General features: G+C 69.7%; 55 protein-coding genes and 1 pseudogene (1 of these 56 running past the window's edge). 32 read left to right on the top strand and 24 right to left on the bottom strand.

Annotated features, from left to right (window positions below; translation table 11 throughout):
- Both ACQY0Z_RS17890 and ACQY0Z_RS17885 read left to right on the top strand, forming a co-directional pair.
- Positions 1-697: the 3' portion of a DMT family transporter gene (locus ACQY0Z_RS17890; protein WP_189901446.1), read on the top strand. 221 nt of this gene lie to the left of the window's left edge; only the last 697 of its 918 coding nucleotides appear in the window; its start codon lies off the left edge, out of view; its stop codon occupies positions 695-697.
- A 287-nt stretch (positions 698-984) separates the two neighbouring features.
- Entirely contained in the window at positions 985-1,185 is a 201-nt protein-coding gene (locus ACQY0Z_RS17885) for a DUF1918 domain-containing protein (protein ID WP_006132349.1), read from the top strand.
- Here ACQY0Z_RS17885 and ACQY0Z_RS17880 read toward each other — a convergent pair whose 3' ends face one another.
- Positions 1,186-2,439, bottom strand: a complete 1,254-nt coding sequence (locus ACQY0Z_RS17880) for a glycoside hydrolase family 10 protein (RefSeq protein WP_439812521.1) — start codon at positions 2,437-2,439, stop codon at positions 1,186-1,188.
- Positions 2,440-2,650: 211 nt separating this feature from the next.
- Between ACQY0Z_RS17880 and ACQY0Z_RS17875 the strand changes: the two genes are divergently transcribed.
- Entirely contained in the window at positions 2,651-3,511 is an 861-nt protein-coding gene (locus ACQY0Z_RS17875; RefSeq protein WP_189901448.1) for a 3-hydroxybutyryl-CoA dehydrogenase, read from the top strand.
- Positions 3,512-4,234: 723 nt separating this feature from the next.
- Here ACQY0Z_RS17875 and ACQY0Z_RS17870 read toward each other — a convergent pair.
- The 8 genes from ACQY0Z_RS17870 to ACQY0Z_RS17835 form a co-directional block, all read right to left on the bottom strand.
- Positions 4,235-5,515, bottom strand: coding sequence for an MFS transporter (locus ACQY0Z_RS17870; protein WP_189901450.1), 1,281 nt, complete (start codon positions 5,513-5,515; stop codon positions 4,235-4,237).
- Between the two features lie 104 nt (positions 5,516-5,619).
- Positions 5,620-6,363, bottom strand: coding sequence for a sulfite exporter TauE/SafE family protein (locus ACQY0Z_RS17865; RefSeq protein WP_189901452.1), 744 nt, complete (start codon positions 6,361-6,363; stop codon positions 5,620-5,622).
- The gene (locus ACQY0Z_RS17860; RefSeq protein WP_189901454.1) at positions 6,360-6,725 is read right to left on the bottom strand and encodes a rhodanese-like domain-containing protein; all 366 of its coding nucleotides are present in this window, start codon (positions 6,723-6,725) and stop codon (positions 6,360-6,362) included. Before ACQY0Z_RS17860 ends, ACQY0Z_RS17865 begins: the two co-directional genes overlap by 4 nt.
- A gap of 87 nt (positions 6,726-6,812) precedes the next feature.
- Entirely contained in the window at positions 6,813-8,171 is a 1,359-nt protein-coding gene (locus tag ACQY0Z_RS17855; protein ID WP_189901456.1) for an MBL fold metallo-hydrolase, read from the bottom strand.
- Between the two features lie 229 nt (positions 8,172-8,400).
- Positions 8,401-8,667, bottom strand: coding sequence for a metal-sensitive transcriptional regulator (locus tag ACQY0Z_RS17850; RefSeq protein ID WP_189901458.1), 267 nt, complete (start codon positions 8,665-8,667; stop codon positions 8,401-8,403).
- A 60-nt stretch (positions 8,668-8,727) separates the two neighbouring features.
- Positions 8,728-9,627, bottom strand: coding sequence for a sulfite exporter TauE/SafE family protein (locus ACQY0Z_RS17845; RefSeq protein WP_189901461.1), 900 nt, complete (start codon positions 9,625-9,627; stop codon positions 8,728-8,730).
- On the bottom strand, positions 9,624-10,202 hold the full coding sequence (locus ACQY0Z_RS17840; RefSeq protein WP_439812520.1) for a rhodanese-like domain-containing protein: 579 nt from the start codon (positions 10,200-10,202) through the stop codon (positions 9,624-9,626). Before ACQY0Z_RS17840 ends, ACQY0Z_RS17845 begins: the two co-directional genes overlap by 4 nt.
- Before the next feature lie 149 nt (positions 10,203-10,351).
- A complete protein-coding gene (locus tag ACQY0Z_RS17835) occupies positions 10,352-11,740 on the bottom strand; it encodes a rhodanese-like domain-containing protein (protein ID WP_189901546.1) in 1,389 nt (462 codons plus the stop codon).
- A 497-nt stretch (positions 11,741-12,237) separates the two neighbouring features.
- On the opposite strand from ACQY0Z_RS17835, the gene ACQY0Z_RS17830 reads away from it, so the two are divergent.
- From ACQY0Z_RS17830 to ACQY0Z_RS17815, 4 genes are all read left to right on the top strand, one after another.
- Positions 12,238-12,501 (top strand): metal-sensitive transcriptional regulator, encoded by a 264-nt coding sequence (locus ACQY0Z_RS17830; protein ID WP_189901464.1) that lies wholly within the window; start codon positions 12,238-12,240, stop codon positions 12,499-12,501.
- A 571-nt stretch (positions 12,502-13,072) separates the two neighbouring features.
- Positions 13,073-13,564, top strand: a complete 492-nt coding sequence (locus ACQY0Z_RS17825; RefSeq protein WP_189901466.1) for a hypothetical protein — start codon at positions 13,073-13,075, stop codon at positions 13,562-13,564.
- A gap of 61 nt (positions 13,565-13,625) precedes the next feature.
- Positions 13,626-14,390 (top strand): DsbA family protein, encoded by a 765-nt coding sequence (locus ACQY0Z_RS17820; protein ID WP_189901468.1) that lies wholly within the window; start codon positions 13,626-13,628, stop codon positions 14,388-14,390.
- Positions 14,387-15,259: a cytochrome c biogenesis CcdA family protein gene (locus ACQY0Z_RS17815; protein ID WP_189901470.1), complete on the top strand. Its 873-nt coding sequence runs from the start codon at positions 14,387-14,389 to the stop codon at positions 15,257-15,259. The genes ACQY0Z_RS17820 and ACQY0Z_RS17815 overlap by 4 nt, the downstream gene beginning before the upstream one ends.
- 34 nt (positions 15,260-15,293) lie before the next feature.
- On the opposite strand, the gene ACQY0Z_RS17810 is transcribed toward ACQY0Z_RS17815, so the two are convergent.
- The 4 genes from ACQY0Z_RS17810 to ACQY0Z_RS17795 all read right to left on the bottom strand — a co-directional run bounded on the left by ACQY0Z_RS17810 (position 15,294) and on the right by ACQY0Z_RS17795 (position 19,406).
- Positions 15,294-15,632, bottom strand: coding sequence for a DsrE family protein (locus ACQY0Z_RS17810; RefSeq protein WP_189901471.1), 339 nt, complete (start codon positions 15,630-15,632; stop codon positions 15,294-15,296).
- Positions 15,633-15,675: 43 nt separating this feature from the next.
- Positions 15,676-16,677 (bottom strand): sodium-dependent transporter, encoded by a 1,002-nt coding sequence (locus ACQY0Z_RS17805; protein ID WP_189901473.1) that lies wholly within the window; start codon positions 16,675-16,677, stop codon positions 15,676-15,678.
- A 1,359-nt stretch (positions 16,678-18,036) separates the two neighbouring features.
- Positions 18,037-18,207 (bottom strand): hypothetical protein, encoded by a 171-nt coding sequence (locus tag ACQY0Z_RS17800; RefSeq protein WP_189901476.1) that lies wholly within the window; start codon positions 18,205-18,207, stop codon positions 18,037-18,039.
- Positions 18,208-18,659: 452 nt separating this feature from the next.
- Positions 18,660-19,406, bottom strand: coding sequence for a DNA-methyltransferase (locus ACQY0Z_RS17795; RefSeq protein WP_189901478.1), 747 nt, complete (start codon positions 19,404-19,406; stop codon positions 18,660-18,662).
- A 405-nt stretch (positions 19,407-19,811) separates the two neighbouring features.
- Here ACQY0Z_RS17795 and ACQY0Z_RS17790 point away from each other — a divergent pair, with 405 nt between their 5' ends.
- From ACQY0Z_RS17790 to ACQY0Z_RS17715, 16 genes and pseudogenes are all read left to right on the top strand, one after another.
- Positions 19,812-20,918, top strand: coding sequence for a C40 family peptidase (locus tag ACQY0Z_RS17790; protein ID WP_189901479.1), 1,107 nt, complete (start codon positions 19,812-19,814; stop codon positions 20,916-20,918).
- 72 nt (positions 20,919-20,990) lie between these two features.
- On the top strand, positions 20,991-21,299 hold the full coding sequence (locus ACQY0Z_RS17785; protein WP_189901481.1) for a DUF6112 family protein: 309 nt from the start codon (positions 20,991-20,993) through the stop codon (positions 21,297-21,299).
- A gap of 1 nt (position 21,300) precedes the next feature.
- Positions 21,301-21,972, top strand: coding sequence for a hypothetical protein (locus ACQY0Z_RS17780; protein WP_189901483.1), 672 nt, complete (start codon positions 21,301-21,303; stop codon positions 21,970-21,972).
- Positions 21,973-22,003: 31 nt separating this feature from the next.
- The gene (locus ACQY0Z_RS17775; protein WP_189901485.1) at positions 22,004-23,350 is read left to right on the top strand and encodes an SCO6881 family protein; all 1,347 of its coding nucleotides are present in this window, start codon (positions 22,004-22,006) and stop codon (positions 23,348-23,350) included.
- 85 nt (positions 23,351-23,435) lie between these two features.
- Entirely contained in the window at positions 23,436-24,887 is a 1,452-nt protein-coding gene (locus ACQY0Z_RS17770) for an SCO6880 family protein (RefSeq protein WP_189901487.1), read from the top strand.
- Between the two features lie 16 nt (positions 24,888-24,903).
- Positions 24,904-25,323, top strand: a complete 420-nt coding sequence (locus ACQY0Z_RS17765) for a DUF6238 family protein (RefSeq protein WP_189901489.1) — start codon at positions 24,904-24,906, stop codon at positions 25,321-25,323.
- A 25-nt stretch (positions 25,324-25,348) separates the two neighbouring features.
- Positions 25,349-26,863 (top strand): ATP-binding protein, encoded by a 1,515-nt coding sequence (locus ACQY0Z_RS17760; protein ID WP_189901491.1) that lies wholly within the window; start codon positions 25,349-25,351, stop codon positions 26,861-26,863.
- A gap of 635 nt (positions 26,864-27,498) precedes the next feature.
- Positions 27,499-29,277, top strand: a complete 1,779-nt coding sequence (locus tag ACQY0Z_RS17755; protein WP_189901493.1) for a type IV secretory system conjugative DNA transfer family protein — start codon at positions 27,499-27,501, stop codon at positions 29,275-29,277.
- Positions 29,274-30,542, top strand: a complete 1,269-nt coding sequence (locus ACQY0Z_RS17750) for a DnaB-like helicase N-terminal domain-containing protein (protein ID WP_189901495.1) — start codon at positions 29,274-29,276, stop codon at positions 30,540-30,542. Before ACQY0Z_RS17755 ends, ACQY0Z_RS17750 begins: the two co-directional genes overlap by 4 nt.
- The gene (locus ACQY0Z_RS17745) at positions 30,460-31,050 is read left to right on the top strand and encodes a hypothetical protein (RefSeq protein WP_189901497.1); all 591 of its coding nucleotides are present in this window, start codon (positions 30,460-30,462) and stop codon (positions 31,048-31,050) included. Before ACQY0Z_RS17750 ends, ACQY0Z_RS17745 begins: the two co-directional genes overlap by 83 nt.
- 1 nt (position 31,051) lies before the next feature.
- A pseudogene (locus ACQY0Z_RS17740) lies at positions 31,052-31,252 on the top strand (hypothetical protein); the annotation flags it as partial.
- Positions 31,253-31,373: 121 nt separating this feature from the next.
- Complete coding sequence (locus tag ACQY0Z_RS17735) at positions 31,374-32,258, top strand: DNA cytosine methyltransferase (RefSeq protein ID WP_439813369.1); 885 nt, start codon at positions 31,374-31,376, stop codon at positions 32,256-32,258.
- Between the two features lie 27 nt (positions 32,259-32,285).
- Complete coding sequence (locus ACQY0Z_RS17730; protein ID WP_189901498.1) at positions 32,286-32,888, top strand: hypothetical protein; 603 nt, start codon at positions 32,286-32,288, stop codon at positions 32,886-32,888.
- A 36-nt stretch (positions 32,889-32,924) separates the two neighbouring features.
- Positions 32,925-33,491: a DUF4913 domain-containing protein gene (locus ACQY0Z_RS17725; RefSeq protein WP_439812519.1), complete on the top strand. Its 567-nt coding sequence runs from the start codon at positions 32,925-32,927 to the stop codon at positions 33,489-33,491.
- Positions 33,492-33,693: 202 nt separating this feature from the next.
- Positions 33,694-34,200, top strand: a complete 507-nt coding sequence (locus ACQY0Z_RS17720; protein WP_439812518.1) for a type II toxin-antitoxin system RelE family toxin — start codon at positions 33,694-33,696, stop codon at positions 34,198-34,200.
- A gap of 481 nt (positions 34,201-34,681) precedes the next feature.
- Positions 34,682-34,894, top strand: coding sequence for a hypothetical protein (locus tag ACQY0Z_RS17715; protein ID WP_189901502.1), 213 nt, complete (start codon positions 34,682-34,684; stop codon positions 34,892-34,894).
- Positions 34,895-34,992: 98 nt separating this feature from the next.
- Here the strand turns inward: ACQY0Z_RS17715 and ACQY0Z_RS17710 are convergent, their stop codons facing one another.
- The 8 genes from ACQY0Z_RS17710 to ACQY0Z_RS17675 form a co-directional block, all read right to left on the bottom strand.
- The gene (locus tag ACQY0Z_RS17710) at positions 34,993-35,391 is read right to left on the bottom strand and encodes a hypothetical protein (RefSeq protein WP_189901504.1); all 399 of its coding nucleotides are present in this window, start codon (positions 35,389-35,391) and stop codon (positions 34,993-34,995) included.
- A gap of 44 nt (positions 35,392-35,435) precedes the next feature.
- A complete protein-coding gene (locus tag ACQY0Z_RS17705) occupies positions 35,436-37,130 on the bottom strand; it encodes a relaxase/mobilization nuclease domain-containing protein (protein ID WP_189901506.1) in 1,695 nt (564 codons plus the stop codon).
- The gene (locus ACQY0Z_RS17700) at positions 37,127-37,765 is read right to left on the bottom strand and encodes a MobC family plasmid mobilization relaxosome protein (RefSeq protein WP_189901508.1); all 639 of its coding nucleotides are present in this window, start codon (positions 37,763-37,765) and stop codon (positions 37,127-37,129) included. The genes ACQY0Z_RS17705 and ACQY0Z_RS17700 overlap by 4 nt, the downstream gene beginning before the upstream one ends.
- Entirely contained in the window at positions 37,762-37,986 is a 225-nt protein-coding gene (locus ACQY0Z_RS17695) for a hypothetical protein (protein ID WP_439812517.1), read from the bottom strand. Before ACQY0Z_RS17695 ends, ACQY0Z_RS17700 begins: the two co-directional genes overlap by 4 nt.
- Positions 37,987-38,086: 100 nt before the next feature.
- Positions 38,087-39,070 (bottom strand): DUF2637 domain-containing protein, encoded by a 984-nt coding sequence (locus ACQY0Z_RS17690; protein ID WP_189901512.1) that lies wholly within the window; start codon positions 39,068-39,070, stop codon positions 38,087-38,089.
- The gene (locus ACQY0Z_RS17685) at positions 39,067-39,615 is read right to left on the bottom strand and encodes a WhiB family transcriptional regulator (protein WP_189901514.1); all 549 of its coding nucleotides are present in this window, start codon (positions 39,613-39,615) and stop codon (positions 39,067-39,069) included. Before ACQY0Z_RS17685 ends, ACQY0Z_RS17690 begins: the two co-directional genes overlap by 4 nt.
- 91 nt (positions 39,616-39,706) lie before the next feature.
- Entirely contained in the window at positions 39,707-40,399 is a 693-nt protein-coding gene (locus ACQY0Z_RS17680; RefSeq protein WP_189901516.1) for an ATP-binding protein, read from the bottom strand.
- Positions 40,399-41,397 carry a hypothetical protein gene (locus ACQY0Z_RS17675; protein ID WP_189901518.1) on the bottom strand — a complete coding sequence of 333 codons (999 nt, stop codon included), beginning with the start codon at positions 41,395-41,397 and terminating at the stop codon, positions 40,399-40,401. The genes ACQY0Z_RS17680 and ACQY0Z_RS17675 overlap by 1 nt, the downstream gene beginning before the upstream one ends.
- A 376-nt stretch (positions 41,398-41,773) precedes the next feature.
- On the opposite strand from ACQY0Z_RS17675, the gene ACQY0Z_RS17670 reads away from it, so the two are divergent.
- The 6 genes from ACQY0Z_RS17670 to ACQY0Z_RS17645 all read left to right on the top strand — a co-directional run bounded on the left by ACQY0Z_RS17670 (position 41,774) and on the right by ACQY0Z_RS17645 (position 47,083).
- A complete protein-coding gene (locus ACQY0Z_RS17670) occupies positions 41,774-42,274 on the top strand; it encodes a helix-turn-helix domain-containing protein (protein ID WP_189901519.1) in 501 nt (166 codons plus the stop codon).
- Positions 42,275-42,475: 201 nt separating this feature from the next.
- Positions 42,476-42,946: a ParH-like protein gene (locus tag ACQY0Z_RS17665; protein WP_439812516.1), complete on the top strand. Its 471-nt coding sequence runs from the start codon at positions 42,476-42,478 to the stop codon at positions 42,944-42,946.
- An 11-nt stretch (positions 42,947-42,957) separates the two neighbouring features.
- Positions 42,958-44,136 carry an MAB_1171c family putative transporter gene (locus ACQY0Z_RS17660; protein ID WP_189901521.1) on the top strand — a complete coding sequence of 393 codons (1,179 nt, stop codon included), beginning with the start codon at positions 42,958-42,960 and terminating at the stop codon, positions 44,134-44,136.
- The gene (locus tag ACQY0Z_RS17655) at positions 44,133-44,753 is read left to right on the top strand and encodes a hypothetical protein (RefSeq protein WP_189901523.1); all 621 of its coding nucleotides are present in this window, start codon (positions 44,133-44,135) and stop codon (positions 44,751-44,753) included. Before ACQY0Z_RS17660 ends, ACQY0Z_RS17655 begins: the two co-directional genes overlap by 4 nt.
- 90 nt (positions 44,754-44,843) lie before the next feature.
- On the top strand, positions 44,844-45,719 hold the full coding sequence (locus tag ACQY0Z_RS17650) for an alpha/beta hydrolase (RefSeq protein WP_439812515.1): 876 nt from the start codon (positions 44,844-44,846) through the stop codon (positions 45,717-45,719).
- Positions 45,720-45,949: 230 nt separating this feature from the next.
- Complete coding sequence (locus tag ACQY0Z_RS17645; protein WP_439812514.1) at positions 45,950-47,083, top strand: IS630 family transposase; 1,134 nt, start codon at positions 45,950-45,952, stop codon at positions 47,081-47,083.
- Between the two features lie 256 nt (positions 47,084-47,339).
- Here ACQY0Z_RS17645 and ACQY0Z_RS17640 read toward each other — a convergent pair whose 3' ends face one another.
- Positions 47,340-49,730, bottom strand: coding sequence for a hypothetical protein (locus tag ACQY0Z_RS17640; protein ID WP_439812513.1), 2,391 nt, complete (start codon positions 49,728-49,730; stop codon positions 47,340-47,342).
- A gap of 772 nt (positions 49,731-50,502) precedes the next feature.
- On the opposite strand from ACQY0Z_RS17640, the gene ACQY0Z_RS17635 reads away from it, so the two are divergent.
- Complete coding sequence (locus ACQY0Z_RS17635) at positions 50,503-50,679, top strand: hypothetical protein (protein WP_439812512.1); 177 nt, start codon at positions 50,503-50,505, stop codon at positions 50,677-50,679.
- Positions 50,680-51,111: 432 nt separating this feature from the next.
- Positions 51,112-51,858: a DUF5131 family protein gene (locus tag ACQY0Z_RS17630; RefSeq protein WP_439812511.1), complete on the top strand. Its 747-nt coding sequence runs from the start codon at positions 51,112-51,114 to the stop codon at positions 51,856-51,858.
- Between the two features lie 44 nt (positions 51,859-51,902).
- On the opposite strand, the gene tcmP is transcribed toward ACQY0Z_RS17630, so the two are convergent.
- Positions 51,903-53,087, bottom strand: coding sequence for a three-Cys-motif partner protein TcmP (tcmP, locus tag ACQY0Z_RS17625; protein ID WP_439813368.1), 1,185 nt, complete (start codon positions 53,085-53,087; stop codon positions 51,903-51,905).
- Positions 53,088-53,265: 178 nt separating this feature from the next.
- Between tcmP and ACQY0Z_RS17620 the strand changes: the two genes are divergently transcribed.
- Entirely contained in the window at positions 53,266-53,928 is a 663-nt protein-coding gene (locus ACQY0Z_RS17620) for an HAD family hydrolase (protein WP_189905823.1), read from the top strand.
- Here ACQY0Z_RS17620 and ACQY0Z_RS17615 read toward each other — a convergent pair.
- Entirely contained in the window at positions 53,909-55,138 is a 1,230-nt protein-coding gene (locus tag ACQY0Z_RS17615; RefSeq protein WP_439812510.1) for a helix-turn-helix transcriptional regulator, read from the bottom strand. The genes ACQY0Z_RS17620 and ACQY0Z_RS17615 overlap by 20 nt on opposite strands.
- Between the last annotated feature and the right edge of the window lie 183 nt (positions 55,139-55,321).

Raw genomic sequence — 55,321 nt, 5'->3', positions numbered from 1 at the left:
GCGCGTCCCGCTCCCGGACCGCCGCCACTGGGCGGGGCTCGCGGTGGTCGCGGCGGGGGTGGTGCTGGGCTTCCCGATGCTGACCACGCTGGCGCTGCAGACGTCCACGACGGCGCACGCGGCCGTGGTGGTCGGCCTGCTGCCGCTCACCACGGCCCTCTTCTCGTCCCTGCGGACCGGCTCACGCCCCTCGCGCACCTTCTGGGTCGCGGCCCTCGCGGGCGCGGCGGCGGTGGTGGCGTTCACCGTGCAGCAGAGCGGGGGCGCGCTGACGTCCGCGGACCTGTACCTCTTCGGCGCCCTGCTGATCTGCGCGGCCGGCTACACCGAGGGCGGGCGGCTGGCCGGCGCGATGCCGGGCTGGCAGGTCATCGGCTGGGCGCTGGTGCTGTGCCTGCCGCTCACGGTGCCGGTGGCCGCGGTGGCCCTGACCACGGAACCAGTCGAACTGACCGCGCACAGCGTGACCGGCTTGCTGTGGGTGGCGGCGGGCTCCCAGTTCCTCGGCCTGATCGTCTGGTACCGGGGCATGGCGTCGATCGGCATCCCGAAGGCGAGCCAACTGCAGCTTGCCCAGCCCTTGCTGACCTTGTTCTGGTCGGTGTTCCTCCTGGGAGAACACCTCCCGTGGGCGGCACCGGTGACGGCGATGGCGGTGCTGGTGTGCATCGCGGTGACGCAGCGGGCGCGGGGGTAGGCCACCGTGGCGGCCGACTGAGCAGGGTGTGCCGTTGGCGGGCGCGGAGCCAGGCCGCGGGGGCGGCCGACCGAACGCGGCGCCGCGGGCGGGCGCGGAACCAGACCGCGGGCGCGAAGCCAGACCGCAGGCGCGAAGCCAGACCGCACGCACGGCCGACCGAACAAGACGTCGCAGGCAGGCGCGGAGCCAGACCGCGCACGCGGCCGACCCGCTGGCGCGTTCCGCCCCCCGCCGTAGACTCGAAGGAGCATGGACCGCTGCTCCCTTCAGGTGAGGAGGCGACGATGCGCGCAACCGTGGGTGACCAGCTTGTCCAGCACGGCAGGGTGGTCGGCCAGCACGACAAGGTCGGCGAGATCGTCGAAGTGCTCGGCCGGGACGGCGACCCGCCGTACCGGGTCCGGTTCGAGGACGGGCACGAGGGCATCTGCTCCCCCGGCCCCGACACCGAGATCCGGCACCGGGAGGTCGTGACCCGGCACTGATCAGGACGGGGGCCCGGCGGGCCGGCCGTAGTGGTCGGCCACCATCCGTGCCATCGCCCCGACCGGATCGGCCGTCACCTCGCGCGCCGCGAAGAACACGTGCCCCCGCATCTCGGGGTACCGCTTCGCCAGCGTGAGGTGACGGGACAGTTCGGCGGGGTCCTGCCAGGCAGCGGGCTGCGCCGGATCCCCCGCCTTGTACAGCGCCTCCCCCGCGTACAGCCGCGTCCCCGAGCCGCGCACGACGTCGGCCCACCAGGGCACGAGCTTCGCGTAGTCCGCCGCGGCGAAGCCGACGCTCCAGTACAGCTGCGGGCAGATGTAGTCGATCCAGTTCTCCCGCGCCCACTTCCGCGTGTCCGCGTGCAGATCGTCGTACGACTGCACGCCCGCGCGCGTCGCGGAGCCGAGCGGGTCGACGTCGGCGTTGCGCCACACCCCGAAGGGACTGATGCCGAAGCGCGTGCCGGGGCGGATCGTCCGGATCGCCTCGGCGGTCTCGTGGACGAGCCGGTCGACGTTGTCCCGCCGCCAGGCCGCGCGGTCCGGGAAGTCGGCGCCGTGCCGGTCGTACGTGGCGTCGTCGTCGAAGGTCTGCCCGGCCACCGGGTACGGGTAGAAGTAGTCGTCGAAGTGGACCCCGTCCACCGGGTAGCGGCGCACCGCGTCCAGCATGGCCTCCCGCACGAACGCCCGGACCTCCGGCAGACCCGGGTCGTAGTACAGCTTCCCGCCGTACGGGATCACCCAGCCGGGGTTGCGGCGGGCCGGGTGGGAGGCGGCGAGCCGCATGGGGTCGGCGTGCATGGCGACCCGGTACGGGTTGAACCAGGCGTGCAGGTGCAGCCCACGGGCGTGGGCCTCGGCGACCGCCGTGCCGAGGGGGTCCCAGCCGGGGTCGGCGCCCTGCGTACCGGTGAGGTACTGCGACCAGGGCTCGTGCGGCGACGGCCACAGCGCGTCGGCCGTGGGCCGCACCTGGAGCATCACGGTGTTGAGGCGCGCGCGGACGGCGGCGTCGAGGTGGGCGAGCAGTTCGGCGCGCTGCCGGTCGGCGCTGAGGCCCGGCCGGGACGGCCAGTCGCGGTTGGTGACCGTGGACACCCACATGCCCCGCATCTCGCCGGCGGCCGCGCCGCCCCGTCCGGGCCCTCCCGCCGTGCCCGTGTCCGGCCCCGGCCGTGGCGCGGCGGACCCCTGCGTCATGGCCGTCAGCGCGGCCAGCGCCGCCGCCGCGAAGCCCCTGCGTGACACCCACACCCTCGCCCCTGCCTCTCCCCTGACGCCCCTCTGCGGCGACATCTGTCACGATCGTCCCGGAACCGCCTGGTCAGGGCGGGTCTCCCGGCCAGGATGCCCCACCCCCGCGATCGATCATCGATACTTCGGAGTAACGTGCACGAACGGAGCAGGCGCCGGGACCCGGCACCCTGCCACAGCCGTAAGCAGTAGCGAAAGGGACGATGTGACCGACATCGAACGCGTCGGAGTGGTGGGCTGCGGTCAGATGGGCGCGGGTATCGCCGAGGTGTGCGCCCGTTCCGGGCTGGACGTCAAGGTCGCCGAGACCACCGGCGAAGCCCTGGAGATCGGCCGGACCCGGCTGTTCAACTCCCTGTCGAAGGCGGCGGAGCGCGGCAAGATCAGCGAGGAGGAGCTGGAGGCCACCCAGGCCCGGCTCACCTTCACCACGGACCTCGGCGAGTTCGCCGACCGCGATCTGGTGATCGAGGCCGTCGTCGAGAACGAGCAGGTGAAGACGGAGATCTTCCAGGTCCTCGACCAGGTCGTGACCCGCCCCGACGCGATCCTGGCGTCGAACACCTCCTCCATCCCGCTGGTGAAGCTGGCCGTCGCCACGTCCCGCCCGGACCACGTCATCGGCATCCACTTCTTCAACCCGGCCCCGGTGCAGAAGCTGGTCGAGCTGATCCCTGCGCTCACCACCTCCGAGGGCACCCTGAGCCGCGCGCAGGTCTTCACCGAGAAGGTGCTGGGCAAGCACGCGATCCGCGCCCAGGACCGCTCCGGCTTCGTGGTCAACGCGCTGCTGATCCCGTACCTGCTGTCCGCGATCCGGATGTTCGAGTCGGGCATCGCCAGCCGCGAGGACATCGACAACGGCATGGAGATGGGCTGCGCCCACCCGATGGGTCCGCTCAAGCTGTCCGACCTGATCGGCCTGGACACGGTCGCCTCGGTCGCGTACTCGATGTACGAGGAGTACAAGGAGCCTCTGTACGCCGCTCCCCCGCTGCTGCAGCGGATGGTGGACGCGGGGCGGCTCGGCCGGAAGTCGGGCTCGGGGTTCTACACGTACGGCTGACATCTCAACTATGGGCCCTGAGCTGGGAGTTCAGCTCAGGGCCCGCAGTTTTGCCCATGGCGGGGACGACGAGAAGAGCTCCAGACCGGCGCCGGCCCTGGGCTTTCCCTGCGATGCGGCGCTGTCCCTTCTTACGCAGGGAAATGTCCCTGATGCACCCCTCGGACAAGCAAGAAAGTCCCTGAAAAGTCCCTGGCTGCGACCTAGCCGACATCCTTCTGACCTGTGACTCTTTCCCTGAGAGCACACCCCTGTTCGGCTTCGTCGGCCTCGAGTTCCAGCGCTTCTTCTCCTCCAAGACCCTGCGCGATGTCGGCCGTTAGTAGCCGTCGCAGTTGTTGCGCGCTCCACATCCGTGCGCATGCGGCACGCCCGCATACGGCTGCACGGAGCGAGGAGAACAGGCGACCGTCGCACTGGGTGTCGTCTCAACGACACGGCAAAGGGAACACCCCTGCGCCGAGTTGCCCTCTCGCTCGCAAACTTGCCCATCACGGAGGACTCGTCAACTCTGCGGCCCCTTGCGACTGCGCAGTCGCCGTCGGCACACCTGATGCGCTGTCTATACGGACCAATGAGTGATCGATCCGCGCTCCGGCTCGTCCGCCGCACAACTGTTATGGGCAGGGCTTCGTCTTGTCCGTTGTCCATCGGCCACCAGGGGTGGCGCCCACGGCTTCGAAGACCCCACCTGGGTGATGGCGCCTCTGACCGCTGTGTCCCTCAGCGGGTGTCGGGCCGGTGCTCGGTGATCCAGCGGGCGGCCAGGAGTCCGGACGCGGCGGTGAGTGCGGCGGCCGTGATGACGGTGGCGTTCAGGCCGAGGGTGTCGGCGAGGGCGCCGGCGATGAGTGCGCCGGCGGCGTAGCCGATGTCGCGCCAGAAGCGGTAGGTGCCGAGGGCGTTGACGCGCCAGGCGGGGTGGGCGTGGTCGGAGACGGAGGCGATGAGGGCGGGGTAGACCATGGCGGTGCCGAGGCCGAGGGCGACGGCGGACAGGGTGCCGGCGAGCAGGGGGTTGTCGAGCAGGGCGAGGGCGAGGACGAAGCCGGCGGCCTGGACGAGCATGCCGGTGACGATGAGGGGTTTGCGGCCGATGCGGTCGGCGAGGTGGCCGGCGGGGATCTGGCCGATGCCCCACAGGATGGGGTAGAGGCCCTTGATGAGGCCGACGGCGGCCAGGCCGAGGCCGTGGTGGGTGAAGAGAAGGGGGAAGACGCCCCAGGTGAGTCCGTCGTTGAGGTTGTTGACGAGGCCGGCCTGGCTGGCGCCGCGCAGGGAGCGGTCGCGCCAGGAGGTGCGGGCGAAGGTGGCGGCGAGGCCGGGCGTCTCGTCGGCGGGCGCGGGCTTGGGGTGCTGGGCGAGTTCGAGGGCGACGTGGGCTGCGGTGTCGCGGACGACGAGGGACAGGGCGAGGCCGGCGACGACGAAGACGACGCCGAGGAGTTCTGGCACGGGGCGCAGGCCGTAGCCGGTGGCGAGGTAGCCGGTGAGCAGTGCGGTGACGCCGACGGCGGCGTATCCGGCGGCCTCGTTGAGTCCGGTGGCGAGTCCGCGCCGGGCGGGCCCGACGAGGTCGATCTTCATGTTGACGGTCATCGACCACGCCAGGCCCTGGTTGAGGCCGAGCAGGATGTTCGCGGCGATGATCCACCCCCAGGACGGCGCCCAGGCGAGCACGAAGGGAACAGGGACACCGATCAGCCAGCCCGCGAGGAGGAGTTGCCTGCGGCGGAAGCGTGCCGTCAGGGCTCCGGCGGCGAGGTTGGTCAGGGCCTTGGTGAGACCGAAGGCGATGATGAACGAGAAGACCGCCAGGTCGCTCGTCAGGCCGAAGACGTCGGTGCCGATGAGCGGGACGGTGGTGCGTTCCAGGCCCACCAGGCCGCCGACCGCCATGTTGACGACGACGAGGAGCGTGAACTGGAGCCAGTTCTCCCGCAGCCCGAGGCGCACGGCGGGTCCGGCGGGCCGCTTCGTCGCGGTGGTCGTGGTCGTGGTCATGCGTCGGTGTCCTTGAACGGTGCGGGTGCAGTTGGCGGGGAGAAAGTTCCGGCCGGCCTGCTGTGCGGGCCGGAGGGAGTCGGCGGGGGAGCCGTCGGAGGGGGTCAGACGAGGGCGTCGGCGAGCATGAGGGCGGCGACCGCGAGAAGTACGTAGGCGAAGATCCGCTGCAGTGTGTCGCCGGTGAGCCGCTTCGCGTGGCGTTTGCCGTCCCAGGCGCCGAGGATCGCGGCCGCGGTGAACGGTGCGATGACGGTCCAGTCCAGGTGCGTGGCGGTTCCGGCGCGGGCGGCGAGTGCGGCGAGCGAGTTGACGGTGATGACCAGCAGGCTGGTGCCCAGGGCCCGGCGCATGGGGAGGTTCAGCACCCGGACCAGGGCGGGGACGGCGAGGAAGCCGCCGCCCACGCCCAGCAGGCCAGTCACCGCACCGAGTCCGGCGCCGGCGGCGCCCGCCCTGACGGGACGCACCTCGCCGGCGGCCGGGGTGCGCGCGGGCCGCAGCATGCCCACGGCGGCGACGGAGGCGACGATCGCGAAGGCGACGGTCAGCCCCACCGGGGGCAGGTGGCCGGCGACCGTCCCGGTGAGCGCCGCGGGTACGACGCCGGCCGCCGCGAACAGCAGGCCGGTCCGCCAGGCGACGTTGCTGTCCCGGGCGTGTCCGGCGAGCGCGGTCACGGAGGTCACGGTGACGATGACCAGGCTGGCCGTGATCGCGTCCGCCGGGCTCAGGCCGAGCAGGTAGGTCAGGGCCGGCACCGCCAGGACGCTGCCCCCGCCGCCGAGTCCGCCGAGGGCGAGGCCGACGACGGCTCCGGCGACAAGCGCGAGGATCAGAGCCGTCATGCCACCGAGCCGCGATTTCCGCGTCCGTCGACGACCGGGTATCCGTGGTCGGCCCATGCTGTCATGCCGCCCCTGACGTCCACCGCGTCAACGCCGCGCGCGGAGAGCAGTTCGGCGGCCTTCTGCGAACGGTTGCCGCTGCGGCAGATCACCACCAGCGGCCGTCCCTGGGCGGCCTGCGGCAGGTCCGCACCCGCCGCCAGGGCCGACAGGGGCGCGTAGACGGCGCCGGGTGCGCGCCCGGCGTCCCACTCGGCCCGCTCGCGTACGTCCAGCAGGACGGCGGTGGCGCCGTCGCCCTGGGTACGCCGGTGGGCCTCGTTCGCGGAGACACGCTTTGAATTCCGGGAGAACAGGGACATCACAAGACCTTCGGAGAAGAAGTGGTGCAGGTGGTGGGGCGGCCGCGGGGTTGGCGGGGTTCGGTGCCGTGTTGCCGGGCCTGCCGCTCAGCCGGGGAGAACGGTCAGGCCGGCTTCGGTGGCGGAGTCGAAGCCGTCGTCGACGGCCACGACATCACGGCCTGCGGCGTCGAGGAGCGAGGCCGCGATCCCGGCCCGCATGCCGCCGGCGCAGTGCACCCACACGGTGCCCGCCGGGACCTCGCCGAGCCGCTTGTGCAGCTGGTGGATGGGGATGTGGACGGAACCCTCGATGTGTCCGGCGGCGCGCTCGGAGTCGCGGCGTACGTCCAGCACGACGATCCCGTCGGTGCCCTGCTCGGCCAGACCCGCGAAGGTGGAACGGGGGAAGGACGCCAGCGGGGCGCCGTCGCCGGCCCATTCCCGCGGGGTGCCGGTCGCGGCGGCCGCGGGCCGGTCGATGCCGACCCGGACCAGCTCGCGCTGGGCGGCGGCCAGCTGCTCCGCGGACTCGGCGAGCAGGGTCACCGGCTTGCCCCACGGGATCATCCAGGCCAGGTAGGTGGCGAGCTTGCCGTCCGCCTCGAAGTTGAACGATCCGGCGACGTGGCCCTCGGCGAAGGCGACCCGGTTGCGCAGGTCGACCACCCATTCGCCGGCCGCGAGCCGGGCGGCGATCTCGGGGGCGTCCGCGACGGCCGGAGGGGTCAGGTCCACCGGGGCGGGACCGCCCGCGTTGGCCGGGCCCATGTGCGCGTAGTAGGCGGGCACGTCCTCCAGCCCGGCCAGGATCTCGGCGACGAAGGAGTCCACGTCCGTGGTCAGCGCCGTGTTGACGCTCTTCTCCTTGCCGATCGTGGTGGCGTCGCCCTCGGCCTGTGCGGACGAGCAGAAGCTGCCGAAGCCGTGCGTGGGCAGGACGGAGGTCTCGTCCGGCAGCTCGGCGGCCAGCCGGTGGGCCGAGGCATGCTGGGCGCGGGCCAGTTCCTCGGTCAGGCGGGGCTCCACCAGGTCGGGTCGGCCCACGGTGCCGATGAGCAGCGACCCGCCGGTGAACGCGACCACCGGCTTGCCCTGCTCGGCCAGCACGTAGGCGGTGTGGTGCGGGGTGTGGCCCGGGGTGGCCACGGCCCGCAGCTCGAGCCCATCCTCGACCGTCACCGTGTCGCCGTCGGCCACCGGCACCCGGTCGAACGACACGTTGGCGCCGGCCGGCACCAGGTAGGCGGCGCCTGTGATCCGGGCCAGCTCGAGACCGCCGGTGACGTAGTCGTTGTGGACGTGGGTCTCCACCACGTGGGTGATCCGCACGCCCCGCCGGGCCGCCGCCGCCAGGACCTGGTCGATATCACGCGGCGGGTCCACGGCCACGGCCGCGCGCTCGCCGCCGGCCAGGTAGTGCCGGTTGCCGAGGCCCTCGAGTTCGATGGTGTCGATGAAGAACACGAAGCTGCTCCCTTCCTCGAAAATACCCCCGTAGGTATCTGTCCACCACTGTAACAGTGATACCCGGGGGGGTATTCCTCCGCGTGGGCGAGTACCTCGGCCTGGCCGCGGTCAAACCGGTTCGCAGAGGGACGGCGGTCGAACCGACGGACGGGGTGGGGCGGGCGCGCGGCGGATGCGGACGGCTGTGGCCCGCGGCAGAGTTCCGCCGCGGGCCACAGCCGCATGTTCACGCCAGGGTGAGGAACAGCTTCTCCAGTTCCTCTTCCGTCATCGACGATGATTCGCCCTCCCCGCCTACGAGACACTGGCGCATGCCACTGGCGACGATCTTGAATCCGGCCCGGTCGAGGGCGCGGGAGACGGCAGCGAGCTGGGTGACGACGTCCGCGCAGTCGCGGCCGTCCTCGATCATGGTGATGATTCCCGTGAGCTGTCCCTGGGCGCGGCGCAGCCGGTTGAGGACTGCGGTCACCGCCTCTTCCTGCACTTTCACCGGGCTTCTCCTTCGTGTGTGATGACGTATGGGCGTGCGATTCCCCCTCTGCGAGTGGTGTTAGGGGCGCATGCTCAGCTGGCGGGTGTTCTCCGGCGTCGTTTCGCCGACTTCCTCCGTCCTGCGCCTGCGCGCCAGCGTCCAGCCCACGGCCGCCGCCGCTGCGAGTCCGACACCGATCCAGGTCAACGGGCTGGTCCACACGGCGGCGGGGAGCTGCTGGCTGAGGACGAAGACGCCCATGGCGACGACGAACCAGCCGAACGTCTTGCGCAGAGTGTCCTGAGGGATGCGGCCGGCGAAGCGGCTGCCGACCAGGCTGCCGACGACCGCTGCAGCGGTCACCATCAGGGCGAGATCCCAGTCGATCTGGACACCGGCCAGGTGACCGGCGAGCCCGGAGAACGATTTCATCGCGATGACCAGCAGCGAAGTACCGACCGCGACACTCATGGGCAGTCCGCCGAGCAGAGCCAGGGCGGGGACGACCAGGAAGCCGCCACCGGAGCCGACCAGCCCGGTGACCGCACCCACGACCAGTCCCTCCACGATCACGTGCTTCACCGGAAGCTCGGCGTGGGCGGCCCTGTGCCCAGCCTTGCGACCCGCGCCCTTGCGGAGCATGGCCACGGCGGTGGCCAGCATCATCAGCGCGAACGCGATCAGCAGCACGGTGCCCGGGATGAACTCGGCCAGACGTCCGCCGCCGTAGGCGCCGACCATGCTGACCGCGCCGAAGATCAGTCCGGTGCGCCACCGGACCCGGTGCGCGCGGGCGTGCGGGATCAGACCGATCAGGCTGGTCACGCCGACGACGAACAGCGAGGTGGCGATGGCCTCCTTGCTGTCCTGGCCCGCGAGGTAGACGAGGATCGGCACGGTCAGGATGGACCCGCCGCCGCCCAGGATGCCCAGGCTGATGCCGATCAGGACGGAGGCGGCCAGGACGAGGGTGATCACGACCGGTCCCGCAGGGAGGCGATGACGGTGCGGATGTCGGTGCGCGGGCCGCGGTTGTAAGGCAGCTTGGAGAGCATCATGCCCATCGCGCAGGTGTTGCTGAGGGCGGCGAAGGTGAGGCCGGCGCCGATCGCGGTGCCGATCAGGTGCACGCCGGGGACGAACAAGCCCACGACGCCGCTGACCAGCACGACCGAGCCGGCGATCAGGCGGACCTGGCGCTCCAGCTCCCAACGCTCCGGGCCGCGGTTGACGGGGGCGCCGGCCGCTTCCCAGGCCATCATGCCGCCGTCCAGGACGCGCAGGTTCGGCAGGCCCGCCTCGGCGAGCGCCTGCTCGGCCTGCGAGGCGCGGGCGCCGGAGCGACAGACCAGCACCACGTCCTCATCGAGGTGGCGGCGCAGCTCGGAACGATGCTCGCGCAGGGTGTCCAGCGGCACGTTGTAGGCGCCAGGGATGTGACTGGTCTGGAACTCACCTGGGGTGCGCACGTCCAGCAGACGGGGAGCCTTGCCGGTCTTGATCAGATACTGGAGCGCGGCGGGGGTGAAAGCGGTGGCGTTGGTGGTCGTCATGAGAACTCCATGGGTGATGCGGACCCGTACAAGGCACGGGTGGAGAACAGGGAAATGCGGGGGAAGGGGCCGGTGCGCCCGCACCGGGGGCAGTCAGGGCAGAAGTTCCCTGCCGCGGGCGCACCGGCAGCTCGTTACGCCCCGCCGGGTCAGACGGCGGCGGGCGTGTTCAGCAGGGCCCAGGCGGCCCAGCCGCCGAGCACGTCGGAGACGTCCTCGAAGCCCTGCTGGCGCAGCAGGCTGGCGGCGATGGAGGAGCGGTGACCGCCGGCACAGTGCAGGACCAGCGGCTTGTCGCGGGGGATCTCGTCCAGACGGTTCGGGAGCTCGCCGAGCGCGATGTGCAGGGCGCCCTCGATGAACCCGTTCTCGCCGCGCTCGCCGCAGTTGCGGACGTCGATCACAACCGGCGGGGTCTCGCCCTCCAGCTCGGCACGCAGCTGGGCTGCGGTCAGGCGGCTGGCCGGGGTGACCTCGTCGGCCACCGTCTCCAGCGCCTCGTCAGGGGAGGCCAGATAGCCGGCCACCCGGTCGAAGCCGATCCGGGCGAGGCGGGTGACGATCTCCTCCTCACGGTCCTCCGGGGCGACGACCAGCAGCTCGGCCCCGAGCGGCAGGACGGTGCCGGCCTGCTCGGCGAACCGGCCGTCGGCCGGGACGTTGACCGCCCCGCGCAGGTGTCCGGCGGCGAACTCCTGCGGGTCACGGGCGTCGACCACCACGGCGCCCGCCGCGCGCCGGGCCAGGAAGTCCTCCACGCCCAGCGCCCGCGGCGCGCTCGCCGGGTCGAACAGCTCCCGCTCCCGGCGGTTCAGGTCCGCGTCATAGGCGAAGTAGCCCGGCGCAGCCGACTGCCCGGCGGTCACGATGGCAACGAAGTCCTTCTCGCTCATCGGGGCGCACGCGTAGTTGGTGGCACGCTGCTCGCCGATGGTCGACTGCCGCTCGGTGGAGAGGTTCTTGCCGCAGGAGGAGCCGGCACCGTGAGCGGGGAAGACGCGCACCTCGTCCGGCAGGCTCATCAGCTTGTTCTGCACGCTGTCGTGGAGCATCGCGCCGAGCTCGTCGGCGGTCACGCCCACCGAGGCCAGCAGGTCGGGGCGGCCGACGTCACCGATGAAGAGTGCGTCACCGGTGAGCACACCGTACGGGACGGTGTCCTCGGCGCGCTCGTAGACCAGCACGCTGATCGACTCCGGGGTATGCCCGGGAGTCTCCATGATCTTCAGGGTGACGTCGCCGAGGCTGATCGTGTCGCCGTCGGCCAGCTTGCGGATCGCGTACTCGGTCTCCGCGCGGCGCCCGTAGCCGATCCACGCGCCGGTGCGGGCGGCCATCTCCAGGTGACCGGCGACGAAGTCCGCGTGGAAGTGGGTGTTGATGACTCCGACCACGGTGAAGCCGCGGGCCTCGGCGTCGTTCAGGTACTCGGACACGTCCCGGCGGGGGTCGACGACCACGGCCTGACCGGTGGACTCGTCGGCGATCATGTACGACGCCTGGGAGAGGCACTCGAGGTAGTACTGCGAGAAGAACACGGAAACCTCCGTCACGAGATGGACTGCATACCCCGGGGGGTATTATTTCGGCCGTGAGGCGCCCTCCCGGAAAGAGCGGGCGCGGACGACAGGGGAAAGCGGGGCGTCGGCGTGGAGTCGAAGCGTGAACGACGGACCGTGACGCCAGGCCGGGCCTGAGGGTCGTCCAGTCGGGTTGATTGCCGCGGCAGGACGCGTCCCATACCCCCTGGGGTATTACGTCATCGACCGTAAAGGGTCACCCTTCGAGCTGTCAAATACCCCAGGGGGTATCCATGGGGTCGCTCGGCGGGAGAAAGGCAGCCAACTCGCTCCCGCCCGGCCGCCCCGCCGGCGCGTGCGGGACCTTCCAGCGCACCGACCGAAAGGCGTCCGCGCCGGGGGACCCGGACGGCGCCGCCCCTCCCGCTCGCCGACCGCACCGACCGCCCGGATGCCAGGGGAGCCGGGTTTATACCCCTCGGGGTATTATGGTGGGGATGTGGAGGAGGGTTCCCATGCAGGTGGACGAAGAATCGACACAGCCCGTGCTGAACCGCCTGCGGCGGGCACAGGGACAGTTGGCTGCCGTGATCGCGATGGTCGAGGCCGGCCGCGACTGCAAGGATGTGGTGACGCAACTCGCGGCGGTCTCCCGGGCCCTGGACAGGGCCGGATTCAAGATCGTGGCCAGCGGAATGCGGCAGTGCCTTGCCGGGGACTCCGACGCCCCGCCGATGTCGCAGGAAGAACTGGAAAAGCTCTTCCTCGCCCTCGCCTGACCCGCATCCCGCCTCCCGGTGCCATCCGCACGCCGGGTCGTCCGGCGAAAGACAGCGTGGGTAGAGTGGCCCACACATGCCGGGGAAGCAGCGGGCCGGAGGAGCCATGAGGCGGTTGAGGGCACATCACGGTGTCCGGATCGCGCTCGCGTTCCTCGTGGTCCTGACGGCATGGCTGTGCGCCGGCCGCGCCACCGCCCCCAACGGCACCGTAGGAGGGTCGGGGGTGGTCACTGCTGCGGACGGGCACGCCGCTGAGCGGCACCGGCCGACGGTCGATCATGTCCGGTCGACTGTCCTTGAGGACCGGTCCGCACCACGCCCCTGCGTCAAGAAGTCGCTCGCCGGAGCACAGACGGTCCGGGGCGAGGTCTCGGCGGCCTCATCGGCGCGGGTGATCGCCAGCGCAGGCGGCGATCCGGTCCTGTGTCCGCCGCCTAGCCGGTACCCGCCCGCGGAGTCTGTGGGACGGCCGCCGCCGGTTTCTCTGTCTGTCCTTTCCGTTCTGCAGGTGTAGGCCGATCAGCTGATCGCGCCCTTCCCAGTCCGCAGAACGGAGTGTTCCCTTTCCATGTCTTCTTCTCGTTCGGTCCGTGGGGCGGTGGCCGCGTTGCGCGGCTGGACCGTCCGCCGGTGGGCGGCCGCCATGACCGGTGCGCTGGCCACGGCCATGGTGACCGGTGTCCCGACGGCCGTCGTTCCCACTCCGTGGTTCTCCCGCTCGGTCCCTGTGCAGTGGTGGAACTACCCCGCCTGGGCTGTCACCGCCGCGCTCGCCGGCCTGGTGCTGGCCACCTATGTGGCGGCGGGCCCTGCGGTCCGGCCTGCCGATCCGGCCCCCGGCCGGCGTCTGGGCTACCTCGGCGGTGTGCTGTCGTTCCTGGCCATCGGCTGCCCCGTCTGCAACAAGGTGGTCCTCCTCCTCGTCGGCGCCTCCGGCGCGCTGACCTACTGGGCGCCGCTGCAGCCCCTGGTCGCCGTGACCTCCGTCGCCCTGCTGGCCGAGGCCGCACTGCGCAGGCTCGCCACCGAGGCGGCCTGCCCGGTCCCGGCCGCCGGCTGACCCCCGCTCTCCCTGCCTTCCTCCCTCCATGCGCTTCCTTCACCCGTCGAAGGGGTCTCCCATGTCTTCGTCCCCCGCTTCCCCCACGCCTCGGTCACACGGCCGACGCCGCCTGATCGCCGCGATCGCGGCCCTTCTGGTCGCCGCGGTCGCCGTCCTCCTGTCCTTCACCCTCGACAGCGGTTCCTCCTCCCGAACCTCGGAAAGGGAGGGCCCGGCCCAGGCCGGCGACAGCACGACCAGCGAGCCGGATCCCCGGGACAGTGCTCTGCTGGCACTCGCACGCCGGGACGCCGAGGACCCGTTGGCCATGGGCCGTGCCGACGCACCCGTCGTGATGATCGAGTACGCGGACTTCCAGTGCCCCTTCTGCGGCAAGTTCGCCCGCGACACCGAGCCCGAGCTGATCCGCTCCTACGTCGACAAGGGCATTCTGCGCATCGAATGGCGCAACTTCCCCGTCTTCGGCCAGGAATCAGAGCAGGCCGCCCGCGCCGCCTGGGCCGCCGGACGCCAGCAGAAGTTCTGGCAATTCCACGAGGAGGCGTACAGCAAGACCCGCGAACGCAATCAGGGCGCCTTCGCCGAGGACAAGCTCGTGGCCATGGCTCGCGCCGCAGGTGTCACCGACATCGACAGGTTCCTCGACGACATGCGCTCCGAGCAGGCCCGGACCGCGGTCCAGCGGGACCAGGCCGAGGGCTACCAGCTCGGAGTGACCAGCACTCCGGCCTTCCTGATCAACGACACGCCCATCCTCGGCGCCCAGCCCCTCGCCGCCTTCGAGAAGGCCGTCGAGGACGCGGCGAAGGCCGCCGGACGATGAGCGACATCGGAATCCTCGCCGCCTTCCTCGGCGGCCTCCTCGCCCTGCTCAGCCCATGCAGCGCCCTGCTGCTCCCGGCCTTCTTCGCCTACTCGTTCACCAGAACGACCACCCTGCTGGCCCGCACGCTCCTGTTCTACGCGGGCCTGTGCACCACACTCGTCCCCCTCGGCGTGGCGGGATCCCTCGCCGGCCGCCTCTTCTACGGCCATCGCGACACCCTCGTCACCGTGGGCGGCTGGACGGTGATCCTGCTGGGGGTGGCCCAGATCCTTGGCCTGGGCTTCGGCATGCGGCGCCTGAGCGAGACCGCCGGGGCGCGCCGCTCCGGCTCACCCTTCTCGGTGCTCGTCCTGGGCGCGGTGTACGGGCTCGCCGGATTCTGCGCGGGACCCATCCTCGGTGGCATCCTCACCGTCGCGGCCGTCGGCGGAAGCCCGGCGCGCGGCGGCCTGCTCCTGGCCTGCTACGCCCTGGGCATGGCGCTGCCCATGTTCGTCCTCGCCCTGCTGTGGGACCGGTTCGACCTCGGCGGGAAGCGGTGGCTGCGCGGCCGCGGCGTCAGCCTGGGGCCGCTGACCGTGCACACCACCTCCCTGATCGGCGGCTCCCTGTTCATCGTTCTGGGCGTGCTCTTCCTGGTCTTCGACGGGACGTCGGCCCTGCCCTCCCTGCTGGACGTGGAGACGGAGGCGGCCCTGGAGGAGCGCCTGGCGGCCGTCGGGCGGACCATCTCGGACCGGGTGCTTCTGCTGGTCGTCGCAGCCGCCGCCCTGCTCACCGCCGTACTACTTCTCGTACGGCCACGGGGGACGCGCACCAGGAGAACCGGAAGCGAGCCCGGCGCGCCCTCGCGGCGTCCCGGGTGAACGGCCCGTCTGCGGGGCCGTGCACGCGCCGGAGTCACAGGGGCAGGTAGGACCAGCCCTCGTGCTGACGTCGTACCAGGTGCCAGGCGGCGGCCGGGACCACGTCGACGCCCTCCCCGAGCGTGTCCGTCGTCAGGTCCCGGTCCTTCAGGGTGTTCGCACAGGCCAGGAAACGCACGCCTGCCTCTTGGAGAGCGGCAACGGACTCGGCATGAGGGCTGTCCGCAAGGACCAGGCCGATGCCGTCGCCGTAGCAGACGGCCTCCACCTCCAGGGGCAGGTCCGCCGCCTTCAGGAGATTGCCGATCTTCCGAGGCGTCCGGCCCACCACCGGCACCCCCACCACGGCCCGGACGGTCTCCAGCGATTCCATCGGGTGCGTCCCTTCCAGTCGTACGATCTTGGAATGCGCCACACTACTTCCGGGCCAGCCGGCGCGGACGAGTGCCGAGGGGCGAGCGATCGGAGCTGGGCCGTGCAGGTCCGGTCATGGCACGGTACGCGGCGACCTTCTGGACCAGGCCGTAGACCAGGACGCTGAGGAGCACACCCGGCTCGGCAGGCAGCAAGGTGACCGCCAGCACGGAGCTGACGCTCACGTTGTTCATCCCACAGGCGAGCGTCACCGTGGCGGCAGCCTCGCACGGCAGCCTCAACAGTCGTGCCGCGCGCCGTCCGACCTGGAAGGCCAGCAGACACGCGCCGCCCGCGGCGGCGACGGCCAGCAACGCAGGTGCCGCTGACGACAGGTCCAGCAAGGGAAAGGCGGCCGCGGCGGTCACATAGGTCAGTACGAGCACGGCGGACATCGCCACCACGGGCGCCAGGCCAAGCACCCGCCTCTCGACCCGCGGCGGGCTCAGCCACCTGCAGACCAGTCCCACGACGCACGGCAGTGCCACGGTGAGAACCACCAGACCACGGGCGCTTCCCGCCGAAGCGGCAGGAAGCGACTCACCCAGCAGTCCGGTCGCGCTCAGAAGACCGAGCGTGGCGGGCAGGGTCAGCGGGCTGAGCAGCGCGGAGCACACCACGATGCTGATCATGGCCGCACCGTCGCCGTCTCCCCGCTGGATCCACACGGTGGCACCGGCCGCAACCGGGGCCGCCGTCACCAGGACGAGCGCCACGGGGACGAAGGGACCGTCCTGGCCGGTCCCGGTCCCCGCCATGACCGCGACAGCGACCGGCACGACGACGAAGGGCGTGACCAGGTGCGCAGTGAGTCCGCCGAGAAGGACGGCGGGACGCCGCAGACTGGCTGCCAGTCTCCGCAGCGTCACCTGGTAGGAGGCCGCGAATAGAATCACGATGAGCAACAGCGCGGGCGGCCGCGTCCGCACGACGCCGATGTCCACACCGGCTTCGCTCAGGACGCGCCCGGGGCCCGGGAGAAGGAAAGCGATGAGGTAGGCCACGAAGGAGGCACGTCCCAGGCGGGCGTTGAGCCAGGCGGAGAGTCGGGGCAGGAGGGAGGACTGTCGTTTCGTCATGAAAGGCTCCGGGAGACAGGAATGAACGTGACGGGCACGCGGAACACGCGGATCGCGCCCGCACCACGACCGGCGGCGGAGCCGATGGGTAGGCCGCCAGGCCGGGACGAGTGAAAGGTCGCGGGCAACAGGTCCGCGGGCACCGCAGGAGAAGATGCGGTGACTGGGGTGTTCAGAACATGACGCCGTCCTACGCCGGCTCAGCCCCGGATCCGTTGGGGGCTTGCCCGCCGACGCGTCGGCCGTCTGTCAGGTCACGCCGCCTCTACACCTGCATGCGCTCGGTTGATTGCCTGCCTGCGCCGGCGGCGAGGGGCCCGGTCGGAAGGACAGGGCCCGGGACCGCCTCGTGCGGTCGGACGAGGTCCAGAGAAGACGCCGGTGTCGGTTCCTTGTCCAGGGACTCACGGATAGGCAGTTCCGCAGTGGGCTCAGGAGCCTTCACGCCCGCCGGGACACACGTCTCAGCACGGCTGTCGACGATGTCCGAATCCGCCGCCAGGGCGACAGCCGTCCGCTGGCCGGCCGACGGCGCCGACCCGACAAGGTGACGCTTCGCCTGGCACCCGCCCAGCGCGGCAGTCAGGACAGCACACACGACGAGCAGGGCCCACACCACCCTCGCTCGGCGCGCCCGCAACACCACTGACCCCTTCGCCGGAAATGTCCTCCCGAGCACGGTACAGAGGACTTGCGCTACGACGAGCGCGACGCGCCCGCGCCCGCCGCACTGCCCTCCGGCTGACATCGTCTTCTCCGAAGTCACCGGCCTTGGGATTGGTGCCGCCGTTGACGCTGAGGTTGATCACGGTGTGAGCGGCGCCCAGGAACGGTCACAGGAGGCAGCCGACCGGGTCTCCGCCGAGGTCATCGGCAAGCACGATGGTGGCCCCGACGCGTTTGCCCACCGGCTCGCGGCGCACCTCGGAAGCTCTGGCACACGGCCATGTGGTCTCCAGGCCGTGCTGTCCTACCCGGCCCGGACCTGATGGACAGGCCGCCGGCAATGCCGGGTCGGTGTCCCAGACACTGACCTTGATCGTGTCACCGCTGACCTCCAGGCCCAGCAGGCAGGGACCGGTGCGTACTTGTAGGCGCTGGTGATCAGCTCGCTGACGACCAGGTGCACGGTGCCCATCGCACGGTCGGAACCGGGGGTAGTCGGTCTGTACCCGGCCCGTAGCCGCCATCGCGGCCAGCCGCGCCCCCCTGCTCCCGCTCAGCCACCGACAGACTTTCGTCGTTGGCGAGGAAACACCCCAGCAGCTTCTCGCCCGCCACGATTCAGTCGCGGACGGTGGCCACGTCGGAGCGTGCGGCGGCCATGACAGCCTGGAACTCGCGATCAGAGTATCCCGGACGCCCAGCCTGCTGGGCGTCCACGCCGTGCCCGGGCTGCCCGGCGTAGTCCAGTACGGCCCTGTCCAGCCGGTCCTGACCGGGCCGGACGCGCACGATCCGCAGCAGGTCCTGCAGGTGCCGGCAGGCGGACTTCTCCCCACACGTCTGCCGACTGCGTCATCAGGTACCGCTCCAGGTGACGCACCCGCGGGGTCCTCAACCTGTTGTGGCGGTTCTGCGAGCCTGTCCAGGAGCAGCAGAAACCGCTTGATCGTTTGGCCACTGGCTGTTTGCCGCCCGCTGCGTGCGGCGCCCGCCTCCGGGCCCGATCCTCACCCCAAGCGCATGCGCGAAGTCCAGTGCAGCCCGGGCAGCGACACCTCCTAGAACGGGAACACATGCTCGCGGCCGTCCTCACCGGCGAACCGCACCACAGGCGCCCCGCCGTCCTCGGTGTCGAAGCCGCGCAAACCGACGCCCTCGGCCCAAAGAAGAAGGGTGGGCCGCCACACCTCGGTAACCGGCCCACCCTTGTGGAATCAGCGATGGTCTCGTTGGTCTGGGCGTCATGCTTCCGGTCCAGCCAGTTCGACGTCCTGTTGCGTGAGTTCGGACCGGAGGCGTTCATCGGCGATCTCGGCGTAATGGTCGGAGAGTTCGATGCCGATGAAGTTGCGGCCTTCGCGGAGGGCGGCGATGCCGGTGGAGCCGCTGCCGGTGAACATGTCGAGGACCGTGCCGTCCTCGCGGCAGATCTGAACGAGCTGGCGCATGACGTCAACGGGCTTCTGGGTGATGTGGACGCGGTCCTTGCGGGGCTGGGACGCGGTGAAGTCGCCGGGCAGGTAGAGATCCCTGGTGTTGTCGAGGCGGCCCCTGGTACCCCAGACGATGAACTCGGCGGACTGCTTGAAGCCTCCCTTACGGGGGCGGCTGGCCGGTTTGATCCAGGGGATGATGCCCTGCCAGGTCCAGCCGGCCATCTGCAACGCGTCTGCTGTGGTGGGCAACTGCCTCCAGTCGGTGAAGACGAGGGCGGGGGCGGTCTCGACGGAGGCACGGTAGGCCTGGGTGAGCAGGTCGGTGAGCCAGGCGCGGTAACTGCGCTGGTCGCGGTTCTCCCCCGGGAACGAGGCGAGGTCGTGGGCGCTGTTTGCGGTGACGTACTTGTCGCGAGCGCTGCGGCTGGTGCGTTCGGCGCTGGTACGACCGCCTGAGTTGTAGGGCGGGTCGGTGACGACGGCGTGGACGCTGGCGTCGGGGATGGTCTTGAGGACAGTCAGGGCGTCACCGCGGTGGAGCGTGTAGCTCAAGAGGCAGGCCTTTCTGGGGTGCTTGGGGTGAACGAGCCGGACGGTAGCTGAAGATTCCGGCCGCTCCTCGGCGATGACCGGCTGGCGTGCGGCGTCCTGCGTTGGTCGTTTGGTGCGGCCGGATTCGGCGTCTACCGTCTCGCCCCGTCAGCCCGATCTCCGAGAGAAGCGGGCTCTGACCTGCATGTTTTCGCCATCTACTGTCCTCGCCGGAAGGGGTTCCCGTGTGCTGTCCGAGATTAGGAGCGCGGCTGGTTGCCGCGCTCCTTCCGGGGCGGGGCCGGTGGAGTACCGGTCCCGCCGTCCGTCGGCCCACGTTGTCGCACTACCAGGAAGGTTCATGCCCGAGATATCCCCGCGCCCCGGGACGGTCGCGAGTCAGTCGGCCGACGAGGAAGTGGTCCGGTGAAAAAGGCCGGCCTGGTGGTCGCCGCACTGGCCTGCTCTCCGTTCCTGCTGGCGGTGCCGGTCGTGTTCGCGGCGAATGAGGCGGTCTCGGCTTCGTGCCAGTCCTCGGCAGGGCAGTCCGTGGATGCTGCGGATGTTGCCGCTCAGGTGGAGGACATCCTGGGTAGCGGCTCCGACGACGAGGTGTCGGTTCCTGGGCTGTCGTCGCCGGCTGAACAGATTCCGAACGCCCGGGTCGTTACGGCCACCGGGATCGCGATGCAGATCCCTGCCCGTGGTCAGGTCGTCGCCCTGGCCACCGCGTTGCAGGAGAGCGGCCTGCGGAACCTGACGTACGGGGACCGGGACTCGGTCGGCCTGTTCCAGCAGCGCCCGTCCCGGGGATGGGGCACGGTGCAGGAGATCCTCGATCCGGCCTATGCGTCGACGAAGTTCTACGAGGGCCTGCGCAAGGTCTCGGGCTGGGAGTCGATGACCGTCACCCAGGCGGCGCAGGCCGTGCAGCGCAGCGGCTTCCCGGACGCCTACGCGAAGTGGGAGCCGCTGGCCACCGCGCTTCAGGAGGCCTTGGCACCGGGCCTCGACAACGGGGAACACGCCGATCAGATCGGCAGCGCCGTCGCCTTCGAGTCCTGTTCCAGCGAGGACGGGTCCCGGTTCGGTGAGATCCCCGCAGGAGCCCTGCCGGACGGCTACACCGTCCCTGCTGACGCTCCGACCACGGCTCGTACGGCGATCCGGTGGGCGTTGGAGCAGCTCGATACCCCGTATCAGTGGGGCGGGAGTTGTACCGACGCGCACGGTCCGGATCCGATGGGCCGGTGCGACTGTTCGTCGCTGATGCAGCAGTCCTACCGTGCGGCCGGTGTCACGCTGGCCCGTACGACGTACGGCCAGGTCAAGGAGGGCAGGGCCGTCTCGGTCGACGCCCTGAGGCCGGGCGATCTGTTGTTCACGGAGGGCTCGGCATCCGCACCCGAGCATGTCGGTATGTACATCGGCGAGGACCTGGTCATCCACGCACCACGGACCGGTGACGTGGTCCGCATCGTGACGCTGAAGTCGTGGAAGAGCGACGTCCTCGCTGCCCGCCGCGTCATCTGACCCGCTCCTCCCCCGCAGCCCGCTTCGCTTCCCTCTCACCCACTCACTTGAATTAGAACTGGAGTTTCAATTATGCATGCTCTCGACGCGGTCGTGCAGCTCGCCTACGACCCCGGTATCAGCCCCAACGAGGGCGGCCTGCCAGGCCTGTCGGTGCTGAAGGAGGTCATGGGGTCGATCAACCTGTTCGGGCTGATCGCCGTGGTCGGCTCGATGGCCGTGTCCGCCGGTGTGTGGGCCTGGGGCCACCACAGCGGAGGGCACCAGGCAGAGGCGAACGGCAAGAAGGGAGTGCTGGTGTCCGCCGGTGCCGCACTGCTACTCGGGGCCGCGAACGGCATCGTGACGTTCTTCTCCACGCTCGGATCGCAGGTCCGCTGACATGACGCAGCGCTCCTACTCCCGCGGCCGAAGGCAGACAGGCCAGCGGGTCCTGCTCGGCTGCGCAGTGCTGACCGTTCTGGTCGCGGTCGCCGGCCTCGTCGGATACCTCACCCGCGCCGACGACTCGCCCGCCGACCGCCCTTCTCCTACCCAGGCGACGCCGCCCTCAGCGCCCAAGAGCGCCCCCGGCAAGGCTGACGGCCCTGGTGCCGTGAAGGCTCCGCCCGCGACCCGTGACCCCCTGGCCTTCGCCAAGGCGGCGGCGGTGGCGCTGTGGTCGTACGACACACGGACGACCACCCAGCCGCGCCATCTCACCGTCCTGCACCGGTGGCTGTCCGACGAGAAGAAGTACACGGACAAGGAGTCGGTCGACGCCCTGGTCCCCTCCCCCGTGCTCTGGGGCCGGATGGCCGACCAGGACCAGTACGCCACCGCTACAGCCGACGAGACCCGGTTCCCGGACGCGTTCAGCCGCGCCCTCCAGGACGACCCGGGTGCGATCTCGAAGGTGCGCATCTACGCCGTGACCGTCTCCGGCAAGCAGAAGGTCGCCTGGAAGGGAGCACCCAAGGGCGGGGCGGAAGCCCGGACCGTGACCCTCGCCGTTCAGTGCCGGCCGTCGCAGAACTGCGCGCTCGCCGGTGTCCTGCCCACCGTGGCGCCCTGACCGCCCCTAGCCCGAAAGGAGGTGCGCCTTCATGGACGTGTGTGACCTGCCGCTGATGGACAAGGTCTGCGGACCGATCGACTTCCTCTCGAACCCGGCCGGTTCGATCACCGACAGCATCGGCGCGTGGATCGCCAAGAGCGTCGGCGAGATGGTCGCCAGCGCCGCCGACCTCGCCGCGGACGCAGTCGACTCCACGACCACGATCGACCTCAACGCGGGATGGTTCCGCGAGAACTACGAACTCCTGCTGCCCATCGGCCTGGTGCTCACCGTCGGCACCTTCTGCCTTCAGCTCATCATGGCCGCCTGGCGGCGAGACGAACGCGCCCTGGCCCAGGCCGCCGTCGGCACCATGACCGGTGTCCTGTTCAGCTTCTGCGCCGTCTCCTTCACCGCGGTGGCCGTCACCGTCGTCGACGCGTTGTCCGCCGGGCTGTTCAAAGCGGCGAACACCTCGGTCGACGACGCCGTCCGCCGCGTCGTGAACGCCGCGAACATGGGACAGATGTTCTCACTCGGCTGGGCCGTCGCCGCGATCGTCGGGCTGGGCTGCGCGATCGGCGCGTTCCTGTACTGGGGCGTAATGGTGGCCCGCAAGGTCGGTGTCCTGGTCATGGTGACCCTGGCGGTCTTCGCCGGAGCTGGTGGCGGCTGGGAGATCGCCCGGCGCTGGCGACGCGGCTGGACCGAGGCCACGGCCACCCTGGTCATCTCGAAACTGCTGATGACCGTGGTCTTCCTGCTGGGCGTGTCCGCGATCGGCAAGGCCGATCCGCACGACGGCCTTGCCGCACTCTCCGATGCCATGGCCGGCATCGTCGTGATGGTCCTGGTGCTGCTCTGTCCGTACGCCACCTACAAGTTCGTGCACTGGGCCGGTGACAGCGGCCGTCCGGAGGACCTGCATCGCGGCAGTGTCGCGGGCATGGCCGTGACGGCTGGGGCTGTGAAGACCGCGGCCGGCCTGGCGATGCGGGCATCCACCGGGACGCCGTCGCCGCAGGGTCCGGCAGCGGTGCCGGGGGTCGGTGGCGGCGGGGTGGCGTCCGGCATCGATCCGACCGGGGGCCGCTTCAGCAAGGAGGGCATCGACGGTGGTGCGTCCCAGAAGCCGACGCAGTTCCGCTTCGGCGAGGATCCTGACGCAGACGGGGACAAGGGCCGTCCGCTCATCCAGCGGCCGGGCATCCCGCCACTGATCACACGCCCGTCGGCGGACGGCGCTGCTGTCCCTGCCGCTGTATCAGCCGCGCCTCTCCCCCAGGGGCCAGCCGTCAGCGCCGGCTCGGTCCACCCCTCGACAAATCCCGCGACGTCGGGATCGGGCCAGCCGGCTCCTGCTTCCTGGACCGTCCAGCCACCCGAAGGATCCTGACGACCTCGGTGGGGGCGGCGCCTCAGGCCGCCCCCACCATCAGCGCCCCCTCCGACTTGCTCGCTCCCTCGCCCATGGATGTGCCATGTCCAAAACACCTACCGTTCGTTTCCCTCACCGCTCCCGCCGCGGAATCCTGCTCGGTCTGACCGCCCCACAGTTGGTCCTCGCTGGCCTGTCCGGACTTCTTCTCCTGACGGTCGTCCTTGTCCTCGGCGTCACAGGCGCCCTGCAGTTGCTGCCGCTGTGGGCACTGCTGGCCGCTGCCATCCTGCTGCGTCACCGCGGCCGCTCGCTCGCCGACTGGGCACCAATCGTTGCTCGCTTCGCGCTCCGCCGGATTCGGGGCCAGTTGGTCTGGCTGGTGAGGCCGTCCTCCCGCCCTCGCCGTGAAGGGCTGCTGCATCTGCCCGGCCGGGCCGCGAATCTGCGGGTGGTGAAATCGCCGAACCGCCGGTACGCCGCCGTGCACGACCCGCATGCCGCGACGCTGACAGCCGTGGTCCGGGTGACGGCCCGTGCCTACGCCCTGCTGGATCCGGCCGCGCAGCAGGCACATGTCGCCGGTTGGGGGCGCGCGCTGGCGGCCCTCGCCCGAACGGGGCAGGTCGCCCGCATCCAGGTCCTGGAGCGGACCGTACCCGACTCCGGGGACGCCCTGCGCCGCTACTGGCAGGAGCACGGATTCCTCGAGAAGCAGCTGGCCGGCCCGCTGTACGAAGAGCTGATCAAAAGCGCGGGCCCTGCGGCCGCCCCGCACGAGGCGTACGTGGCGGTGGCACTGGACATGAAGGCTGCCCGGCGGCTGATCTCCCAGGCTGGCGGCGGCCTGACTGGAGCATTCGCGGTGCTCGGACAGCTGACCTCCACCTTCGACCAGGCTGCCCGCACGGCCGGCCTCACTCCACTCGGCTGGCTGACCGCCGAAGAGATCGCCGCCGTGGCCCGCACCGCCTACGACCCGAAGGCGCTCTCCGCCCTGGACCGCTGGTCGAAGAGCGGGCAGCCGACAGCTGATCCGTCTGCCGCCGGTCCGGTGGTGATGGTCGAGAAGGCCGACCACATCGCCACGGACACAGCCGTCCACACCACCTACTGGGTGGAGGACTGGCCCCGCACCGAAACCGGCGCCGGCTTCCTCCACCAACTCCTCTTCACCGCCGGAGTACGACGCAGCCTCTCCCTCTCCTACGAGCCCAAGGGCATCGAGGCCGCACTGCGCGACGTTCGGCGGCGCAAGGCGGGCATCATCGCAGACGCCACCGAACGCTCCCGGCGGGGGCAGGTCGACTCCGAGGCCGACTCCATCGAGTACCAGGACGTCAAGGACCGCGAACGCCAGCTCATCGCCGGCCACGCCGACATCGCCCTCACCGGCCTGCTGACCGTCTCCGCAGACAGCGAGGACGAACTCCGTATCGCCTGCGCCGCCGTCGAGACGGCCGCCGTCGCGGCCCAGCTGGACCTGCGGCCGCTCACGTGGCAGCAGGCCGAGGCTTTCACCACCGCCGCCCTCCCCTTCGCTCTCGCTTCCTGAAAGCCCGCTGCTCTTTATGGCTCACCGCACCGAACCGGCCGAGGGCTTCATCCCCTTCGCCACCGCGGCACTCGACTTCCACCAGGCCCTCAACATCCCCACAGGGCCTCTGGTCGCCGACCGCGCCGAACTCGACTCTCTGCACGGGCACTTCACCGCCTTGATCCGACTGCTCGACGCGCAGACCGAGCGTTCCCGGGGGCTCGTGCCCGGCGTCGCCCGACCGCTCGCCTCGGCCCGCACGAGGGCCTGGCAGGTCGCCGACCTCCTCCACACCGCCTTCCACGCCGTCCCGCACGCCGACAACGCGACCGGAAGTCGGACCGGCCTGCCGGACGGCGCCCCAGAGTTGTCCATCTGCCGCCGTCATCAGCAGGCCTCGCTCCTTCTGCGCCGTCGCGCCACACCCACCGACCTGCGCCACAACCGGCCCTGACCTATCTCCCGAAGGATCCCCTCCCATGCCCAGGACCCGTACCAGCGCGACGCCTCTGTTCGTCCCGCGCAGGACGACTCGCGCCGAGAAGAAGAGTGCCCGCTCCCAGTACTCCCAGGCCCTTCACCGGGCCCGCCGGGCCGAGCCCGGGGAGGCTCCCCGCTCCCGGTCGGGCCTCGATCCCGATCTTCAGCCGACGTATCCGGTCTCCGGCCGGCCGGGACAGGCATCCGCGCGGGGCGGGAGGCTCCGTCTGCCGACGCACCGCATGACTACGGCCACCGTGTCCGGGGCCTATCCGTTCCTCGCCGAAGGCGGCCTGGGCGCCGAGGGCATCTTCATCGGCCGGGACGTCCACGCCGAAGCCGCCTTCTGTTACGACCCGTTCGCCCTCTACACCTCCGGGAAGGTCGAAGGCTTCACCAACCCGAACGCCGTACTGGCCGGGATCATCGGCATGGGCAAGTCCGCGCTCGCCAAGTCCGTCGCCACCCGAGCCATCGCCCACGGCTACCGCATCTACGTGCCCTGCGACCCCAAGGGCGAATGGACCACCGTCGCCGCAGCACTCGGCGGCACCACGATCGCGCTCGGGCCCGGCCTGCCCGGACGCCTCAATCCGCTCGACGCCCCCACCCGCCCGGCCTCCGTGTCCGAGAACGACTGGGCGACGGAAGTCCGCAAGCGCCGTCTGCTCCTGCTGGCCGGTCTCGCCCGCACCGTCCTGAAGCGGGACCTCCAGCCCGTCGAACACACCGCCCTCGACGTCGCGCTCGACGTGGCCGTCGCGGACGCCGACCGCGACAGGACAGTTCCGCTGCTCGGCGACGTCGCCACCGTCCTCGGCACCCCGGACCGGCTCGCCACCGTGCTCGACGGCCAGGGCAACACCCTGCGCGTGGCTGCCGAAGACCTCGCTCATGCCCTGCGGCGCCTGGTCCACGGCGACCTCTCCGGCATGTTCGACGCCCCCAGCACCGTCGCCTTCGATCCCACGACACCGATGCTGACGATCGACCTGTCCCGGCTCGGCGGCGCCGGTGACGACACAGCGCTCGTCCTCGCCATGACCTGCGCCTCCGCCTGGATGGAATCCGCGCTCGCCGACCCCGACGGAGGGCGCCGCTGGGTGATCTACGACGAGGCCTGGCGCGTCATGCGGCACGTCGGCCTGCTCGAGCGGATGCAGTCCCAGTGGAAGCTCAGCCGCGGCCTCGGCATCGCGAACCTCATGGTCATCCACCGCCTCAGCGACCTGCTCTCCGCCGGCGACGCCGGCTCCCGAGGCCGCGTCCTCGCCGAAGGCCTCCTCGCCGACTGCTCCACCCGCATCATCTACCGTCAGGAACCCGACCAGCTCGACGCCGCAGCCTCCCTCCTCGGCCTCACAGGCGTGGAAACCCAGGCCATCTCCGCACTCACCAGGGGCCGTGGCCTCTGGAAGGTCGCAGGGCGGTCCTTCATCACGCAGCACATCCTCCACCCCGACGAACGCGCCCTGTTCGACACGGATGCCCGGATGTCGGGAGGCCAGCGATGAGCCGCGCGCAGGCAGAGGAGGTGTACCGGCCGATCACCGACCGGCTCCGTGAACTCGGCGCGGAGTGCAGCGTGGAGTACGGGCTGTCCGACTACATCGTCCGCGCGTACCTTCGCGACGGTTCTTTCCTGGTGATCTCACCACCGCAGGAACCTGCGACACGTCACCCGGCCCAGCTGCCGAACAGTTGGGTGGTCACCCGGTATCACGCTGACAATCCTGACCTGCACGAGGTGGTCTACGACTCGGAACACCAGGGCCCCGACGCCCGGCATGCGGGGACGATCGCCCCACTCATGCATGCCGTCGAACGATGTACAGCCTGGCCCGGAACACACGCGAGGTCAGCTGTCTCTGCTCGCCCGGTGACCGCGCGTGCCTCCTCTCCGGCGGCAGCACATCACTCCGCTGTTCTCCGCTCGGACGGGGGGCTGGCCAAGCCTCCGCCTTCGCCCGCTGTGCGGCAGCCCCTCTCCCCTGGCCGGTGAGTTCTTTGCTCGCTGCTGCGATGGAGAGCCGCGCTTCTTGCTGTTAGCACTCTTCATCGGCAAGGCCAAATCGCCTTGGCGGCCGATGTTCTTGCTCCCGGTCCTCACGGACCGGGAGCGGTGTCCCTCACTTTCGCCGGAGGTCTCTTGTCCACATCCCGCACCCGTGCACCGTCCTCGGCCGGTGGGACAGACCTGCTGTTCTTTCTCCTGCTCGGAGGACTGGGCGCCGCTGTCGCCTTCGCATCCACTGGGTGGCTGACCGGGAACTTGGCCAACTTCACTACAGGCGACGGCATCTGGACGGCTTTCGACATGGCCGAGGTCCTGCTGCGCCCGGAGGCCGTCTGGCCGGCCCTCTCCCCCACCGTGCTCCTCGTCACCGCCCGTGTGATTCCGGGGGCTGTCGTCCTCTGCCTGCTCGTCACTGCCGGCGTGGCCCTGGTTCGGCGACGTTCGCAGCGCGGCTCGGGTCTGGCCTCGACAGGAGACATCCGCCCTCTTCTGAAGAAGGCGGTCTCCGAAAAGGCCCGCTCCCTGCGTCCGGGCCTCGCCAACCTCAAGCCGAAGGAGATCACCCCCGCGGATCGCGGGATCCTTCTGGGCTCGCTGTCTCCCGGTCGTGCTGAAGTGCGAGCGAGCTGGGAGGACGTGATAGTCGCCATCATGGCCCCGCGTTCCGGCAAGACCTCCGCCCTCGCCATCCCAGCCATTCTGTCCGCGCCCGGGCCCGTTCTCCTGACGAGCAACAAGGCAGCCAACGACGCCTTCACCGCCACGGTCGGCGCCCGCGCCAAGGTCGGCACCGTCTGGACCCTCGATCCGCAGCAGATCGCGCACCACCCACGCCAGATGTGGTGGGACATCCTCGCCGACGCCCGGGACCTCGCCGGTGCTCGGCGCCTGGCCGGTCACTTCGTCACCGCGTCGGTGAGCGACTCCTCCGGCTCGGACTTCTGGTCCACCGCCGCCTCCAACACCCTCGGCGCCGTGTTCCTGGCCGCTTCCTCCCATCGCCGCCCAATCACCGACGTCCTGGAATGGCTGGCCTCTCCGGCCGACCGCACCCCGGTGGACCTGCTCACCGACGCCGGCCATCACGCCGTCGCCGCGCAACTGCAGGGCACGGTCGCCGGCGCCGTGGAGACCCGCGACGGCATCTACGAGACGGCACGCCAGTACGCGAGCTGTCTGCTGGACCCGGAGATCGCGGCCTGGGTGACGCCGACGCCTGATCTGTCGGAGTTCAGGCCGGCCGACTTCGCGCGCTCGCGAGACACCATGTACCTGCTGTCGAAGGACGGCGGCGGCTCCGCCTCAGCGATCATCGCGGCCGCAGCCGACGCCGTGATGCGGGCCGCCGTCGCAGAGGCAGAGCGTTCCGGTGGCCGTCTGGACCCGCCCGCGTTGTGCGTGCTGGACGAGGCCGCGAACGTCTGCAAGATCGGCGACCTGCCCGACCTCTACTCCCACCTCGGTTCCCGGGGCGTCATCCCGATCACCATCCTGCAGTCCTACCGTCAGGGCCAGAAGGTATGGGGCGAGGCCGGCATGGACGCCCTGTGGTCCGCCGCCACCATCAAGGTCGTCGGCAGCGGCATCGACGACGCCGACTTCGCCGACAAGCTGTCCCGCATCATCGGCGACCACGACGTCCAGACCACCTCCGTCTCCACCTCGAACGGCACCAGGTCCACCTCGGTATCGATGCGCACCGAGCGCATCCTGCCGCCCGACGCCATCCGTGCCCTGCCGAAGGGCAAGGCGCTGCTGCTCGCCACCGGCATGCGGGTGGCCATGCTCGACCTCAAGCCCTGGTACAAGGAGGCGTCCGCCAAGACGATCGGTCCGGCCTCGCAGCAGGCCACCGAGGCGATCACTGCCCGGGCCCTCGCGAAGTCCGACGCTTCCGGGGTGGCAGAGTGAACCCGCTGCAGGTCGCCGAACGTGCTGTCCTCGGCGCCATCCTGCTCGCCCCGCGACAGCTGGACCGCCTCGGCTGGCTGCGCACCGAGGATTTCGAGCACCCGGCGCATGGCGCTCTACTCACCGCCTTCCGCCGCCTCGCCGACGCCGGTCACCCAGCGCTTCAGCTACAGCCGCCCGCGCCGGTTCCGTTGGCGTGGCTGAACGATGTTCTGGAGGTCGCGTCCCGCGAAGTGCGCGGGCTCTCCCCGGCCTACGTCCACGCGCTGGCCTCAGCCTGCCCTCGGACCGGGCACGCGCCTGTGTACGGACGGATGGTGCTGGAGGGCGCGATCCGCCGCACTGTCCTGCAGCAGGCAAAGAACCTGGAGCAGAGGGCCCATGGATCCGAGGAGGCCGAAGAGCCCGATGCAGTACTGCAGCAGGTCGACGCATTCACCGACGCGCTGAGTGTTCACGCCCGCCGGTGGGGCATTCCACCGCGTCCAGCTTCGCAGGAAGCCGATGCCCCGTCAGCGTCCCCCACCAAGGCATCGTCAAACGACGAGCAACTCCTCCTCGCCCGCCTGGTCAGCCGTCCCGCCTCCTTCCCGGAGGTCTCCCCCTGGCTGCTCCCGGAGGACTTTGCGGTACCCCTTCACGGCTCGCTCTATCAGTGCATCGGTGCACTGACTCATCGCGGCGAGCCCGTCGACGGCCTCACCCTGCTCTGGGAAGCTCAGCGCCGCGGTGTGCTGGGCGGAGACGGTGTGCCGGATTACGTGACCGAGATCGGTACGGAACCCGGACCGGCGAGTGCGGGGTGGCTGGCGGAGCGGGTTCTGCAGGCCCGTCTCGTCCGCTCAGCTGCCGGGGCGGCACAGGCGATCCGCGCACTGGCCGACGACTCACGTAACTCGCCCGGCCAGTTGATCACCGGCTCTCTTGCAGCGCTCGCCACAGTGGACGACGTTCGCGCCCGCTGGGAGACCGCAAGCGGTCGGCCTCGCCCTCCTAACCGCTCCCAGCGTCGGCCCACGGCCGGCGTCTCCCGCGCGGACGCCGCTCTGGCCCGCCGCCGTCCCACCCGGCCGGGCCACCGCCCGGCAGCCGCCGTCCCGCTGTCAGCGGCTCAGGGAGACACCCACCGGAAGCAGACGCCCTCCCCTGATCCCGTCCCTCTTACTGGAGCGCTCCCTTCACATGAACGTCATCCCCTCCCCGGAAGCCGACCGGCTCCGTCATCTGGCCAGCCAGTTCGACGCGCATCGCGGCCGACTGCCTGACCTCGCGAACCCGCACCGTCAGCCGGACCTCGTCCTCATGGTCCGCCAGTTCGTCGAGCTCAGCGAACTGGCGGCGGAGACCGGCCGCCAGATCCTCAACGCCCAAGGTCGCACATCTCGCGAACACGGCGGCCTCCGGCTGACCCGTTTCGCTGATGCTGCCCACGCGGCGGCCGAGGCAGCGGCCCACCTAGGCGGTGCCGTCGAGCAGTTGGCGTTCCTGAGCGACACCCGCCGTCAGCGGACTCATCCCGGCTACCAGGAAGTACGGGAGTCTGCCGTAGCCGTGATCGCTGACGAGCTGGTCGAAGCCCAGGCGGCGCTGGACGGTGCCTCCACCGACCTCCACGCAGCCGCGTCCCGTCACGCGCCACCACTGACCATGGCCAATGCTGCCCGAGCCCGTTCCACTGGCGCGGGCATGGCTCCGCAGGTGGAAACCATCCTCACGGCTGCCACGTTCCCGCCCCAACCGGTCAACAGCGCTCACGTGACGCGGAGCCGCTGACATGCCGACCGACACAACGCCCGGTAGTCCGTCCGCTCCGCCCAGGCTGATCGGCTCGCTCTGCTCCGGCTACGGCGGCCTGGACCTCGCAGTCCAGGACGTTCTCGGTGGCACCGTCGCCTGGCACGCGGACAACGACCCGAACGCCTCCCGCACCCTCGCCCGCCACTGGCCCGACGTCCCCAACTTGGGCGACGTCACGACGGTCGACTGGACCGGCGTTCCGAAGGTCTGTGTCCTGACCGCGGGCTTCCCCTGCCAAAGACGTCTCCGTCGCCGGCCGCCGAGCCGGCCTCGCTCCCGATACCCGCTCCGGCCTCTGGCTGCACGTCGCCCGTGCCATCGAGGCCCTCCGCCCCTGCCTGGTGGTGATCGAAAACGTCCGTGGCATCCTCACCGCACCCGCCCACCTCTCTGGCGACGTGGAATCCTGCCCGTGGTGTCTGGGAGACCAGCCAGCCCAGCCTGCTCTGCGCGCACTTGGCGCCGTACTCGGCTCCCTGGCCGACCTCGGGTACGACGCTCGGTGGCTCGTGCTACCCGCCTCCGCCGTCGGTGCCCCTCACCGCCGCGAACGCGTCTTCGTCGTCGCCTGGCCCCGCACCCAGCAACCTCTTGAAGACCCCGACCGGGAACCTGGGCACGAACGGCGGCAGCCAGCACCCGACGAAGCGACGGCTCGGGGGCCACGGCCCGAACCTCGCCGACGAGGTCGAGTGGTTGCTGCCCACCCCGAAGGCGTCGGACGGCACGAAGGGCTCCCCGCGCCAGCGACACGGCAACGGCGACATGACCCTGCCCAGCGCCGCGGCCTCCCTGCTGCCCATTCCCCGAGCGAGCGACAACGGAACTCCAGGCCGACGCCCCGGCCCCGGTTGGAGGCCGCCGCTCTCGGCGGTCGTCCTGCCTCTCTGGGCGTCCCCGAACAGCGGGCCGACACCCGATGGGGCCGCTACGCCACCGCCGTCGCTCGCTGGGAATCCCTCACCCGACCAGCGCCCACCCCCACCGACGCGGGCGGGCGTCTGAGCCCGGCGTTCGTCGAGTGGATGCAAGGCCTCCCCACCGGCTGGGTCACGGCCACGCCCGGCCTCGGCCGCCCCGCCCAACTCACCGCCCTCGGCAACGGAGTCGTGCCCCAGCAAGCTGCCCACGCCCTTCGACTCCTCGATCCGCCGGTGGCCTGCTGTCACACCCCCTTGCCCTGACCGCCCACACTCCCGCGGAGCAACACCTTGAACACCCAGCCCGACATCTCCATCGGCGTCCACACCACGTACGGCTTCACCGCCCGCCTGCGGCCCGGCCTCGCCCCGGAGACTCTTGAGAACACCGGCTTCGAGCCGCTCCCCGGCCAGAGTCTCCACGCCTTCACCGGCAGCCGCGCCGAACGTTTCGACACGACCCGCCTCGCCCAGGCCGTCGCCGTCCTCGACGAGGCCCGTCTCTCGGTCGCCACCCCACCCGGAATCCTTCCCCGGGTGACCCCGAAGCCTCGCCGGGAACCCGACGTCGTGCTCGGCCGGCACCCACGCCTCGGGATCATCGCCACCGTCACCAACGGCCTGCCCCGCGCCGAGGCCATCCTCCTCGACCACGGCTTCCAGTACCGAGCGAGCGTCGACCTCTTCGCCTTCCCCACCGACACCCCTGACCGCACAGCGGTAGCCATGTCGGCTGTCGCGCTCCGCCATCTGCGGGCGGAGGGGCATGCAGTAGCCGCCGCACCCGACATCACTCTGCGCCGTTCCCCGTCGCCGGTGCCCGGGATGACATCGTCCACCCACTCTCCAGCAGCCGACCGGCCCCAGCCCGCTGTACGCGGCGCCACACGCTGAACACCCGCCCGCAATCGCACTTGTACTGGAGCACCGATGATGTCTGACCGTCCAGCGGCCTCCCCCGAGGCCTTTCGCCTGGCCGACGGAGATCTGGAAGATCTCGCATCGACCCTCGCTCGAACGGTGAACGAGGTGAACCGGCACGGCACTCTCCTGGATCGACTGGCTTCCGAGGCTGGGACGGAGACGTCCAATCCTCACCCGCGGACCTCGCCCGCGGACCCGTCATCCGTCTTCATCCTGGCGCTGGGCGGCGACGCCTACACAGCCGAGTTGCAGGCGCTGGCCGATTGGGTCAACCTCCTGCTGCTTCCCGTATACGGCCGGGAGGTCAACAGCACGCGGCCCTGGTGTTCGAGGTGGCACGAGCACCCGGAAGCGGTCGCGCGGCTGCACGGGCTGTGGCTGGCTTGGCAGCAGCTCACCGATGTGGAGGCCGGTCTCACCGGTCCGGCCACATGGCACCGTGACCATCTGGATCACACCATGGCGCAACTCCGCGCTCCGGACGGTCCGTTCGCCGCCTGCACCACCAGCCCTTCGCGACCCGCGCACCGACTGCTGTCCGCCCCGGAGCCGACTGCGGAGACCACCGCGTGAGCAACTCCGATGCCGACCAGGATCTCGTCCAGGAGACGTGGACGGACGAAGCGGAGGCGTACGTCGTAGCGGCTGCGCTCGGCACTTCCTCCCTCCCGGTACGAGTGTTCCTCGAAGAAGGAAATCTTGGCGCAGGCATTTATCGCTTCTGCGAACAATCGCCCAGCGTTCCACCCCCACCCCAGCCCCGGTGGAGGACACGGTGAGCGCGGCGAAGTTCGGCTTCGCCGCGCATCCCGAAGCGCTCTCCGATCTGCGGGCGCTGCCGGCGCACGTGCGCAACCTGGCGCTGGTCGAGTTGCAGGACTTGGTGCACGGCAGTGACGACTGGTTGCCCTTGGAGGGCTCGCTGCGAGGGTTCCGGAAGGTCTACGTCGATCCAGAGGTGCAGTACCGCCTCGTCGTCCAGGTACGGGAGGCACCCGTACCCTCCGCGCACGCGCGCGAGATCTACCTGGTGGCAGCAGGACTACGCCGTGGCTACGCGGTCTACCGCGCGGCACAACGTCGCATGGGGCTCGAGCCTGCCGAGGGGCCCGTCCCGGACGTCCTGGAGGCAACCCACGCCCGTTCGCCGCGGGCTGCGTCCACCATGACCGGTAGGTCCTCCTCGACGACCGGCCAGGTCCGTTCCTCGATTTCGGAGCAGTCCGTGCCGCCCGTGACGTCGGCCCTCGGGAAACGGTCCTCGGCTTCTCTCAGGAGGTAGGTAGTCCATGCACCGTGGGGCCCGATTCGCTCAAGGCAGACGTACTGCCCCAGGAACGACTACGACTTCAGGCGGCACCCATGTCAACGTACGAGTGTCCGGAAAAGAGCAGGTCAACGAGCATGCGAGCCACGGCTTGTTCAGCCCCGGCGGCCACCACCCACCCGTATCGAACGAGGCGACATGCGTCATACCGCTCCTCTGATCAACCACCACGCCGACGGTTCCGTCTGTCCCGCCGAGCACCGGCACACAACGACGGGCAAGCCGTGCCATCCCGACTGTTCGGCCGGGCGTACTCGTCGGCCGCCTGCTCGTGCGGCGACTGGCAAATGAGCAATCCGATCAAGGGCTACGTCAGCGAGAGCCGGAAGGCGCACCTGGCCGGCCACGCGGACTCGTTCCCCGCTCTTCGGGAGTTGCTCCGCCTCGGCTGACTCCTCTTGCTCCACGCTCACCATCAATCAAGGAATTCGCTCTCATGTCACATCACTTCACCGTCGGCGACCTGGTGCAGGCGCTGCAGGGTCTCCCGGATGACCTCCAGGTCCGCCTGGCTGTTCAGCCGGACTGGCCCTTCGCGCACTTCGTGGCCCCGCAGATCGTGTCGCATGACGGTGCCGTCTACATCGCGGAGGCGGGGCAGGCCGACTACCTGCCCCGACCGGTGGCCGAGTCCTTGGCCTGGGTCTGAGGGTCTACCGCCCGTACGTCATTCCTCCCTTTCCTCTCGGTCGTCTTCACGTTTCAGGCCGCCCTGCCGATTCCTTCGGCAGGGCGGCCTTCGGTCTGTCAGCCCAGGTACAGGCCGGCGAATGTTCCGTCGAAGCCGAGGTCAGCCATGGCTGCCGCGACCGTCGGGTAGTGCATCCGGTTCGGCTGCGCTTGTCGGAGGAGGTGGTCGAAGTCCGCTCTGGTGATCTCCGGCTCGGCCCAGTGATGCCCGCAGCGGCATCGGATCCAGACGTGGCGTCCCTGGTTGATGAACAGCCAGTCCCGCCGCGCGTCACACGCGGAGCACAGCACCGGGATACCTCCGAGGGGGTACTCGCCGGGGTGTCCAATGACGCGGATCGCCGTCGGCCCCGTTGAAGGCTCCATGGCGTTCCAAACCTGCAGCAGCGAACCGTGCTCGGCCGTCGGAAGCTGCGCATGCTGGGTCGTGGTGGGGCGCGGAATCGTTCTGTTCACTGTGGGGCCTTTCCATGAAGGGATCCTCGGTGGTAGGTCCGTGCTCATCGGCCGGGATTGTGGCGTCGGTGTTGTTCAAGGGTTGCCATGGCGGGGCGCGCGGTAGTCGCCCCGGCAGCGCGGGCTCGCGGGAGCTTGGGCTCTGCAGGTAGGTCGGCGAGGCGGCGGACGCGCCAGACGAGGACCTGCTCGATGTCGACGGCGGTATCGAGCTCGCGGAGGTCGACGGCTTGACGCAGGAGGGATCGAGAGTCGTGACCTGCGGCTTCGGCCGAGGCGAGGGTGGCGTTCAGGGCGTGCATAGGCTGCTGAGGGCCGAGGATCGGGGTGGTCGTGGTGCTAAGGATGTCGTGGATGGTTTCGTGCTGGCGGCGCCAGTTCATGGCCGGTAGCTGCTGCCCTTGGCCGCGGAGGTTGTTGATCGGTGTGGCGGCCGCCTGTCGGTAGGCCGCGCGGAGATGCACAGCGGTCTGACGTGCGGCGGCGGCTTGTTGAGCATGGCCTCGGGCAGCGTGCCAGCGGGCTGCTGCGAGGGTGGTGAGAACAAGGGTGGACAGGACCATGGCGGTGGTGCCGCCGTCCTCGCCTCGGCCGAGGGCGGCGCCGGCGTGGATGATGCCACGGGCGGCTGAGCGCAGGGCTCGATGGTCGGCTCGTTCGGCGCGGATGTGACTGCGGGTGGCGCGCTCAAAGGCCCTTGCCGCGGTGAGGAGTTCGACTCGGGTAGCGGGGGCTGAGGTGGCTACGAGGGCGTCGAGGACTTCGCCGACGGCGGGCAGGAGTGCGGCGGCCTGGTCATCATCCGCGTGCAGGGTGGCCAGGGTCGTCTCGATGACTGTGGCGGCTCGGCGGCGCGCGGTCGCGGGCTGGGGCGGTGCGTCCGGGGTCGTCCCGGTGGCACCCTCGGCTGCGTTCCGGAGGCGGGTGCGGATCTTGGGGAGGGAGAGGTCAGGGGCGAGCGTGGAGCCTGAGAACCAGACCGGCTGTTGGTCGGCGTTGCGGTCTCCTGGGAGGGCGACGGCGTAGCCGAGGAGGTCACCAGAGGGGGCGTGCCGGAGTTTGGTGCGCAGGCCGGCGTCCTGGAGGCGGCGGAGAAATTCGGTTTCGGTCGCCGCTCCGGCGAGGGCTTGGCGTACGGCGGTGCGGAGGGTGTCGCGGGGTGTTTCTGGGCGACCGGTGCGGGTGGCCTTGCGGCGTTCGGCTGCGGTGGCGCGCTTGGCGGCGGTGCCGTCTCCAGGATTGAGGCGGCGCAGGCCGAGCTGCTTCTCCAGAGCTCGGCACGCGGCTTGTGTCTTGGGCCAGTCGCAGTCGATGCGGGCGCGGCGTAGGTCGCCTCGGACGAGGGTGGCGGCGATGTGGATGTGGTCGTCGGCGTGCCGGACGGCGACCCAGCGGCATGAGTCGGGGTCGCCGTCCCGCGCGATGCCGACTTCACGGAGGACGTGGCGGGCGACCATGTCCCACTCGTCATCGGTCAGGTGGCGGTCCTCGGGGGCTGTCCGTACAGAGCAGTGCCAGACGTGCCTGGCCGGAGCGCGGTCGCCGGCCTGCTTGACGCGGAGGTCGAGGACGGTGGCCAGGTGCTTGACCGTGGTCTGTGGGTCGCGGCCGGGATCCGGCGCGAAGCCGTCCCAGCTACCGACGAGGTGGGGGTCGGTGTGTTCGTTGTGGCGCCCGGGGCCATAGAGGTAAGCGAGCAGACCGTGCGTGCGGCTACCCCGGGTGACGTTGGGGTTCATGCGGGCCGCCGGGTGACCAGGGCGTCGGCTGCCTGGTCGATGCGGTGGACAACGCCGCGCACTCGGGCGAGGACCGGAGCGAGTTCCTCCAGGTGAGGGACCATGCCGCTGTTGGCAGCGCGAGTGAGCTGGTTGAGGTTGTTGCCGACCCTGGCGAGCTGGGTGCGCAGGGCGGCCAGTTCATCCACCAGCGCGTCGCGGTGTTCGTTCGGTTCAAGGGACACGCTTCCGCGTGCGGCGGCGAGACCGGCGGCAGCGAGGTAGCGAGCGGTGGTGACTGCTCGGCGTCGGGCTTCGGCAGTGATCTCGGTGTATTCGTCGTCGTTGACGCGGACGGTGAGGAACCGCTCGCGGTGGCGCGGCTTCGCTACGCGGGTACGACGACGCGGCTGGCGCGCGACGGCGGTTACGGCGTGGGCGTGCTGATCCTCCCCCGGGCCAGGTGCCTTCTGCGCCGGCGGGTCTTCGGGCGCCCTCGCCCGGAGACCCGCCGCTCCGTCCTCGTCCCCCTGGGCGGGGACGGGTCCGTACGTCGCCCGGTAGGAGTGTCGTACGGGATAGCTTGCTCGGCCGGTGGCCGTGGGGTGGTCACGCTCGGGACCGTCGTCAGGTGCGGTGGAGGTCGGCCGGCTCATCGGTTGCTGTCCGGCTGGCGCTCGGTGGTCTCGCGGACGAGGTCCTCAATCCAGTCCATGGCGAGCACGGGGGCGTGCAGTGTCCAGGGGCGTTGTCCTGGGTGGCGCTGGACGGCCCAAATTCCGTCGGGATGGGGCTGGACGTGGTGGATGTGGCCGTAGTGGTGCAGAACGGTGAGCCAGGCGTCGACCTCGGCTGCGGTGGCAGGGGTGGTGCGCACGGGGTGCTCCGGCGAAATCGGTTCGGTGAGAGGAATGTTGTCCGGTGACCGGGGCGGGTGACCGGCCGGGTGTCCGGCTGTCCGGTCACCCGCCCCTGAGTCAGGAGGTGCTGGCCGGCTGTCCGAGTTCTTCGCGCAGCTGGACCATGAGGGCGGTCAGGGCGTCGTTGGACAGCGGTATCTGCTGACCGCGGATGGCGTCGGCGACCACCCGGCGGGTGAGTTTCTCCTTGGCTCGGACAGCGTCCTTGGCGATGCGGAGGAGTTCGGCGTTGTCCGGGTGTCCGTGCAGGTGGCCGCGCTGCCCGGGAGCGGAAGGTGTCCTGTCCGAGCCGGTGGCGGGCCGTCCCCTCTCGGTGTTCTGCGGCTTGGTGTCCGAGGCGGGCAAGGTGTCCGGCTGGCCAGTCGGGCGGCGGGTGTCCTGTCCGAGGGGGCCGGGTGTCCGCCGGCCCTCGGCCGCTGCCTGTCCGCCGGACTCGGTGTCTGTCCCCTCGGGCAGTCGGAGACGCTCGGGCTGACCGGTGACCGGGACACCGGGGCTCCGACGGTGCGCCTGTCCAGGAGCCCTGTCCCGGCCGACCGTGACCGAGGTCGGCTGTCCGGAGTTGGGCCCAGGACCCGACAGCGGTGTCCGCCCGGAGCCCGTCCGGACACTCGGGTCGCGGGCGATGAGGATGTAGAGGTGGACGGCTCCGGCCAGGGCGAGCGGGGCGATGGTGGACAGGACGGCGACCACGGTGTCTCCGAGCTGGAGACCAGGGGCGTCGGTCTGCTGGTTGAGGCGGACGGCGTGGAGGGCGTTGGCCCAGATGCTGGCGGCGGTAGCGGTGCCGAAGAGGGTCCAGACGTAGAAGCGGGCACGCAGGGGTGCGTTCTTCAGGACCAGGAGGGCACGGACGCCGTAGGCGATGAAGCCGTCGATGACCAGAGGGAAGAGGTAGGTCAGCAGGCCTCGGACGTGGATGGCGGCGGCCATCTGCTGCAGGGCGTCGTAGGAGAGGGCACAGCCCGCGCCGCCGAGGGCGATGATGGCGGCGCGGTCGTAGCCGTTGATGCGCGCCGCTGTCGGCGTCGTGCTGGTCATGCCGCTGTCCTGTAGCTGCCAGGCTGGTCCTTACCGCTGGTGGCGTCCTGGTCATGGCTGAGGTCGCGGTTGCGGTGGGCTCGACGTTCGGCTCGGTAGACCTTCTGGGCGTGCTCAAAGGTGACCTGGAGGATCCAGGCGAGGCGCTCCGGGGGGATTCCGCCGAGGTAGGCGGCGCGGATCACCGCCTGGCGTTCGGCGTGGGTGAGGTGGACGTCGCGGCCGGCGAGGGCCTCGGCGACGCGGCGGCGGTCGAGGCGGGCTGCGATCTTGCTGTGCATCGAGGCGCGCTCCTCCTCGGTGAGGCCGCCTCGGATGCCGAAGGTGTCGTTGGTTTCCAGGGCGGCGTCGAGGCAGGCGCGGCGGACGGGACACTGGGCGCACAGCCTCTTGGCCGCTGCGATCTTGTCGATCTCGTCGGCCTCGGGGAAGAACCACTCGGGGTCGGGCTGGTGGTGTTCGGACGGCTGGCAGGCGGCGCGGGCCTGCCAGGTCTGGTCCCCGCGGAGGCGGTACTGGGCCGAGGGGTTCGGGGTGTCGTGCATCAGGGCTGTTGCTCCGTGGTGTTCCGCGCGCGGGCATGCGTCTGCGGAGGGTGCATGGTCTGGGTGTGTTGCGGTGCGCGCTCTGACGAGGTCAGGCGGCGTGGCGGCGTCTGCGGTCGACGGGCTCGAAGGTGACGCGGGTGGTCATCTCGGCGAGCCTGGAGGCGACGCGGTCGCCCAGTTGGTCGCGGAGGTCGCGCATGGCGAGGTTGGTGGTGATCAGCGTCGGGAGCATCAGGTTGTAGCGGCGGTTGATGAGCCGGTACGTGATCTCCTCGACCCATTCGGAGGCCTTGGCCGCGCCGAGGTCGTCCAGGATCAGCAGCGGGTAGCGGCTGACCGTCTCCAGTTCGCGCTCGGTGTCGTGGCCGGAGCGGGGGCGCAGGTCCGCGTACAGGTCGGCGGCCGTGGTGGCCCGCCACCGCAGGACGAGGCCCGCCTCCGCGAGGGCCCGGACAGCACCGTACGCCTGGTGGGTCTTGCCCGCGCCGGTGACTCCGGCCATGAGCAGGCTGGGGCCGGTGGTGATCTGCTGGCGCGCGCCGGGGTTCGGTGCTTCGGCCTGGGCGATGACGTCGCGGGCCCAGGCCAGCACGTCGGGGTGGTCGGCCCGGGCCGTCCGGTAGCGCGGGGGCAGTCGGGCCTCCAGCAGGGCCAGTGCCGTGTACGGCTGGGCGTCGGCAGGGGCCGCGGGGAGGTCCTGTGGGTTCATGCCCCGGGCGGCGAGGATCCGCTGCAGTCGCTGGAGGGCTCCGGCCCCGAGGAGCTCGGGCTCGCGGCTCATCACAGCTCCTCCGCGTAGGCGGAGGCCGCGTCGACCGGGTTGGTCCACGCCCGGTGGGCCGTGCCGGTCCGGGGTCCGGCCTGGGCGGGGACGCGGGCGTTCATGGCGTCGTTCACCAGGCTCGGCAGCCGGGAGGGGTGGCCCTGAATCTCGGTGTACCGGGCGAGGCCGGCACGGATGTGGTCCACGTCGATGCCTTCGGCGAGCAGCTTCTTCAGCAGGCGGCCGAGGTGTCCGAGGACGTCACTCGGCGGGCGCTGGCCGCAGGAGCCCACGTACTCGGCGAGGAGGTTCCCGGCGGTCGTGGCGTCGGGCGCTGTGCGCCCCGTAGGTGAAGAAGATCCAGGATCCAAGATCCTGGATCCGGACGTCGAGGCTTCGCCGAGCCCTCGGTGAGTGTTCGGCGAGTCTTCGTCGAAGCGGCTCTGACCTGTGAGTTCCCTGCTTGGGGAGCTGGACTCCTCGGTGTCGGCGGCCTGCGGGGTTCCAGCGCCCGTCGCCGCCGTGGTGCGGTCGTCGGGCAGGCCGCTGAGCGGTGCGGCACCCGGGTCGAGGGCTCGCCGAACGTTCGGCGAGGGTTCGACGAGGAGTCCGCGAGCCTTCGCGTCCGCCTCGGCGCAGATGCCCTTGCAGGGACCGCACCTCTTGTCGCTGTGGTGGCCGACGCAGGCCGGGAGGCGTGACTGGCTGGGCCGGTCGATCTTCTGGTGCTCGTACCAGCCGGTGATGTGCAGGTACCGCTTACCGTCGCAGCCGGTGTACCGGCAGATCAGTCCGGTGTCGGCGAGCTGCTGGAGGTCCTCCTCGACGTGTATGGGACTGTGCTCGGCGCGCAGCGGCCACAGGACTCCGGCAATGATGGCGGGGTTGTCCCGGTGCCGTCCGTGGTCATCGGCCTGGGTGAACAGGCCGATGTAGGTGACGACCGCGGTGACCGAGCAAGCCGCGACCCGTTCGTTGACGAACAGGTCCGGCTTGACCGTGCGGATGCGGGCCATCTCAGTCCTCCCGGCGGACGCCGTGACGCTGAGGCCGCCGGCGCGGACTCCGCGTGTGAGCTGCCGGGATTCCCCTGCTGGGTGGGTGCATGTGATACTCCGTCCTTATGGACGGGGCTGCGTGGTTGTTGCCTGCAAGCCGGCCACGCAGCCCCGGATCTTTGGTTGCCCTCGGCGAGGGCGGCCGACGGATGCCCGGGAGTTGGCGCTCCCGGGCATCGTCGTTCGGCCCCACCCCGGCGTGGACCGTTTTCATGGGTGGATGGCACGATGGCCACACTAGACTCAGACGGGGCCCCACTGTCAACCAGCGAAAATGAAAGTGGAGCCTTCATTCACCCCAGTGAAGGCGCGACGCGACCGGAGGACGGCCACGATGGAGCACGAGAACACTCCCCCTGCACCACAGGAGGGGAGCGGGGCCACGCTCGCCGACCGCCTGGACCGCCTGTTCGTTACCGTCCACCCGAAGGGTCGCGGCCCCTACAGCTACGAGGAGGTGGCGTCGGGCATCCGCAGACAAGGCGGCCCCACCATCTCGGCGAGCTACATCTGGCAGCTGCGGACCGGCGCCAAGGACAACCCCACCAAGCGGCACCTCGAGGCCCTCTCCACCTTCTTCGGGGTGAAGCCGGCCTACTTCTTCGACGACGCGGAGTCGGAGAAGATCGCCGCCGAACTCGACGCGCTCGCCGCCATGCGCGACGCGGGTGTGAGATCGGTGGCCCTGCGCGCCTCCGGACTCTCCGACAAGAGCCTGAAGATCATTTCCGAATTCATCGAACGAGCCCGTGAACTCGAGGGCCTCGGCATGACGGAGGATGATTCAACCGTCAATGAAATTTCCAGTGGCGAACGTCACGACGAGTCGAAGTGACGCCCCTTTAGATCTGCTTCGTCGAGACATTTATACAGGTTTGCCCGTTTCGCCGTACTGGCCGCCACCCCTCCGAATGTGCGGCCGGAAACGATTCATATACTCGCCGTCGGCGTCACGGCAGCAAGGCCGGACGTCTCGGACAGCGAATTCGGAGGGCAGATGAAAACCAGTCGTTCGCGGCCCTCCCAAGATCACGGAATGCGGCTCGAGTCCGTCCTGGACGACCTCGACCTTCCGGATCCCTTCGATGTTGTGGAACTCATCGCCCGCGTGTCCAAGAAACGCGGCAAGCCGATCCACCTGCACAGCTTCCCCGGAATGCCCGGCGACGAGCTGCCCTGCGGAGCCTGGATCGCGACCGACAAGGCGGACCACATCATCGTCGAGGACGCCACCAGTCCGCTCCACCGGGATCACATCGTCCTGCACGAGGTCAGCCACATGCTCCTCGGGCACACACCGCGCCAGACGCTCGGCCGGGCCTTCAGGCACCTGGACGCCGAGCTCGTGACCGGCGTCCTCGGACGGACGAGCTACGAAACCGCGGAGGAGCGCAGCGCCGAGACGCTGGCCGGCCTCATCGCAACGCGGGCGGCTCTGCGCGGGACAGGCGATCGGACCACCCCCAGCACTTTGCGTCGACTCAACGACGCGCTCAGCGACTCCTGAAATCCGGACAGATGATCGACGCGATACCAGCGGCCCTGCTCTGGGCCGTGACCCTCTGGCGGGCACGCTCCGCCTTCCAGAGACCTGAACGTCTCAGCCTGTGGCTCGCCTTCGCAGCCCTCGCCCTGGCCATGACGGTGCGGCCGGTCGCCATCGCGTCAGCAGTAGACGGGCACCTGCACGTCACCAACCTGTCGTTCCTGGTCAAGCACATCTGCGGAACCGTCGCCGCGGCAGCGGTCCTCACCTTTGTCGCCGACATGGCCGAGTCGAAGACCGGGATGCGCGCCTCCAGACTCCACAAGGCCGTCCCGGTTGTCACCGTCGTCCTGCTGGCCGCGTGCTTCTTCGCCACTCCCCAGCCCCACCAGGCCGAGGACCTCCTCACGGACTACGCCGATCACGCCACGATCGTCGCGTACGGCGTCGTCTGGACCTCCTATCTCGGCGCGGCCCTGTTCAGCGCGACGATGCTGTGCTTCCGCTGGGGTCGCCGGCCTGACAGCGGACTCGTCGGGCGCGGCTTGATCCTGATCGGAAGCGGCACCGCCGTCGGCCTCATCTACGCCGTGCACCGAATCGTGGCCTTGGTCGTCGACTACGCCGGTAGCAGCCTGCTCGGCAAAAACACCGACCACGCTCTCAGCACCGGATTGCTGTTCATCGCGCTGCTGCTGATCGTGCTCGGCAGCACCCTTCCCGCCTTCCCACGGATTCTCGCCAGGGTTCGTGCCCATCGGCAGCTCGTCGGCCTCTACCCCCTGTGGCGCACGCTCACGGACGCCGTCCCGGACACGCGCCTCGAGACACCACCTACTCAGCTCGTCGACGCCCTCGATCCCCGACGCACGCACCAGCGGCTGTACCGGCGCACCATCGAGATCCGCGACGCGATCCTCACCCTCGCCGACCACGCGCCCGCCGAACTGCGGGGCCGCGCCTACGACCACGCCACCTCCTTCGGCTTCATCGGCGCACACGCCGACATCACAGCCGAAGCCTGCTGGCTCGCTGTCGCCCGCGAAGAACGACTCCGCGGCGTCACCGCCTCAGGCGAGGCCATGCCCCCGGCCAGCGGCGGCCGCGACCTCGCGACCGAGATCCGGGCCCTTACCACCCTGAGCGCCGCCTACCACTCCCGCGCCACCGAGGACTTCCTCCGCGCCCACCTCGAGGAGATACCGGCATGACCGCCACCACCGCACCACTGCCGCCCGCCGCAGCCGCGCCTGCCGAACGGCGCTCCGCCCGGCTCGTCACCGAGGTCCTGGCACCGGCCAACCTGGTGATCGGCGTCCTGCTCGTCATCGGCTGGCACTCCACCAACTCCCTCCAGGGCGTCGGCTGGGGCCTGCTCGCCGGCACCTTCTGCGGGGGCCTGCCGATCGCCTACATCGTCGCGGGTGTCCGCCGGGGCCGGTGGACCGACAAGCACCTCAAGATACGCACGCAGCGGTGGCTCCCGCTGTTCGTCACCCTCGGCTCCGTCCTCGTCGGCACTGGCCTGCTCCTGGCGCTCGACGCGCCCCGCGAGGTCGTCGCCCTGGTGGCCGCGATGATCGCCGGACTGCTGCTCACCATGGCCGTCACCGTCTGGTGGAAGGTCAGCGTCCACACCGCCGTCGCCTCCGGCGTCGCGGTCGTCATCACCGTGGCGTACGGGTGGTGGGCCGCGCTGCTGTTCCTCGGCGTCGCCGCTGTGGGGTGGTCGCGGGTCTCGCTGCGGGACCACACGATGGGGCAGGTCATCGTGGGCGCCATCCTGGGCGGGACGGCCGCGGCTGTGGTGTTTGCTGGACTCCGCTAGTGCCGTATCAGTCAACGTTTGCCTCAGTAGTCGGTGGCGCGTCGGTCGGAATCGCTGCGCCGATGGCGTGAGCATGGCAGCCCCGCGGGCGTGGCCGATCGCGCCCGGGCGACGGGAGATCAACCGGCGCCGGACATCATTGTCTCCGGCCCGGCCGCCCGGATAATCAACTGGCCGCGTCAGCGGGAACACCGATTCAATCCCGCCATGCGCATCACCTCAGATACCGTCGCTGACGGCATCCGCGAACAGCTCTTCGCTATCGGGGACATCCCCGGGGTGCTCTGGACGCCTGCCGAGGGCTCCGGTCCCCGTCCGCTGGTCTTGATCGGGCACGGCGGCGGCCAGCACAAGAAGGGCTGGGAGGTCGTCTCCCGAGCCTTCCCCTACGTCACCTCCTGCGGTTTCGCGGTCGCCGCGATCGACGCGCCCGGTACCGGCGACAGGCCGGAGCACCCGGAGATCCGGCGGCTGGTCGCGGTCATCGACGAACGAAAGGCGGCAGGCGAGCCCGTCGGCCCAGAATGGCCCGCCCTCTACGAAGTCGTAGCGTCGCAGCTCATACCCGACTGGCAGACCACCCTCGATGCACTCCAGAAGCTGGACTCCGTCGGCGACAGCCAGCCCGTCGGGTATTACGGCCTGTCCGCTGCCGGTGAGGCGGGCATCCGCCTCGTCGCGGCCGAACCTCGGATCAAGGCTGCGGTCCTCGGCCTCATCGCAAGCGACTGGCTCACCGACACCGCCGCACGGATCACCGTCCCGGTCGAGTACGTGCTGCAGTGGGACGATGAAGGGCAGCCGCGGGACTCCGTCATGAAGCTGTTCGACGCACTCGGCTCCGCCGAGAAGACCCTGCACGCCAACCCCGGCGGCCACTTCGGAATTCCGTCCTTCGAAATCGACAGCTCGATCCGGTTCTTCGCCCGGCACCTGGGGAGCCCTGGCACCGTGAGCAGCTCCTGACACGGCGCGACGCCGACGTGCGGTCTGCCGCCCAGCGCCGTGCCGCTCCCGCCGCGGTCACGCCTACGGCGCAGCAATTCCGGCCGACGCGCCGCCGATTACAAGGCAAACGTTGCCTGATCCGGGGGTGCCGCATCAGGAAACGTTCGCCGCATCAGGAAACGTTCGCCTCGTCGTGATGTGTCGCCCGGTTGCTGTGCGGGGCGGCACCGGGCCGTCAGAATGATCACGTGGCTGAACGCGTGCAGGTCCGTGAGATCGACGGCGACGAGGGCAGACGGCTGCTGCGGATCGTCCGCCGGGGAACTGGGTCGGTGGTGACCTGGCGCCGGGCCCAGACGGTACTGCTGTCCGCCCAGCGCATGCCCGTGGCGAAGATCGCCGAGGTCACGTTCACCAGCGCGGACCGGGTCCGCGACGTGATCCACAACTTCAACACCGACGGCTTCGAGGCGCTCTACCCGAAATACCGGGGCGGGCGGCCGAGGACGTTCACCCTCCCGGAGCGGCGCGAGATCAAGAAGATCGCCAAGTCCAAGCCGGTCGAGCACGGCCTGCCGTTCTCGACCTGGAGCCTGGCCAAGCTGGCCGACTTCCTGGTCGCCGAGGGGGTGGTCGACGACATCAGCCACGAGGGCCTTCGGGTCCTGCTCCGCGAGGAGGGCGTCTCCTTTCAACGCGTGAAGACCTGGAAGACCTCCCGCGACCCCGACTACGCGACCAAGAAGGCCGGCGTCGAGCACCTCTACGCGATCGCAGACGGCGAGGTCACACCCGAGGAGGGCGAGCCCGAAGTCATCTTCTGCATGGACGAGTTCGGCCCGCTCAACCTCCAGCCCCACCCCGGCCGGCAGTGGGCCGAACGCGGCGGCAAGGGCAAGGACCGAGACCGCGAGCCCAGACCCCGGCGGCGGGCCACCTATACCCGCCCGCACGGCGTCCGGCACCTGTTCGCCGCCTACGACCTCGCCAAGGACCAGCTCTACGGGCACATCAAGAAGGCCAAGAACCGCTCCACGTTCCTGGAGTTCTGCCGCTACCTGCGCTCCTTGCACCCGCTCGACGTGCGCATCGCGATCGTCTGCGACAACTACTCGCCGCACCTGACAACGAAGCGCTGCCAGCGGGTCGGAACATGGGCTTCGGCGAACAACGTCGAGATCGCCTACACCCCCACCAACAGCTCCTGGCTCAACCGGATCGAGGCCCAGTTCACCGCCCTGCGCTACTTCGCCCTCGACGGCACCGACCACGCCAGCCACAAGGCCCAGGGCAGCATGATCCGCCGCTACATCATCTGGCGGAACAAGCACGCCGCCGACGAGCGCCTACGCGAGGTGGTCAGCAGGGCGAACGTTGCCTGATGCGGCACTAGGAAGGAGCACCGGGTCCTTGCAGCGGGATGCAAAATGCTGGCGTCGACTGTGGAACTGATACAGGGCTCGGCGTCTGACGGCTGCTGCTCAAGGAACCTCACTCTCTGGCCCAGCCACAGGACAGCACCAGTTACCAGGAGCGCCTGGCCACTGCCACGTCCATCCACGAGGTGAAGCGTTCTGCTGGCCATTCCGTCCAAACTCTGAGGTCGCGCCACTGCCCGCCGCTACCAATACTCCCATCTCACCAGGGGAGTGCGGTTGTTCCCTGTGCTGTCAGGCCGTTGGCCAGCAGCGCCCTCCAGGTGCCACCAGGATCGTCACAAGCCCGGTTCTCGGCCAGGACCTCTAGGGGTTCCCGGTCACCTGTGTCAGCGGCGATTCGGGCTAGGGACTCGGCCTGCACGTGTTCTCCGACGGCTTCCAGATGTGCGGCGAGCATGCCAGGAGTCCAGGGCATGCCCGCTTCGTGGGCACGCCATAGCAGTGGCAGTGCCGCTTCCGCATCACGTTTTGCTGCCAGCTGTCGCACGACCGAGGTTCCGAGGGAAGCGGCCGCCTGCCAGGCCAGTCGTTCGGCCGCGTCGAGGCTGCCCTTCTTCTCCCGCTTCCTAATCAAGTCCCACAGGGGCTGTGTGTAGTCGCCAGCCGCGGCGCGCAGAGCCCACTGGTCGGCTGCTCCGGTAAGGCCAGCGTCTTCCGCGTCCTCGACCATGGCTGCATAAGCTTGCGCGATGCCCGCGGTAACCGCTCTTTCCAGCAGAGACTGCGCCTGGGCCCTACCGGCGGTCTCGTCGTGGCGGGCACGGTGGGCCAGCGACCACAGAGCCCACGGGTCGCCCTCGGCCGCTTTCACCGTGAGAAGCGCCTCACAGTCCTGTCCTGCTCCCCGGTCGTACAGGCGGCGGATCAGCTTCTCCAGGGCCCACCAGTTCCCGGCATCAGCTGCGCTGCGCAGCTCGCTGTCTCCCGCATGCTCACCCTCAACCTCGTCCAGGAGGGCCACGAGTTCACGCAGGGCCCACGTTTCACCCGCTGGCATCGGCAGCCATCTGGGGTTGATGAAAGCCGTCAGGTCCCGCGAACCGGCCAGGAGATCGATGAGGCCAGGCTGCTTGGAACGGAGCCGGCGCCGACGTTCCATCACGGCGACGACATGACGGTAGTAACGGACTCCATCCGCAGACCGTTCCTCGGCTATTGCCTGCTGGGCAAGCAGGTGCAGCGGCCTCGTCTCACCGCACGCGAATGCCTCCAGAGCAGCCTGCTCCGCTTCCGCCGCCGTGCCAAACTCAGCTGCAAGAAAGGCGAGTTCACGTGCTGCTTTGCCATCGCCTGCCGCCTGCAGGATCTGGCAGGCGCGGTCAGTGTCACCGCCGGCCCGAAGGTCACTGGCATACGCGTGTAGCACCTCCGCGTCACCGCACTGGGCAACCTCGTCATACCAGCGGGCAGCCTGCTCAAGCTGCCCGTCTCCCGTCAATGCCCTGGCCAGAATGAGCTGAGCGGCTGGCACACCCTTGTCCGCTGCCTCTCGCAGGACCTCCTCGGCGCCTTCGAGGTCTGCTGCATCCACCAGCTCCCGCAAGTGTTCTTCGAGAGCCGTTGCATGCCCTGAGAGGGCTGCCTGCCGACGGACTCGCGCAGCTTCCTCGGACCTGCCTCGCTGCTGCCACAGCCACGCCAGACTCAGAGCGGAACTCGTGTCACCGCTGTCGAGGACACGCTGATAGAGCAGCACCGCATCCTGATCACGCCACCGTGCCTGAGCAGCCCTGGCCAGCGACGTCAGTGCCTGGGGATCGCCTAGATGGTGGCGTGCTGCCTGCCAGAACGACGCTGGGGGAGCGGAGTATCGGCGCTCCTTCCGTCCGGCCTGGTCCAAATAGTCGGCGAGCCGAAACCGGAGCGTGCCGTCGGAGGCACCAGGACGTGTACGAACTGGACTGAGCATGCCCCGCACTCCTCGGAACGGCTTTCTGGCATAGACAAGGGCTGCATCGAACCAGTCCTCGTCCAGAGCGCCGTACTCGTTGTCGCTCAGATAACCGTCCGCGGCTGCCTCCAGGAAGCTCCTGGATATCTGAGACACCCCACCGAGACGGGAAAGATCCATGGCGGCCCGGACCAACGCGACCACACCAGGCGGAGCCGTGCGATACCGGTCGGTCAAAACAGGAGCACCAGCCAGATACTGCGCGATCTGGCCGTCCGCCGCCCTGTCCATCGCCTCGGCCAGTCGCGGATCGTGGGCACTGACCGCACGTATGTCGTCCCACACGGCCTCGTCGAAGGAGGAGGGCACGTGGATGGCCCTGCCCGCAAGCAGCTCACGAGCCTGCGGATAGGAGTCAGCACCCACGACGGGACGGTCAGTCATTGCGGTCCAGCGCTCCGGCCATACGGTCGCCAGGACGAGGACAGGACCACACTCTGGATCCTGAAGCAACGCACGCAGTCCCGCCGCTACCCGCTCCGCTTCCTCGCCGGCGCTTTCCCCGACGTACCGCTGAAGCTCGTTGAGCCAAATCGCGGTACGCGGCGCAATGCCTTCCTCCAGCGCAGCGGCCAGCGCCTTGGCAGGAGTCGGGTCGAGCGGATGCCACAACCGCCACCCTGCCGGAAGCTCCTGCACCGCCTCCCAGCATGCCCGGGTTTTACCCGACGACGAACCCCCGACCAGAACCGCCATCCCACTCGAGCCGCCCCCAGCCTGCGCCACCACCTGCCGTAGCACGGCGTCGTGCGCTCTGCGCACGTACAACGGCAGCACTCCTCCTCTACCTGACGCCGCAACGGACGAGGGGTGTACCTCCCATTGGATGCAGGCGTCCGTAGCCTGCAGCGCCGAAATAAGCCTTCCCCGGCCCGCAGTTTCGGCCAAGGACTCGGCTGTCACCAAGGGTGGGCGGGAGGGACGTCCGCCGCGCAAGGCCTGCTTCTCCCTGCGGGCTTCCTCCCATAGCTTCACCCAAGAGACATCAGGAACCGGCGCATCGGCCTTCCGGGCCAGGGCCGTGAGGTGTCCGAAGAGGAATCCCACCGCCGCTCGGTTCGAAGGGACGCTACCTCCCTTCAGCCAGTCACCCAGCGACGACGTATTCAGGGAAATGGCCGGAACCTGCTGCCGCCCTGCTCGAACCAGTGCATTGAGAGTCGGCCTGCCCGCCTTCTGGTGAAGATCACCGAGCACGCCCGCAAACTCCTGGGCCGCAGTCCGTCCCTCCATCCGCCACCACCCCCGTCCGGACCCGCATGCCATCGGAAAACTAATCACACTGGCCCTCACCAGCCTAGACGCGCTCCCGCAGCGCGCGCACACGTCGCCGGAAACCCTCCGGACGAGGCCGAATCACCTCACCACGCCCCGCCACGGACGGCAGGGCAGAACCGTGAGGAGACCAACAGTGCTCACCCTGCTAGAACTGCTCAACGCGCCCATCGCCACCACCGTCATCGCCACCCACGGCGTGACCGTCGCCGTCGTCGCCCTGACGGCAGTTCTCGAGCCGTCCGCCGAGCGGCGGAAGGAGATCCGCATGGTCCTGGCCCTGTTGCTCGGCCGTGACCGAACCGAACAGTGACATGAAGCGGGTGCCTGCCGAGGCCGGCTCGGCGGGTACCCGCAGCCAGGCGCTTGCCAGCCAGCATGCGATTCACCAGGTGAAAGTTCACCCCCGTGCGCCGGGTTCTCAGCGCGCCTTCGCAGCCCCAGATGCCTATTGAGCACTGCCCATCGGGAAGTTGCAGGTCATCGGCCTGGCGCTCATGACCTGCAGCTTCACGATGCACGCTGCTCAGTAGCTCACGCTTTCTCATCGGATGCATCGACCTGGCCGGTCACAGACACTAGGTTTCCGAATGGAGGTTCGAAACGTGAAGTTACGAATATTGATCGAGTATGTGCAGTCCCAGACGTACCCGCCCCGGTGTCCCAGCCGGAAGGGCATCGTTAGGCAGCACACCATGGCCACACTGGGCGGCGGCGCCCCGTGCATGACGGCAGGAGGAGATCGGTGAGCGACCGCAGCGCCATCGAATGGACCGAGGCGACCTGGAACCCGACCACCGGTTGCGACCGTGTCTCCTCGGGCTGCGACAACTGCTACGCGCTCACTCTGGCGAAACGCCTGAAGGCCATGGGCGCGGCCAAGTATCAGAACGATGGTGATCCCCGCACTTCAGGACCGGGGTTCGGTGTCACGCTTCACCCGGAGGCGCTGGACGTGCCCTACGGGTGGAAGAGCCCACGCACAGTGTTTGTGAACTCGATGTCCGATCTCTTCCACGCCCGGGTACCGCTCGACTTCGTTCGCCAGGTCTTCCAGGTCATGGCCGACACTCCGCAGCACACCTATCAAGTGCTCACCAAACGAGCCCGGCGCATGCGTCAGGTGGCACCACAACTCGACTGGCCGTCCAACCTCTGGATGGGCGTCTCGGTCGAGACGAAGAACGAGCTTCCTCGAGTCGATGACCTGCGGGAGGTTCCGGCCTCCGTGCGGTTCCTGTCCTGCGAGCCACTCCTTGGGCCGCTGCCCGAACTGAACCTGGAGGGCATCCACTGGGTCATTGCCGGCGGCGAATCCGGCCCAGGCCACCGGCCTTTGAACGAAGCCTGGGTGACCCAGATCCGCGACGCCTGCCAGGATGCCGATGTCGCCTTCTTCTTCAAGCAGTGGGGCGGCCGCACGCCGAAGGCTGGTGGGCGGCTTCTGCAGGGACGCACCTGGGACCAGATGCCCTTGCCGGTTGCTGTCTGATCCGGTCACCGGTGTGGCCGGGCCGAGCAGCCCGGCCACACCGGTCAAACTACGAGCTTCCCTGGTGCAAGGATGATCTCTCGGGTCTTACGCACGCCCTTCCCGTCATTGGGTGTCTTGCCCTCCGCATGCAGCAACTGGACGGCCTTGCGGACTGCGGGCTCGGTGACCTGTCCATAGAACGATCCAAAGATCTCCAGCGTGTGGTCGACCAGCTTGACCGGCCGCCTGGTCCGCGCCAGCAGTTCCTCCAGGTTGGCTGCGATTGCAGGCACAGCCTGCCTTTGGAGTTCCTCTGGGTCCGGGCGAGTTACTGACGCCAGGGAGAACAACGCGTCATCGCTCTCCTCCCGCATCTCAAGGGTCTTCCACCACTCATCGCGGGCCCGGGCGACCGTGTCTCCGAACACCCACAGCCCGTACTGGCTGCGGGTAGCGAACACCAGCCGATAGACGGCTCGCTTACGCGGCGAGTGCGATACCGGGACCGATTGCACCAGCATGCCGGTACGCCGGGCCAAGCGACGAGCGTACTCAGCAGCCACAGCCTCGATTGCGTCCTCCGCCGCACCTTCCTTGTCGCGGGAAGCAGCTGCGTCGGCGAAGTACTCACGCCACCAGGCTCCACCGCACACCTCGTCGAAGCGCTGAAGAGTCCTCTCGTTGCCCTTCTCGGAGCGGACGTGCCCGCCCAAGCGCCACACCGCCATCATGCTGAAGTTCATCAGCAGCTCGGTCGCCGGCCGCTTCTGCGGCCTCTTGCGGGCCAGCACGTCCACCAGCCGGTCCTGAGGCAGAACCAGGCCACAAGGGTCCAGGAAGAGGAACAGCGGCTCTCCCACAGCCCGCTGCACGACAGCGTCGAGCAGGCCATCAACCTCGCCACGGTGGGCATGCGCCAGTACACCACACGCCTGGTAGTGCTGAACCACCTTCTGCAACCGGTCGAACGATTTCTGCTGTGCCTCCGAGAAGAAGCACTCCAGTGTCAGCCCATGCCGCGCATGGTGGTGCGAAGCGACCCGCAGTGCGATCTCCGCAGACGCCGGCTCACCGTTCTCGTAGCGCCCCTCACCGGCATACCCATCCAGATAGATCACGCGCTTGTCGTGCGACTGCCTGCTGGTCATCCCCCCGAACTGCGGCAAGTACCGCTTGAGTAACTCATGCTTGAAAACACTCGGCAGGGCCTTGTCTGCCCAGTAACTTCCACCAGTGCCTGACGACATAGCGTTTCCCCCCTCGCGGTCAACGCAGATAGTGAAGCAAACGTAGAGATCAGGCAAGGGTGGCATTACCGGCCTTTCCTTGATCGAATATCACCACCCCGGGTGTGCGGTCATCACTCACGTGTTCCGCCGCTCTCATCCCGGCGACACCCCGGGGCCGCCCGTATAGGCTCATCTCATGATTCGCGCAGTGGTTTTCGACGTCGGCGAGTGCCTGGTCGACGAGACGACTGAGTACGGGACTTGGGCCGACTGGCTGGGCGTGCCGCGGCACACCTTCCATGCGATGTTCGGCGCCGTCATCGCTCAAGGGCGGGACTACCGCGAGGTGTTCCAGGAGTTCCAGTCCGACTTCGACCTCTACGAGCAGCGTGAGAAGCGTGCTGCTGCGGGAAAGCCGGAGCACTTCGGTGAGGCCGACCTGTACGCCGACGTGCGGCCCGCTCTCGCGCAGCTCCGTGCGGACGGTCTGTGGCTGGGCATCGCCGGCAACCAGACCGTCCGGGCCGGCGGGATCCTGCGTGAGTTGTTCACCGACGACGTGGACCTGATCGGCACCTCGGACGACTGGGGTGCCTCGAAGCCGGATCCGGAGTTCTTCCGGCGGGTCGCCAAGGTGACGCCGTTCGAGAACGACGAGATCCTTTATGTCGGTGACCGGGTCGACAACGACATCCGTCCGGCCGTCTCGGCAGGCATGCACACAGCCCTGGTACACCGTGGGCCGTGGGCGACGATCCAATGGCGGTCCGAGGAGGCGGAAAAGCTGCCGACGTTCCGGGTCGAGAGCCTCCTCGAACTGCCCACTGCGATCCGGAAGTTCAACGAGCAAGCGCGCTGACGGTCGTCGACCAGCCGTACAGGCGGTCGTCGAGCTCGCGGACGCACCGTTCGTGCTGATGTGGGGCGAGCCTGCGGCGGACTTCTCGGACCCGTTCCATCCCGGTGGCGTACCAGGTGCGCTCCAGCTGGTCGAGGGCTCGCCGTGCGTACTCGCAGGCCACGTCGGGGTTCCCGGCCGCGGCCTCGACCGCGGCCAGGTCGGCGAGGACGACCGTTGCCTGCTTCTCCTCGGTGGGCTCCAGCGCGTCGAGGACGCTGAGGAGCGTCTCGCGGGCTTGGGGCAGGTGGCCGGCCTTCAGCTGGGTGTTGCCCTTGAAGGACGCGAGGCGCGTGGCGCTGAACCAGTCCAGCCACGCCGGGGATTCGTATTCGCCACCGGCCTCGAGGACGGACTCGGCGTGCTGGATGAGGTGGAGTGCGGTCCGCGTGTTCCCGCATCGGGTCTCGCATTCGGCCTCGACGGCGTCCAGCCAGGCCAGCAGCTCCGTCGAGGCGGGTCCGCGGCGGGCGTAGGTACGAGCGGCGACCATGCGTTCAGCCGCCTCATCCTGACGCCCGGCCCACCCGGGGATGAACGCGGTGTGCGCCAGGATGGCTGCTCCGAGCAGCGGGGCGTCGGCCTCGCCTGCGGACTGCAGGGCACGCAGAAGGGTCTGCTGCGCGCGGCCGGGTTCGCGGAGGTCGAAGAATTCGATACGGCCTGCGAGCAGCCAGGTCTCGGCGAGCGCGGCCGCGATGCGCTGCCGCGTCTGTCCGGCGGTCTCGGACATCAGGGCACAGCCGAGTGTCGCGTGGGCGAGGGCGGCTGGGTGGAGGGTCGCGGGGGCGACTGACCAGTACAGCCTTCGGTGGGAGACGGTGACCGACTCGAAGTCGTCCGCGACGGAGGCCGGTTGCATCGCGGCGGCCTGGGTGGGGACGGCAGCGAGTCCGACGGCCGCTGCCGTGGCTGCGAGGACGGCGCGGCGGCCCTGGTGCACTGTCTGGCCCGGTGGTGCCGTGAAGCCCAGCGATTCGAGGTCCTGGCCGAGCAGGCGGGAGAGGGCCTGTCCGATTTCCGGCTGCGGCCGGGGCGGGGCTTCCGACTCCCAGCGGCGCACTTGGCGGACACCTACGCCGAGCGCGTCGGCGAGTGCCTGCTGGGAGTGATAACCCGCGGCGATGCGGGCGGACTTGAGCCGCATGTTGCCTGAGGGCTTGGTCGTCATCGTGCACCTCCACGTTGTGCGGGTCCAGTGTCACCACAAGCCCTTCGCTTGGCTACAGGTCACCCGCATGAGGGGGTGAAAGTCCTCTTTGCCGCGCCGAAAAGACCTCTGTAAGTCCTCGAATCCGGACCTTTTGCGGGCCACTCTTGTCGCACCCTGACCCCGTGCGAGGAGACCCGGCCA

The organism is Streptomyces sp. P9-2, assembly GCF_051903975.1.
GTDB lineage: Bacteria > Actinomycetota > Actinomycetes > Streptomycetales > Streptomycetaceae > Streptomyces > Streptomyces cellulosae.
This window is presented reverse-complemented; position numbering and strand designations above follow the sequence as displayed.

What these genes read in the sequence shown, in the direction of transcription:
- ACQY0Z_RS17885 (WP_006132349.1), top strand. Translation starts at nt 985, where the DNA reads ATGCGCGCAACCGTGGGTGACCAGCTTGTCCAGCACGGCAGGGTGGTC.
- ACQY0Z_RS17705 (WP_189901506.1), bottom strand. Translation starts at nt 37,130, where the DNA reads ATGAACCCCAACGTCACCCGGGGTAGCCGCACGCACGGTCTGCTCGCT.
- ACQY0Z_RS17820 (WP_189901468.1), top strand. Translation starts at nt 13,626, where the DNA reads ATGTCTTCGTCCCCCGCTTCCCCCACGCCTCGGTCACACGGCCGACGC.
- ACQY0Z_RS17675 (WP_189901518.1), bottom strand. Translation starts at nt 41,397, where the DNA reads ATGGCCCGCATCCGCACGGTCAAGCCGGACCTGTTCGTCAACGAACGG.
- ACQY0Z_RS17840 (WP_439812520.1), bottom strand. Translation starts at nt 10,202, where the DNA reads ATGACGACCACCAACGCCACCGCTTTCACCCCCGCCGCGCTCCAGTAT.
- ACQY0Z_RS17665 (WP_439812516.1), top strand. Translation starts at nt 42,476, where the DNA reads ATGCGGCTCGAGTCCGTCCTGGACGACCTCGACCTTCCGGATCCCTTC.
- ACQY0Z_RS17670 (WP_189901519.1), top strand. Translation starts at nt 41,774, where the DNA reads ATGGAGCACGAGAACACTCCCCCTGCACCACAGGAGGGGAGCGGGGCC.
- ACQY0Z_RS17775 (WP_189901485.1), top strand. Translation starts at nt 22,004, where the DNA reads ATGGACGTGTGTGACCTGCCGCTGATGGACAAGGTCTGCGGACCGATC.
- ACQY0Z_RS17825 (WP_189901466.1), top strand. Translation starts at nt 13,073, where the DNA reads ATGTCTTCTTCTCGTTCGGTCCGTGGGGCGGTGGCCGCGTTGCGCGGC.
- ACQY0Z_RS17700 (WP_189901508.1), bottom strand. Translation starts at nt 37,765, where the DNA reads ATGAGCCGGCCGACCTCCACCGCACCTGACGACGGTCCCGAGCGTGAC.
- ACQY0Z_RS17810 (WP_189901471.1), bottom strand. Translation starts at nt 15,632, where the DNA reads ATGGAATCGCTGGAGACCGTCCGGGCCGTGGTGGGGGTGCCGGTGGTG.
- ACQY0Z_RS17745 (WP_189901497.1), top strand. Translation starts at nt 30,460, where the DNA reads ATGAACGTCATCCCCTCCCCGGAAGCCGACCGGCTCCGTCATCTGGCC.
- ACQY0Z_RS17765 (WP_189901489.1), top strand. Translation starts at nt 24,904, where the DNA reads ATGGCTCACCGCACCGAACCGGCCGAGGGCTTCATCCCCTTCGCCACC.
- ACQY0Z_RS17615 (WP_439812510.1), bottom strand. Translation starts at nt 55,138, where the DNA reads ATGACGACCAAGCCCTCAGGCAACATGCGGCTCAAGTCCGCCCGCATC.
- ACQY0Z_RS17655 (WP_189901523.1), top strand. Translation starts at nt 44,133, where the DNA reads ATGACCGCCACCACCGCACCACTGCCGCCCGCCGCAGCCGCGCCTGCC.
- ACQY0Z_RS17785 (WP_189901481.1), top strand. Translation starts at nt 20,991, where the DNA reads ATGCATGCTCTCGACGCGGTCGTGCAGCTCGCCTACGACCCCGGTATC.
- ACQY0Z_RS17760 (WP_189901491.1), top strand. Translation starts at nt 25,349, where the DNA reads ATGCCCAGGACCCGTACCAGCGCGACGCCTCTGTTCGTCCCGCGCAGG.
- ACQY0Z_RS17660 (WP_189901521.1), top strand. Translation starts at nt 42,958, where the DNA reads ATGATCGACGCGATACCAGCGGCCCTGCTCTGGGCCGTGACCCTCTGG.
- ACQY0Z_RS17690 (WP_189901512.1), bottom strand. Translation starts at nt 39,070, where the DNA reads ATGACCAGCACGACGCCGACAGCGGCGCGCATCAACGGCTACGACCGC.
- ACQY0Z_RS17680 (WP_189901516.1), bottom strand. Translation starts at nt 40,399, where the DNA reads ATGAGCCGCGAGCCCGAGCTCCTCGGGGCCGGAGCCCTCCAGCGACTG.
- ACQY0Z_RS17770 (WP_189901487.1), top strand. Translation starts at nt 23,436, where the DNA reads ATGTCCAAAACACCTACCGTTCGTTTCCCTCACCGCTCCCGCCGCGGA.
- ACQY0Z_RS17860 (WP_189901454.1), bottom strand. Translation starts at nt 6,725, where the DNA reads ATGTCCCTGTTCTCCCGGAATTCAAAGCGTGTCTCCGCGAACGAGGCC.
- ACQY0Z_RS17830 (WP_189901464.1), top strand. Translation starts at nt 12,238, where the DNA reads ATGCAGGTGGACGAAGAATCGACACAGCCCGTGCTGAACCGCCTGCGG.
- ACQY0Z_RS17865 (WP_189901452.1), bottom strand. Translation starts at nt 6,363, where the DNA reads ATGACGGCTCTGATCCTCGCGCTTGTCGCCGGAGCCGTCGTCGGCCTC.
- ACQY0Z_RS17725 (WP_439812519.1), top strand. Translation starts at nt 32,925, where the DNA reads ATGATGTCTGACCGTCCAGCGGCCTCCCCCGAGGCCTTTCGCCTGGCC.
- ACQY0Z_RS17870 (WP_189901450.1), bottom strand. Translation starts at nt 5,515, where the DNA reads ATGACCACGACCACGACCACCGCGACGAAGCGGCCCGCCGGACCCGCC.
- tcmP (WP_439813368.1), bottom strand. Translation starts at nt 53,087, where the DNA reads ATGTCGTCAGGCACTGGTGGAAGTTACTGGGCAGACAAGGCCCTGCCG.
- ACQY0Z_RS17685 (WP_189901514.1), bottom strand. Translation starts at nt 39,615, where the DNA reads ATGCACGACACCCCGAACCCCTCGGCCCAGTACCGCCTCCGCGGGGAC.
- ACQY0Z_RS17715 (WP_189901502.1), top strand. Translation starts at nt 34,682, where the DNA reads ATGTCACATCACTTCACCGTCGGCGACCTGGTGCAGGCGCTGCAGGGT.
- ACQY0Z_RS17815 (WP_189901470.1), top strand. Translation starts at nt 14,387, where the DNA reads ATGAGCGACATCGGAATCCTCGCCGCCTTCCTCGGCGGCCTCCTCGCC.
- ACQY0Z_RS17780 (WP_189901483.1), top strand. Translation starts at nt 21,301, where the DNA reads ATGACGCAGCGCTCCTACTCCCGCGGCCGAAGGCAGACAGGCCAGCGG.
- ACQY0Z_RS17620 (WP_189905823.1), top strand. Translation starts at nt 53,266, where the DNA reads ATGATTCGCGCAGTGGTTTTCGACGTCGGCGAGTGCCTGGTCGACGAG.